This is a genomic window from Winogradskyella sp. PE311 (assembly GCF_046545555.1).
Lineage (GTDB): Bacteria > Bacteroidota > Bacteroidia > Flavobacteriales > Flavobacteriaceae > Winogradskyella.
In genome coordinates, this window is record NZ_JBHZTH010000003.1 from 1 (window position 1) to 57,671 (window position 57,671).

57 protein-coding genes and 2 tRNA genes (1 of these 59 running past the window's edge) are annotated in these 57,671 nt (G+C 32.1%); 31 read left to right on the plus strand and 28 right to left on the minus strand.

Going from position 1 to position 57,671, the window contains the following annotated elements; genetic code table 11:
- Window positions 1-430: 430 nt before the first annotated feature.
- The 4 genes from thrS (at window position 431) to rplT (ending at window position 3,653) form a co-directional block, all read left to right on the plus strand.
- Window positions 431-2,371, plus strand: a complete 1,941-nt coding sequence (gene thrS, locus ACFWU4_RS11135; protein WP_411127847.1) for a threonine--tRNA ligase — start codon at window positions 431-433, stop codon at window positions 2,369-2,371.
- Between the two features lie 27 nt (window positions 2,372-2,398).
- Window positions 2,399-2,950, plus strand: coding sequence for a translation initiation factor IF-3 (infC, locus tag ACFWU4_RS11140; RefSeq protein WP_411128449.1), 552 nt, complete (start codon window positions 2,399-2,401; stop codon window positions 2,948-2,950).
- A gap of 58 nt (window positions 2,951-3,008) precedes the next feature.
- Window positions 3,009-3,206 carry a 50S ribosomal protein L35 gene (gene rpmI / locus ACFWU4_RS11145; RefSeq protein WP_215925145.1) on the plus strand — a complete coding sequence of 66 codons (198 nt, stop codon included), beginning with the start codon at window positions 3,009-3,011 and terminating at the stop codon, window positions 3,204-3,206.
- A gap of 102 nt (window positions 3,207-3,308) precedes the next feature.
- On the plus strand, window positions 3,309-3,653 hold the full coding sequence (gene rplT, locus ACFWU4_RS11150) for a 50S ribosomal protein L20 (protein ID WP_411127850.1): 345 nt from the start codon (window positions 3,309-3,311) through the stop codon (window positions 3,651-3,653).
- A gap of 80 nt (window positions 3,654-3,733) precedes the next feature.
- On the opposite strand, the gene ACFWU4_RS11155 is transcribed toward rplT, so the two are convergent.
- The 8 genes from ACFWU4_RS11155 to tgt form a co-directional block, all read right to left on the minus strand.
- Window positions 3,734-4,801 (minus strand): adenylate/guanylate cyclase domain-containing protein, encoded by a 1,068-nt coding sequence (locus ACFWU4_RS11155; RefSeq protein WP_411127852.1) that lies wholly within the window; start codon window positions 4,799-4,801, stop codon window positions 3,734-3,736.
- A 9-nt stretch (window positions 4,802-4,810) separates the two neighbouring features.
- On the minus strand, window positions 4,811-5,995 hold the full coding sequence (locus ACFWU4_RS11160) for an asparagine synthetase B (protein ID WP_411128451.1): 1,185 nt from the start codon (window positions 5,993-5,995) through the stop codon (window positions 4,811-4,813).
- A 174-nt stretch (window positions 5,996-6,169) separates the two neighbouring features.
- A complete protein-coding gene (locus tag ACFWU4_RS11165; protein WP_411127854.1) occupies window positions 6,170-7,210 on the minus strand; it encodes an AI-2E family transporter in 1,041 nt (346 codons plus the stop codon).
- A 71-nt stretch (window positions 7,211-7,281) separates the two neighbouring features.
- Complete coding sequence (dnaB, locus tag ACFWU4_RS11170; RefSeq protein WP_411127856.1) at window positions 7,282-8,814, minus strand: replicative DNA helicase; 1,533 nt, start codon at window positions 8,812-8,814, stop codon at window positions 7,282-7,284.
- Window positions 8,815-8,982: 168 nt separating this feature from the next.
- Window positions 8,983-9,936 carry an acetyl-CoA carboxylase carboxyltransferase subunit alpha gene (locus tag ACFWU4_RS11175; protein ID WP_411127858.1) on the minus strand — a complete coding sequence of 318 codons (954 nt, stop codon included), beginning with the start codon at window positions 9,934-9,936 and terminating at the stop codon, window positions 8,983-8,985.
- Between the two features lie 50 nt (window positions 9,937-9,986).
- Window positions 9,987-10,895, minus strand: a complete 909-nt coding sequence (locus ACFWU4_RS11180) for a DMT family transporter (RefSeq protein WP_411127860.1) — start codon at window positions 10,893-10,895, stop codon at window positions 9,987-9,989.
- Complete coding sequence (locus ACFWU4_RS11185; RefSeq protein ID WP_411127862.1) at window positions 10,882-11,958, minus strand: LptF/LptG family permease; 1,077 nt, start codon at window positions 11,956-11,958, stop codon at window positions 10,882-10,884. Before ACFWU4_RS11185 ends, ACFWU4_RS11180 begins: the two co-directional genes overlap by 14 nt.
- A 3-nt stretch (window positions 11,959-11,961) precedes the next feature.
- On the minus strand, window positions 11,962-13,092 hold the full coding sequence (gene tgt, locus ACFWU4_RS11190; RefSeq protein WP_411127864.1) for a tRNA guanosine(34) transglycosylase Tgt: 1,131 nt from the start codon (window positions 13,090-13,092) through the stop codon (window positions 11,962-11,964).
- 167 nt (window positions 13,093-13,259) lie between these two features.
- On the opposite strand from tgt, the gene ACFWU4_RS11195 reads away from it, so the two are divergent.
- The 4 genes from ACFWU4_RS11195 to ACFWU4_RS11210 are packed head-to-tail and all read left to right on the plus strand — an operon-like array spanning window position 13,260 to window position 16,418.
- A complete protein-coding gene (locus ACFWU4_RS11195) occupies window positions 13,260-14,105 on the plus strand; it encodes a transketolase (protein ID WP_411127866.1) in 846 nt (281 codons plus the stop codon).
- A gap of 1 nt (window position 14,106) precedes the next feature.
- Window positions 14,107-14,814 (plus strand): hypothetical protein, encoded by a 708-nt coding sequence (locus ACFWU4_RS11200; protein ID WP_411127868.1) that lies wholly within the window; start codon window positions 14,107-14,109, stop codon window positions 14,812-14,814.
- Window positions 14,811-15,764, plus strand: coding sequence for a transketolase family protein (locus ACFWU4_RS11205; protein ID WP_411127870.1), 954 nt, complete (start codon window positions 14,811-14,813; stop codon window positions 15,762-15,764). Before ACFWU4_RS11200 ends, ACFWU4_RS11205 begins: the two co-directional genes overlap by 4 nt.
- A gap of 54 nt (window positions 15,765-15,818) precedes the next feature.
- Window positions 15,819-16,418: an outer membrane beta-barrel protein gene (locus ACFWU4_RS11210; protein ID WP_411127872.1), complete on the plus strand. Its 600-nt coding sequence runs from the start codon at window positions 15,819-15,821 to the stop codon at window positions 16,416-16,418.
- 67 nt (window positions 16,419-16,485) lie between these two features.
- On the opposite strand, the gene ACFWU4_RS11215 is transcribed toward ACFWU4_RS11210, so the two are convergent.
- A complete protein-coding gene (locus tag ACFWU4_RS11215; RefSeq protein WP_411127874.1) occupies window positions 16,486-17,427 on the minus strand; it encodes an FKBP-type peptidyl-prolyl cis-trans isomerase in 942 nt (313 codons plus the stop codon).
- 133 nt (window positions 17,428-17,560) lie between these two features.
- Here ACFWU4_RS11215 and ACFWU4_RS11220 point away from each other — a divergent pair, with 133 nt between their 5' ends.
- From ACFWU4_RS11220 to ACFWU4_RS11230, 3 genes are read left to right on the plus strand one after another with little or no spacing between them, the layout of a single operon-like run.
- On the plus strand, window positions 17,561-17,932 hold the full coding sequence (locus tag ACFWU4_RS11220) for an RNA-binding S4 domain-containing protein (protein ID WP_411127876.1): 372 nt from the start codon (window positions 17,561-17,563) through the stop codon (window positions 17,930-17,932).
- Window positions 17,916-18,545 (plus strand): methyltransferase domain-containing protein, encoded by a 630-nt coding sequence (locus ACFWU4_RS11225; protein WP_411127878.1) that lies wholly within the window; start codon window positions 17,916-17,918, stop codon window positions 18,543-18,545. The genes ACFWU4_RS11220 and ACFWU4_RS11225 overlap by 17 nt, the downstream gene beginning before the upstream one ends.
- Window positions 18,511-19,014, plus strand: coding sequence for a phosphoribosyltransferase family protein (locus tag ACFWU4_RS11230; RefSeq protein WP_411127880.1), 504 nt, complete (start codon window positions 18,511-18,513; stop codon window positions 19,012-19,014). The genes ACFWU4_RS11225 and ACFWU4_RS11230 overlap by 35 nt, the downstream gene beginning before the upstream one ends.
- Here the strand turns inward: ACFWU4_RS11230 and ACFWU4_RS11235 are convergent.
- The gene (locus ACFWU4_RS11235) at window positions 19,006-19,527 is read right to left on the minus strand and encodes a shikimate kinase (protein ID WP_411127882.1); all 522 of its coding nucleotides are present in this window, start codon (window positions 19,525-19,527) and stop codon (window positions 19,006-19,008) included. The two genes, ACFWU4_RS11230 and ACFWU4_RS11235, sit on opposite strands and share 9 nt — an antisense overlap.
- 130 nt (window positions 19,528-19,657) lie before the next feature.
- Between ACFWU4_RS11235 and ACFWU4_RS11240 the strand changes: the two genes are divergently transcribed.
- From ACFWU4_RS11240 to ACFWU4_RS11275, 8 genes are all read left to right on the plus strand, one after another.
- Window positions 19,658-19,730: transfer RNA gene (locus ACFWU4_RS11240), tRNA-Lys, on the plus strand.
- Window positions 19,731-19,785: 55 nt separating this feature from the next.
- A tRNA-Leu gene (locus ACFWU4_RS11245) sits at window positions 19,786-19,869 on the plus strand.
- Window positions 19,870-19,951: 82 nt separating this feature from the next.
- On the plus strand, window positions 19,952-20,851 hold the full coding sequence (locus ACFWU4_RS11250) for a MerR family transcriptional regulator (protein WP_411127884.1): 900 nt from the start codon (window positions 19,952-19,954) through the stop codon (window positions 20,849-20,851).
- A gap of 4 nt (window positions 20,852-20,855) precedes the next feature.
- Window positions 20,856-22,316: a phytoene desaturase family protein gene (locus tag ACFWU4_RS11255; RefSeq protein WP_411127886.1), complete on the plus strand. Its 1,461-nt coding sequence runs from the start codon at window positions 20,856-20,858 to the stop codon at window positions 22,314-22,316.
- 18 nt (window positions 22,317-22,334) lie between these two features.
- Window positions 22,335-23,174 carry a phytoene/squalene synthase family protein gene (locus ACFWU4_RS11260; RefSeq protein ID WP_411127888.1) on the plus strand — a complete coding sequence of 280 codons (840 nt, stop codon included), beginning with the start codon at window positions 22,335-22,337 and terminating at the stop codon, window positions 23,172-23,174.
- Between the two features lie 17 nt (window positions 23,175-23,191).
- On the plus strand, window positions 23,192-23,638 hold the full coding sequence (locus ACFWU4_RS11265; protein ID WP_411127890.1) for a beta-carotene hydroxylase: 447 nt from the start codon (window positions 23,192-23,194) through the stop codon (window positions 23,636-23,638).
- Window positions 23,639-23,640: 2 nt separating this feature from the next.
- Window positions 23,641-25,110 carry a 1-hydroxycarotenoid 3,4-desaturase CrtD gene (gene crtD / locus ACFWU4_RS11270; RefSeq protein WP_411127892.1) on the plus strand — a complete coding sequence of 490 codons (1,470 nt, stop codon included), beginning with the start codon at window positions 23,641-23,643 and terminating at the stop codon, window positions 25,108-25,110.
- The gene (locus ACFWU4_RS11275) at window positions 25,107-25,748 is read left to right on the plus strand and encodes a carotenoid biosynthesis protein (RefSeq protein WP_411127894.1); all 642 of its coding nucleotides are present in this window, start codon (window positions 25,107-25,109) and stop codon (window positions 25,746-25,748) included. The genes crtD and ACFWU4_RS11275 overlap by 4 nt, the downstream gene beginning before the upstream one ends.
- On the opposite strand, the gene ACFWU4_RS11280 is transcribed toward ACFWU4_RS11275, so the two are convergent.
- From ACFWU4_RS11280 to ACFWU4_RS11320, 9 genes are all read right to left on the minus strand, one after another.
- Complete coding sequence (locus ACFWU4_RS11280) at window positions 25,745-26,443, minus strand: DUF3291 domain-containing protein (RefSeq protein WP_411127896.1); 699 nt, start codon at window positions 26,441-26,443, stop codon at window positions 25,745-25,747. The genes ACFWU4_RS11275 and ACFWU4_RS11280 overlap by 4 nt on opposite strands.
- Before the next feature lie 85 nt (window positions 26,444-26,528).
- On the minus strand, window positions 26,529-27,092 hold the full coding sequence (locus tag ACFWU4_RS11285; protein WP_411127898.1) for a TlpA family protein disulfide reductase: 564 nt from the start codon (window positions 27,090-27,092) through the stop codon (window positions 26,529-26,531).
- A gap of 9 nt (window positions 27,093-27,101) precedes the next feature.
- Window positions 27,102-27,773 carry a Crp/Fnr family transcriptional regulator gene (locus tag ACFWU4_RS11290; RefSeq protein WP_411127900.1) on the minus strand — a complete coding sequence of 224 codons (672 nt, stop codon included), beginning with the start codon at window positions 27,771-27,773 and terminating at the stop codon, window positions 27,102-27,104.
- Window positions 27,774-27,895: 122 nt separating this feature from the next.
- Window positions 27,896-30,163, minus strand: coding sequence for an aconitate hydratase (locus ACFWU4_RS11295; RefSeq protein ID WP_411127902.1), 2,268 nt, complete (start codon window positions 30,161-30,163; stop codon window positions 27,896-27,898).
- Window positions 30,164-30,351: 188 nt separating this feature from the next.
- On the minus strand, window positions 30,352-31,485 hold the full coding sequence (locus tag ACFWU4_RS11300; protein WP_411127904.1) for an acyltransferase family protein: 1,134 nt from the start codon (window positions 31,483-31,485) through the stop codon (window positions 30,352-30,354).
- 46 nt (window positions 31,486-31,531) lie between these two features.
- Window positions 31,532-32,485, minus strand: coding sequence for an AAA family ATPase (locus ACFWU4_RS11305; RefSeq protein WP_411127906.1), 954 nt, complete (start codon window positions 32,483-32,485; stop codon window positions 31,532-31,534).
- 3 nt (window positions 32,486-32,488) lie between these two features.
- On the minus strand, window positions 32,489-33,934 hold the full coding sequence (locus ACFWU4_RS11310) for a peptidylprolyl isomerase (RefSeq protein ID WP_411127908.1): 1,446 nt from the start codon (window positions 33,932-33,934) through the stop codon (window positions 32,489-32,491).
- Window positions 33,897-34,748 carry a peptidyl-prolyl cis-trans isomerase gene (locus tag ACFWU4_RS11315; RefSeq protein WP_411127910.1) on the minus strand — a complete coding sequence of 284 codons (852 nt, stop codon included), beginning with the start codon at window positions 34,746-34,748 and terminating at the stop codon, window positions 33,897-33,899. The genes ACFWU4_RS11310 and ACFWU4_RS11315 overlap by 38 nt, the downstream gene beginning before the upstream one ends.
- Window positions 34,749-34,756: 8 nt before the next feature.
- Window positions 34,757-36,703: a peptidylprolyl isomerase gene (locus tag ACFWU4_RS11320; protein ID WP_411127912.1), complete on the minus strand. Its 1,947-nt coding sequence runs from the start codon at window positions 36,701-36,703 to the stop codon at window positions 34,757-34,759.
- A 243-nt stretch (window positions 36,704-36,946) separates the two neighbouring features.
- Between ACFWU4_RS11320 and ACFWU4_RS11325 the strand changes: the two genes are divergently transcribed.
- Window positions 36,947-37,402, plus strand: a complete 456-nt coding sequence (locus ACFWU4_RS11325) for an SRPBCC family protein (protein WP_411127914.1) — start codon at window positions 36,947-36,949, stop codon at window positions 37,400-37,402.
- Complete coding sequence (locus ACFWU4_RS11330) at window positions 37,395-37,634, plus strand: hypothetical protein (protein WP_411127916.1); 240 nt, start codon at window positions 37,395-37,397, stop codon at window positions 37,632-37,634. The genes ACFWU4_RS11325 and ACFWU4_RS11330 overlap by 8 nt, the downstream gene beginning before the upstream one ends.
- Here ACFWU4_RS11330 and ACFWU4_RS11335 read toward each other — a convergent pair.
- Both ACFWU4_RS11335 and guaB read right to left on the minus strand, forming a co-directional pair.
- Window positions 37,631-38,770 (minus strand): lycopene cyclase family protein, encoded by a 1,140-nt coding sequence (locus ACFWU4_RS11335; protein WP_411127918.1) that lies wholly within the window; start codon window positions 38,768-38,770, stop codon window positions 37,631-37,633. The two genes, ACFWU4_RS11330 and ACFWU4_RS11335, sit on opposite strands and share 4 nt — an antisense overlap.
- A 249-nt stretch (window positions 38,771-39,019) precedes the next feature.
- Window positions 39,020-40,492, minus strand: a complete 1,473-nt coding sequence (guaB, locus tag ACFWU4_RS11340; protein WP_411127920.1) for an IMP dehydrogenase — start codon at window positions 40,490-40,492, stop codon at window positions 39,020-39,022.
- Between the two features lie 225 nt (window positions 40,493-40,717).
- On the opposite strand from guaB, the gene ACFWU4_RS11345 reads away from it, so the two are divergent.
- Entirely contained in the window at window positions 40,718-42,949 is a 2,232-nt protein-coding gene (locus ACFWU4_RS11345; RefSeq protein ID WP_411127922.1) for a TonB-dependent receptor family protein, read from the plus strand.
- Between the two features lie 57 nt (window positions 42,950-43,006).
- Here ACFWU4_RS11345 and ACFWU4_RS11350 read toward each other — a convergent pair whose 3' ends face one another.
- Together ACFWU4_RS11350 and ACFWU4_RS11355 are read right to left on the minus strand one after the other, a co-directional pair.
- Window positions 43,007-43,870 (minus strand): hydroxymethylglutaryl-CoA lyase, encoded by an 864-nt coding sequence (locus tag ACFWU4_RS11350; protein WP_411128453.1) that lies wholly within the window; start codon window positions 43,868-43,870, stop codon window positions 43,007-43,009.
- Between the two features lie 28 nt (window positions 43,871-43,898).
- On the minus strand, window positions 43,899-44,516 hold the full coding sequence (locus tag ACFWU4_RS11355; RefSeq protein WP_411127924.1) for a LysE family translocator: 618 nt from the start codon (window positions 44,514-44,516) through the stop codon (window positions 43,899-43,901).
- A 98-nt stretch (window positions 44,517-44,614) separates the two neighbouring features.
- On the opposite strand from ACFWU4_RS11355, the gene ACFWU4_RS11360 reads away from it, so the two are divergent.
- A complete protein-coding gene (locus tag ACFWU4_RS11360) occupies window positions 44,615-45,547 on the plus strand; it encodes a spondin domain-containing protein (protein WP_411127926.1) in 933 nt (310 codons plus the stop codon).
- 86 nt (window positions 45,548-45,633) lie between these two features.
- Window positions 45,634-47,370, plus strand: a complete 1,737-nt coding sequence (locus ACFWU4_RS11365) for a T9SS type A sorting domain-containing protein (protein WP_411127928.1) — start codon at window positions 45,634-45,636, stop codon at window positions 47,368-47,370.
- A gap of 34 nt (window positions 47,371-47,404) precedes the next feature.
- Here ACFWU4_RS11365 and ACFWU4_RS11370 read toward each other — a convergent pair whose 3' ends face one another.
- On the minus strand, window positions 47,405-48,442 hold the full coding sequence (locus ACFWU4_RS11370) for a quinone-dependent dihydroorotate dehydrogenase (protein ID WP_411127930.1): 1,038 nt from the start codon (window positions 48,440-48,442) through the stop codon (window positions 47,405-47,407).
- A gap of 112 nt (window positions 48,443-48,554) precedes the next feature.
- On the opposite strand from ACFWU4_RS11370, the gene pepT reads away from it, so the two are divergent.
- Genes pepT through ACFWU4_RS11390 form a run of 4 tightly spaced genes read left to right on the plus strand, consistent with a single transcriptional unit; the run spans window position 48,555 to window position 51,788 of the window.
- Window positions 48,555-49,793: a peptidase T gene (gene pepT, locus ACFWU4_RS11375; RefSeq protein WP_411127932.1), complete on the plus strand. Its 1,239-nt coding sequence runs from the start codon at window positions 48,555-48,557 to the stop codon at window positions 49,791-49,793.
- A gap of 9 nt (window positions 49,794-49,802) precedes the next feature.
- Entirely contained in the window at window positions 49,803-50,744 is a 942-nt protein-coding gene (locus ACFWU4_RS11380; protein ID WP_411127934.1) for a hypothetical protein, read from the plus strand.
- A gap of 16 nt (window positions 50,745-50,760) precedes the next feature.
- Window positions 50,761-51,180 (plus strand): Dabb family protein, encoded by a 420-nt coding sequence (locus ACFWU4_RS11385; RefSeq protein WP_411127936.1) that lies wholly within the window; start codon window positions 50,761-50,763, stop codon window positions 51,178-51,180.
- Between the two features lie 5 nt (window positions 51,181-51,185).
- Window positions 51,186-51,788 carry a YdeI/OmpD-associated family protein gene (locus ACFWU4_RS11390; protein WP_411127938.1) on the plus strand — a complete coding sequence of 201 codons (603 nt, stop codon included), beginning with the start codon at window positions 51,186-51,188 and terminating at the stop codon, window positions 51,786-51,788.
- A gap of 76 nt (window positions 51,789-51,864) precedes the next feature.
- On the opposite strand, the gene yajC is transcribed toward ACFWU4_RS11390, so the two are convergent.
- From yajC to ACFWU4_RS11410, 4 genes are all read right to left on the minus strand, one after another.
- Window positions 51,865-52,155 carry a preprotein translocase subunit YajC gene (gene yajC / locus ACFWU4_RS11395; RefSeq protein ID WP_411127940.1) on the minus strand — a complete coding sequence of 97 codons (291 nt, stop codon included), beginning with the start codon at window positions 52,153-52,155 and terminating at the stop codon, window positions 51,865-51,867.
- Window positions 52,156-52,164: 9 nt separating this feature from the next.
- Window positions 52,165-52,713 (minus strand): DUF1573 domain-containing protein, encoded by a 549-nt coding sequence (locus ACFWU4_RS11400; RefSeq protein ID WP_411127942.1) that lies wholly within the window; start codon window positions 52,711-52,713, stop codon window positions 52,165-52,167.
- 116 nt (window positions 52,714-52,829) lie between these two features.
- Window positions 52,830-53,774, minus strand: a complete 945-nt coding sequence (gene nusB / locus ACFWU4_RS11405; protein WP_411127944.1) for a transcription antitermination factor NusB — start codon at window positions 53,772-53,774, stop codon at window positions 52,830-52,832.
- Between the two features lie 91 nt (window positions 53,775-53,865).
- The gene (locus ACFWU4_RS11410; RefSeq protein WP_411127946.1) at window positions 53,866-54,969 is read right to left on the minus strand and encodes a Glu/Leu/Phe/Val family dehydrogenase; all 1,104 of its coding nucleotides are present in this window, start codon (window positions 54,967-54,969) and stop codon (window positions 53,866-53,868) included.
- Between the two features lie 134 nt (window positions 54,970-55,103).
- On the opposite strand from ACFWU4_RS11410, the gene ACFWU4_RS11415 reads away from it, so the two are divergent.
- The 3 genes from ACFWU4_RS11415 to ACFWU4_RS11425 all read left to right on the plus strand — a co-directional run.
- Entirely contained in the window at window positions 55,104-56,858 is a 1,755-nt protein-coding gene (locus ACFWU4_RS11415; protein ID WP_411127948.1) for an ABC transporter ATP-binding protein, read from the plus strand.
- Window positions 56,859-56,924: 66 nt separating this feature from the next.
- Entirely contained in the window at window positions 56,925-57,311 is a 387-nt protein-coding gene (locus ACFWU4_RS11420; RefSeq protein WP_411127950.1) for a PUR family DNA/RNA-binding protein, read from the plus strand.
- 83 nt (window positions 57,312-57,394) lie between these two features.
- Window positions 57,395-57,671, plus strand: partial view of a M14 family zinc carboxypeptidase gene (locus tag ACFWU4_RS11425; RefSeq protein ID WP_411127952.1) — the 5' portion only. It continues 2,234 nt past the right edge of the window; only the first 277 of its 2,511 coding nucleotides appear in the window; the start codon lies at window positions 57,395-57,397; its stop codon lies off the right edge, out of view.

The following is a 57,671-nucleotide window of genomic DNA, read 5'->3' on the forward strand; positions in this document are numbered from 1 at the left end:
GTGCAAATATATAACTCATTTTTAATCCCACAACTACTTTCTTAATTTTATTTATATAAAATTTTTTAACCCCTTAAATATAGTAGATTACGCCTTATTTATCTTTGTTTTTTTTTACTAACTGACAGTTCAACTTTTAGAAGCAACAGGCTTATCACAAATTGACTAGCCACTGTAATACTAGCGTTAGCGATAGAAGCGGTATCCTTTTTTTTGTAACCTAAAATCTAACACTAAGCAAACTCAAATTATATAAATTAAAATTAATTAAGATTTAAATACCTACTATATAAAAAGATATGGCAGATAACGCGGCACTTTGGCTATTAGAAAGACAAAGTGAAATTCCCAAAACATTTAAATAGAAACTTCACTTTGTCTATTATATATATAGGTATATCTTTGCAAGCTAAAATTTACACTATATATAATGATTAAAATTACTCTACCTGACGGTTCTGTTAGATCTTTTAATAAAGATGTAACACCACATGAAGTGGCTGTAGATATTAGCGAGGGATTTGCTCGTAATGTTATTTCAGCAAAATTCAATGATACAGTTATTGAAACCACTACTCCATTGACCGAAGATGGTAGTCTCACTTTATATACATTTAGAGATGACGATGGTAAGAAAGCTTTTTGGCATTCTTCTGCACATGTTTTAGCTCAAGCTTTAGAAGAATTATATCCTGGTATTAAACTTTGGGTAGGGCCAGCTATTGATAATGGGTTTTATTACGATGTAGATTTGAGTGAAGGCACAATTTCTGAAAAAGATTTTAAAGCCATTGAAACTAAAATGATAGAAATTGCTAGAGGTAAACATGATTTTAAAATGCGAGATGTTTCTAAAGCAGATGCATTGTCTTATTATAAAGGTAAGAATGATTATAAAGTTGATTTAATTGAAAAACTTGAAGATGGCACAATAAGCTTCTGCGATCATTCATCGTTTACAGATTTATGCCGTGGCGGACATATACCTAATACAGGAATTATTAAAGCTGTAAAAATATTGAGCGTCGCGGGTGCTTATTATAAAGGTGATGAAAACAATAAGCAGTTGACTAGAGTTTATGGGGTCTCATTTCCTAAACAAAAAGAGCTTACAGAATATCTTCATTTATTAGAGGAGGCAAAAAAACGCGACCATAGAAAGCTAGGTAAAGAACTCGAACTTTTTACATTTTCTCAAAAAGTGGGTCAAGGTTTACCTCTATGGTTGCCAAAAGGTGCTGCATTAAGGGAAAGGTTGGAAAATTTTCTAAGGAACGCTCAAAAGAAAGCTGGCTATGAAATGGTAGTTACACCTCATATAGGTAGTAAAGAACTTTATGTAACCTCAGGACATTTTGCAAAATATGGCGAAGACAGTTTCCAACCCATAAGTACACCTGCTGAAGGTGAAGAGTTTTTATTAAAACCTATGAATTGCCCTCACCATTGTGAAATATATAATAGTAAACCTTTTTCATACAAAGATTTACCAAAGCGTTTTGCTGAATTTGGAACTGTATATCGTTATGAACAAAGTGGAGAACTACACGGATTAACAAGAGTTAGAGGTTTTACCCAAGATGATGCTCATATCTTTTGTACACCAGATCAGTTAGATGCCGAATTTAAAGAAGTCATAGATTTAGTACTTTATGTATTTGGCTCCTTAGGTTTTGAAGACTTTACAGCCCAAGTATCTTTGAGGGATCCTGATAACCCTGAAAAGTACATAGGTGATGATGAACATTGGAAAAAAGCTGAAGACGCCATTTTAAATGCAGCTATCGATAAAGGCTTAAATTATGTTGTTGAAACAGGTGAAGCAGCTTTTTACGGTCCAAAACTAGACTTTATGGTAAAGGATGCTCTAGGTCGTCAATGGCAATTAGGTACAATACAAGTAGATTATACCTTACCAGAACGTTTCGATTTAACCTACAAGGGTAGTGATAATGAGATGCATAGACCAGTTATGATTCATCGTGCTCCTTTTGGAAGTATGGAACGTTTTATAGCTATTTTATTAGAACATACAGGTGGGAATTTTCCGCTTTGGCTAATGCCAGAACAAGCAATTATTATCTCAATAAGTGAGAAATATGAAAAATACGCTGAAAAAGTTTTAAATTTGCTAGAAAATGACGAAATTCGCGCCCTTGCAGACCACAGAAATGAAACTGTAGGTAAGAAAATTCGTGAAGCTGAAATGCAAAAGTTTCCGTTTATGATTATCGTTGGTGAGCAAGAAGAAAAGGATAATACAATAACAGTGCGCGAACATGGTGGAGAAGACCTCGGCACAATTACTGTAGAAGACTTTGTGAATATTGTAAAAGATAAAGTAAATAAAAGCTTAAAAACTTTTAAATAAATAACGTTTAACTAAAATATATAAGTCATAGCAATACGTAGAAGAAGGAATTATAACAGACGTGTTTCCCAAGAGGATAAACATCGTATAAATTCTAAAATCAGGTCTGAAGAAGTAAGGGTTGTAGGAGAAAATGTTGAAGTAGGAGTATATCCTATTAAACAAGCTCTCACTATGGCTGATGAACAAGGTTTAGATCTTGTGGAGATTTCACCAAACGCGAATCCTCCCGTTTGTAAAATTATGGATTATAAAAAGTTTCTTTACGAACAAAAGAAGCGAGAAAAAGCATTAAAATCTAAAGCAACAAAAGTCGTTGTGAAAGAAATTCGTTTTGGTCCTCAAACTGATGACCACGATTATGAGTTTAAAAAGAAACATGCTATTAAATTTTTAAAAGACGGTGCTAAATTAAAAGCGTTTGTTTTTTTCAAAGGACGTTCAATAGTTTTTAAAGAACAAGGTCAAATTTTGCTATTAAAATTAGCTCAAGATTTGGAAGAATATGGTAAAGTAGAACAAATGCCTAAACTTGAAGGAAAGCGCATGATTATGTTCTTTGCACCTAAAAAAAAGTAAATACTCTGTTAATTCAGAAGACAATAATAAGCGAAACGTAAATTTAAAATAGGAGAAAATGCCTAAAATGAAAACAAAATCGAGTGCTAAGAAACGTTTCAAACTAACTGGCACTGGTAAGATTAAAAGAAAGCATGCTTTTAAGAGTCATATACTGACAAAAAAATCTAAAAAGCGTAAGCTTAAGTTAACTCATGATGGTTTAGTACATAAAGCAGATGAGGATAACATTAAAACGATGTTACGTTTGAAGTAATAAAGTTTTAACGGTTAAAAAAAATTATAAACCCTGGAGTTAGGCAAAATTATTTAGCAAGTACCTTACAGGTCGCCTACTACAAAAAAACAATTAAAGAAAATGCCAAGATCAGTAAATTCAGTTGCAAAAAGAGCTAGAAGAAAAAAGGTTCTAAAGCAAGCAAAAGGTTACTTCGGAAGACGTAAAAACGTTTGGACAGTAGCAAAGAATGCGGTTGATAAAGCTATGCAATATTCGTATAGAGATCGCAGAAATAAAAAGAGAACATTCCGTGCGTTATGGATAATGCGTATTAATGCAGGTGCAAGACAACATGGAATGAGCTATTCAAAGTTTATGGGACAATTAAAAGCTAATAAAATCGAATTGAATCGTAAGGTTCTTGCGGATTTAGCAATGAATCATCCTGAGGCTTTTGAAGCTATAGTAAACAAAGTTAAATAAGGCTTTTAGCCAAATTAATAACAACATTTCGCTTAAAAAAATCCGATTCGTAAGAATCGGATTTTTTGTTTAATACACTTCTATAAAGCATATACCTCAACAGTTTTCTCTTTACCTTTTAGAGTAATATCATTTGATAACAATTGATAATGACTTTCTGAAATGCTCAAATTATCTAGAACAACTCGAGAAACTAACAGTGATTTTTGATTTGAGTTACACAATTTTTGTATTCGAGCTGCAGTATTTATGACATCACCATGATATGCTATTTCTTTTTTTATATAACCTACCTCTGTAACCATTATTTTTCCACAGTGAACACCAGCTTTAAATTCTGGTAGCTGATTATATTTTGCCATGTAATAACTTTCTCTTTTGTTTATTCTATTTTTAAAAGCGAAAAACATACCTATACAGTTATTATTCCTGAAGCCTTTTTTCGGCAACCAACTCAATACAGCTTCGTCACCTACATATTGATAAACTTCAGCTTCAAACTTACCTAGTATTCTATTTAAATCTATAAAACAGTCTTGAATAAACTTACTGTATTCAATATGCCCTAACTTTTCTGCAATTTTTGTTGAATCTTTTAAATCTAAAAACATTAAGATTCTTTCTTCTTCCTGAGGTTTTCTATATTTCCCAATAAGAACTTTAAAAAAAATTCCTCGACCAAATTTATCATTGGCAATTCTAATTAAGGAAAAAACAATAGAACTTGTAATAAAGTATATTACGGTAGTCCAAAAAAATGGATCTTTTCTCCACCACCCTATTTCATTAGGCAAATCTATATCTATCTGCTCTTCGACTAAAAAAGATATAGAACTAAGCAATACCACAATTAAAACAAAATAGATGATAGATTTTATAAATATACTAACACCTAAAGCAAGTCTTTTACTTAAGAAAATATCAAATAAAAATTCTATGATTGCATAAACAAGACCTAATACGAAGCCAACTATTATAGCAAACTCATAATAAGCTCTGATTGGTAAGTTTAAAACTTCATCTGTGAAAACACTTAACTCTTCTTCAATACCATTATATCTTATAAGGGAAAATAGAAAAAAAGCAATTACCCAAAATACAATTGATGCAATTATTAAATTGAAAAAAGCTTTTAAACGTATGTTCATTTAGAGAAATTAAGTCTTCTGCTTTTTCTTTTTAGCGGCAGGGAACAATACATTATTTAGAATTAAACGGTATCCAGGAGATGTAGGATGTAAATCTAATTCAGTTTTTGGATCTCCTACTCTGTGTGTATAATCTTCAGGGTCATGTCCACCATAAAATGTAAAAAAGCCCTTTCCCTTTATACCATGAATATATTTCGCTTCACCATTTGTTCTATTTTCACCCATTACCAAAACGTTAGACTTAATTTGTTCTCTTGCAAATGAAGTTGTTTGCCCCATAAAGCCTTTAACTAAAGATGTATGATTTTGAGTAAGCATAGTTGGAATAGGGTCCCACTTCGCAGAATATTCCATTAAAGAAAAGTAATCAGTTTTAAAAGGGATTTGACGTTTCCTTGTCATATCTATACTAGAAAATTCATAAACATTTGGACTTCGCTCTAGTATATAATCTTTAAACGCAAAGGTTTTAGAAAAATCGAGCTTGTTCTGATATCCAGGATCACTCCCGTCACCATCAAACATTGGTTCACAGATATCAATACCATCAGCAGACAATGCGATATCGAAACTATCTGTAGCAGAACACATTGCAAACATAAAACCACCACCTGCAACATAGTCTCTAATTTTATTGGCAACAGCTAATTTAGCATCTGAGACTTTGTTATAACCCAATCGTTTCGCTAATTCTTCAGCTGTTCTCTTTTCTTCTATGTACCATGCAGCTGATCTATAAGTTCTATAAAATTTCCCATACTGCCCTGTAAAGTCTTCATGATGAAGGTGTAACCAATCATAAAGAACAAGTTCATCCTTTAAAACTTCTTCATCATAGATAGTTTCGTAAGGAATTTCTGCATAAGTTAAAACCATTGTAACTGCATCATCCCAAGGTTGTTTTCCGTATGGTGTGTATACAGCAATTTTTGGAGCTTTCTCCAATACAATTGCCTCTTGATTTACAGAGGGGCTACTAATATCTTCTAAAATCTTACTTGCTTTAGAGTCAGAAATTACCTCAAAAGAAACACCTCTAATTTTGCATTCTCGTTGAATAATCTCTGCATCGGGTAAAAGAAAAGAACCGCCTCTGTAGTTGAGTAACCAATTGACTTTAAGTTCTCTTTCTAAAGTCCAATAGGTTACCCCATATGCTTTTAAATGATTCTCCTGAGATTCTACATCCATTGGAATAAGAATATAGGACGCATTAGCACTAATGCTTAAAAAAAAAGTAAAAAAGGTAATGAATGATTTTTTCAAGTACATGAAATTATAACGAAATATAATCAAAATTTAGTCTATTAAAAATCTATTTATAATTCTTTTAAGAGGTAATCTAATTCTAAATTAAGAATTAAATTAAATTTCTTCTAGGTTTGTTTGTTTACCAGACAATAAACTTGCCACAACTCTTGTACTGGGAAATTGCTCGAGTATAATTTTCATAAAAACAGTTATTGGTATTGCCATAATTAAACCTGGAATTCCCCAAAGAAAACCCCAAAACATTAACATAACCAATACCGCTATTACATTAATAGAAAATGATTTTCCCATAAAAATAGGTTCTAAAATAGCACCAAAAGTAACTTGAACCATTGTAATTGAAAATACAAAAAAGAAAAGAGTACTTGATGGATCTAATTCTACAAAAGCAAAAATTGAAAGTAATATGACGGATATAAAAGATCCTACCATTTGTACAAAGTTAATTGCAAATGCAAACAAACCCCAAAAAATAGGAAAGCTCACGTCAAAAAACACACACATTAAACCGGTGAAAATCCCTGTTAAAGCACTTACTAAAAATTTAACTTTAATAAATTTTATTAAGTCTTTTTCTATCTTCATAAAAGCTTTTACTGAGGTATGTTTTCTCTTTAAAAGCGTACTATTTAGTAACTTTTGGACATTTATTGATTCTGCTAACCAAAGGACAACAAAAAAAACAGTCATTAATAAACTAGTCAAAAATTTTCGTAAAAAATCGAAAGTTGTTCCTAAATTTTCCTTTGCAAAAAATTGACCTATAAAATTCTTATCTTCTTCAAATTCAGCACCAAAGTTATCTGATAAATATAATTTTAGATCTGCTATCTTCACTTCTGCTTTGGACAAAAATTCTGAATTATTGGCTAGGATTTGTTTACTAGATAATTGTATTAATTCAACTCCAATTTTTAAACCTCCTATAACCAATAACAAGACAACTATTATACTTACAACTTTCGGAACCTTCCTTCTACTTAACCAACGCATCAATGGCAAAAACAACAATGCAATAAACATTGAGAATATTAGAGGTATAAATATGAATGAGAGTATTTTAAGTAAATAAAATACGAGCGGTATGACAATAATTAACAACAAAAAATTTGTTGTACGTCTTTGATCTAACATGAGGCGGCCTTCTTTTAATAGCGATAGGTAAAGATAAGCTAAAAAACAATTTTCAAACCCTTAAAATGCTGTTAAAAAGGGACTCCGTCATCTTCAGGTCCATCAAAAGCGTCGGAAGGTGAAGGGAAATTATCTGGTCTAAAAGTATCATCGTTTGCTGCCGCATTCATTTTTGAATGGAACTCTCCAAAAGGGGTGTCAAAATCATCGAGATTATCAAATTTACCTAAATGACCAATGAATTTTAATCGAATACTTTCTAAGCCACCATTTCTATGTTTAGCAACAATAAACTCTCCTTGCCCTTCTGTTGGCGAACGTTCTTCATCGTCCCACTCGTCTATCTTATAATATTCTGGTCTGTAAATAAATGACACTATATCTGCATCTTGCTCAATTGCACCAGATTCTCGTAAATCGGATAATAAAGGTCTTTTGCTTCCTCCACGTGTTTCAACAGCACGCGATAGTTGCGAAAGTGCAATTACTGGTATTTCTAATTCCTTTGCCAGCGCCTTTAAATTACGAGAAATAGTAGATATTTCTTGCTCTCGATTACCTCCCTTTTGACTTCCACCGGCAGTCATTAACTGAAGGTAATCAATCATTATCATTTTTATTCCATATTGAGATGCCAATCGACGTGCTTTAGCTCTTAAATCAAAAATTGAAAGTGATGGCGTATCATCAATAAATAAAGGTGCCTTCTCAAGCGTCTTAACTTTTACGTTAAGTTGTTCCCATTCGTGTTTTTCCAATTTACCCGTTCTTAATTTTTCTGATGACAGTCCTGTTTCGCTAGAAATTAAACGTGTTATTAATTGTACAGAAGACATCTCTAATGAGAAAAAAGCCACTGGTATATTACTATTTACGGCAACGTTTCTTGCCATAGTTAATGTAAAAGCCGTCTTACCCATACCAGGACGTGCAGCTACAATTATTAAATCAGAAGGTTGCCATCCTGAAGTCAATTTATCTAACTTATCAAATCCTGAAGGAATACCACTCATTCCTTCTTTATTAGAAATTTCTTCAATCTTCTTTTTTGCTTGAATCACTAAACTTTGAGCAGATTCAGTAGATTTTTTTACATTACCTTGAGTAACTTCATATAACTTAGCTTCCGCATTATCTAAAAGATCAAAAACATCTTTAGTTTCGTCATAAGCCTCTTCAATAATTTCACTAGAAATTTTTATCAAACTTCGCTGTATATATTTCTGAAGAATAATGCGTGCATGAAACTCAATATGAGCAGAAGAAGACACTCGTTGAGTTAAAGAAATCAGATAAAAATCACCTCCTATTAAATCTAGTTTTTCATCTTTTTTTAATTGACTAGAAACGGTTAATAAATCTACAGGTTCACTGTTTTCAAATAATTTAAAAATTGATTCAAAGATATGTTTATGAGCTTCTTTGTAAAAAGCATCTGGGCTCAAAATATCGATAACCTCATCAACACCCTTTTTATCAATCATCATCGCTCCAAGCACAACTTCCTCTAAATCAATAGCTTGTGGTGGTATTTTACCTTTTTCTAAGCTAATAATGGTGCTCTTATCGACTTTATAACCTTGTATTGGGTTTGGTTGTTTCATAGTTTACGAAAATAGCTAAATAGTATTCTAGAACGGCATTATAATAATTTTCAATCTCAACAGGTCGTTAACAATCTAACTGTTAATAACTTTAATATATTGTTAATAGTGATAAAAAAAACTGAAGCTAAAAGCTTCAGTTTTTTAACTGACCTATGTTTGGTGGACTTAATCTTTATAGACACCCATTTCATCATATTTTGCCATTCGTTGTTTAACCAATTCTTTTGGTGATAAGTTTTTAAGATCATCATAAGATTTGATAATGGCATCTTTAACTGCTAAAAATGCTTTATTTCTGTCTCTATGTGCACCACCAACTGGTTCTTTAATAATTTGATCTACAAGTTTCATGCGCTTCATATCCTTGGCCGTAAGCTTTAATGCTTCTGCTGCTTGCTCTTTATATTCCCAACTTCTCCAAAGTATTGAAGAACAAGATTCTGGTGAAATAACAGAATACCATGTATTTTCTAACATCATAACTCTATCACCAACACCAATACCCAATGCACCTCCAGAAGCACCTTCTCCAATTATTATAGTGATTATTGGCACTTTTAACCTTGACATTTCTAAAATATTTCTTGCAATAGCTTCCCCTTGCCCTCTTTCTTCCGCTTCAAGTCCTGGATAAGCACCAGGAGTATCAATTAAAGTTACAACTGGTATTCCAAATTTTTCTGCAGACTTCATTAATCGAAGTGCCTTTCGATATCCTTCGGGATTAGACATTCCAAAATTTCGATATTGTCTTGTCTTAGTATTAAAACCTTTTTGTTGTCCTATAAACATATAGGTCTGGTCACCTATTTTACCCAAACCACCAATCATAGCCTTGTCATCTTTAACATTTCTGTCGCCATGTAATTCTAAAAAAGATTCACCACATAGTGCTTGTATGTGATCTAAAGTATAAGGTCTATTAGGATGCCTTGATAATTGAACACGTTGCCATGCTGAAAGATTCTTATAAATATCTTTTTTGGCATCTGACAGCTTTTGTTCAATCTGTTTGCATGTTTCTGTAACATCAACATCGCTTTCTTTGCCAATAATCTGACATTTATCGAGCTGCTCCTCTAATTCTTTTATGGGTAATTCAAACTCTAAATATTCCATACAATTTGAAGTTATTTTTTAGTTTAGTTAGTTATGCAAATATAAAAACTTTAATCGTTATTACTCCTTGTTTTGATTTTTCGTCTTTTATAGTTTTTAAAAATTGCATCCATAAGTACTGTAGCTATAACTAAGGTCGCGCCTATATAAAATCTATGAGACATCTTCTCCGTTTCAGGAAATAGAATTAATGCCATTGCAATACCATAAATGGGTTCCAAATTATAGCTTAAAATAACAGTAAAAGGGCTTATGTAACGCATAACTTCAACAGCACCTATAAATGCATACGCAGTACAGATAGAGGCTAAAATAAAAATATAAACCCAGTCTAAATTTGAAAGCGCAAAAAACTCATTATTAAATTCTATATCAGAAACAAAAATAAATAGAGATAAAAATAGGACACCACTGAGAAATTCATAAAAGGAAATCACTGTCGCATTATAACGCTCAATAAACCGTCCATTAATAACTGCAAATAATGTGGAAAATAAAGCAGATAATAGACCTAATAATATCCCATTAATATACTTCATTTCGCTGCTAGTTATTAAGAATACACCTAATATTACTAGTAAGCCAAAACAGATTTCATAAGCCAGTATTCTCCGTTTAAAGAATATAGGCTCTATAAATGATGCAAAAAAAGCACCAGACGAAAACATGGCAAGCGCTATAGAAATATTTGCTTGATTTATAGCTTCAAAAAAAGTAATCCAGTGTAAAGCTATTATAATCCCAGCTGCTGAAAACTGCATAAATGCTTTCTTCGTAATTTTTATGTTGAGCCTAATAATGCTTATATAAATTAACATGAGTATACCTGCAATTGCCATTCGGTACCATACTAGTTCTAATGATCCTATTGTTATAAGCTCACCAAGGATTGCTGTAAAACCAGCAATAAAAACAAGAAAATGTAAGTGAAAATAATGCTTTAGTTTAGCGTTTGGCATTTTGTAAAAGGTAAATGGCTAAAATACCAAATATAAAATTAGGAAACCATACCGCAATTATTGGCTCAAAGTTCGATTGCTCTGCCATAACGCCAAAAACTTTGTCAAAAAAAACATAGACCATTGCAATCGCAATACCAACAGCCAAATTGGCGCCCATACCACCTCTTCTTTTAACAGAAGAAACTGCCACCGCAATAATAGTAAGGATAAAAATAGAAACTGGTAAACTCCATTTTTTTAATCTTACAACCTCATAACGGCCTATATTAGGTGATCCTCTGCGTTTCTCAGCATCGATAAATTCTATAAGTTCACTATAAGATTTTGTTTCGGCAGCATATTCAACAGGTGTAAGATCCTCTATTTCAAAAGGAAAATTCATATCTTTTCTACGCTGTTTTTCAATAGTCTCAACACCATTTTTAAATGATCTTTTTACGTAAGTGTTTAGTCTATAGATACTATCTTTTTCAATGTATCTAATGTTGTCTGCAAATATTTTGTACTTAAGCTCATTACCTTCGAAATGCTCATAAGTAAAATTCTGACCTAACTTACGTTTGGGGCTAAAACTGCTTACATAGATATAATCATTATCGTTAATTTGTTGATAAACATTGCGCGTTTTCTGAACCTGCTTATTCTTCTTTAAATATTTAAACTTAAACTCATTAAAACCTTGACTAGCAATTGGTGCTAAATACATTCCTAAAACTAATGCAATTGCTGCAACAATAGTAGCCCCTATTAAATAGGGTCTTAAAAATCGTGAAAATGAAACACCCGAACTTAAAAAAGCTACTATTTCGGTATTATTAGCCAATTTAGAAGTAAACCAAATGACTGAAAGGAATAAAAATAATGGAAATAACAAGTTTGCAAAATATACAGTAAAATCAATGTAGTAGGAAGTCACTTCACCAAATGGAGCTTCATTTTCAATAATTTTACCAACTTTTTCCGCAAGATCTACAGTAATACCAATAGGTATAAAGAGCAATAACATCATTAAAAATGTAAACAGATAACGCTTTAATATGTACCAATCTAGAATTTTCATCTATTACAACCTCTTATCCATTTGTTTCACCATTTTTGTTTTCCAAGACCCAAAATCTCCTGCAATGATATGCTTTCTTGCCCCCCTTACCAACCATAGGTAAAACCCAAGATTATGTATTGTCGCAATTTGCTTTCCTAATAACTCATTAACCGTAAATAAGTGTCTTAAGTATGCTTTGCTATATTCCGTATCTACAAAGGTAATTGCCATATCATCTATTGGTGAAAAGTCGTCTGCCCATTTCTTATTTTTAATATTAATTGTACCATGCGCTGTAAACAGCATACCATTTCTGGCATTTCTCGTGGGCATTACACAATCGAACATATCTACACCTAACGCAATATTTTCTAAAATATTGATTGGTGTTCCTACACCCATTAAGTAACGCGGCTTATCTTCTGGTAATATATTACATACTACTTCTGTCATCGCATACATTTCTTCTGCAGGTTCGCCAACTGACAGTCCACCAATAGCGTTACCTTCCGCACCAGCATTTGCAATGTACTCAGCTGATTGTTTTCTTAAATCCTTATAAGTGCTACCTTGTACTATAGGAAAAAACGTTTGTTCATAATTATACTTAAAAGGTGTTTTATTTAAATGTGTTAAACAACGTTCTAACCAGCGGTGCGTCATATGCATAGAACGTCTTGCATAATTATAATCACATGGATAAGGTGTACATTCATCAAAAGCCATAATAATATCGGCACCTATAGAACGTTGTACTTCCATGACATTCTCAGGTGTAAACACATGATAACTTCCATCAATATGAGATCTAAACTTTACACCCTCTTCTTTTATTTTTCTGTTCGCTGATAATGAGTATACTTGGTAGCCACCAGAATCGGTTAAAATATTACGATCCCAATTCATAAACTTATGTAAACCACCAGCCTTTTCTAGAATTGGTGTTTGAGGTCTTAAATACAAATGATATGTATTACCAAGAATAATGTCTGGATTTATATCATTTTTTAATTCGCGCTGATGCACTCCCTTAACCGATGCAACAGTACCAACTGGCATAAAAATAGGGGTTTCTATAGTGCCGTGATCTGTAGTTATAACTGCGGCACGTGCTTTAGTAGCCTTGTCTTTTGCTAAGCGTTTAAAATTCATTGAAAATATCTAAGTGAGCAAATATAAATAACTCAATTACATTCGCATCTTAATTAAAATTAAAATTGTTAGCAAATCACTAAAATCGTTAATAAGTGTAACTATTCAATCTTTGTAAGGCTTTTATAAACACCTATTTTTGTCTCATAAAAACTAAGTAAAATAACATGCCAAATATTCAACAATTAGAAGATTTAACTACTCAAGTTCGTAGAGACATATTACGAATGGTACATAAGGTAAATTCTGGACACCCAGGCGGTTCTTTAGGTTGCGCCGAATTTTTTGTTTCTCTGTATAAAGAAATTATGGAAACTAAAACTGAATTTAATATGAACGGTATTGGGGAAGATTTGTTTTTTCTATCAAATGGTCATATTTCACCAGTTTATTATAGTGTTTTAGCTAGATCTGGATATTTCCCTGTAAACGAATTAAATACTTTTAGATTAATAGATTCTAGACTGCAAGGTCACCCAACTACACATGAAGGTTTACCAGGTATTCGCATTGCTTCTGGATCGTTAGGTCAGGGTATGTCTGTTGCAATTGGTGCTGCTGAAGCAAAAAAACTAAATAATGATAATCACTTAATTTATAGTTTGCATGGTGATGGAGAACTTCAAGAAGGACAAAATTGGGAAGCAATAATGTATGCTGCAGGAAATAAAATAGATAATTTAATTTCTGTCATAGATGTTAACGGACAGCAAATTGACGGATCTACTGATAACGTTTTACCAATGGGAGATTTAAAAGCAAAATTTGAGGCGTTTGGATGGTCTGTTATCGAAATATTTAAAGGAAATGATATAGACGCAATTCTTGCAGGAATGGCAAAGGCAAAATCACTAACCGGAAATGGAAAACCAATTTGTGTACTCTTACAAACTGTAATGGGTAATGGTGTTGATTTTATGATGCATACACATGCTTGGCATGGAAAAGCACCAAATGACGAGCAATTAGCTACAGGGTTGAGTCAAAACACAGAAACTTTAGGTGATTATTAGTATGCATAAAATACTCACATACCTATTAATATTAGCTATTGCAAGTAGCTATGCTCAAGAAAAAAAAATCACTATTGATTATACTGTTGAGTATCTAATCCCCAAAAAAAACAAAACAGAAACTGATACAGTAAGCATAGGTTTTGAGAAAAATGGAAGATATTTATGGACAAATAGTGAATATCTTGCAAAAGATTTAGGTCGTTCTATTTTTAGAGGAAAAGAACAACTCCTAAAGGATGCAGAAATAGGAATAATTTTGGATACTGAGAAATTAACTATTACGCTTTGCTTTAGTTCTGGAGAGAATGAAATTTACATGAATGTAGCGTTAAATACTATAATACCAATACCAAATTCTAACAATGCTTCGGAGAGCTTCGAACTACTTTCTGAGCCAACAGGCGAAATGATTAAAGTTGTAAATCGTGAAGCAGAAATTTATACAGTTTTCCCGAGCAATAAGCCAGATGATACTATTTATTTTGCTCTAGACAAGGAATTTAAAGTTGACAACACGAAACTTTTTGATAATTTTCTTTCTTTATTTTTTGCGGCTGAGGAAAACGCAGAAATGAAAGCTAGTAATTTTCCAAACGGGCTAATCCTTAATATTTTAGATGATGGAAAATCCGTTATAAAGGCCCACAAAATAGACACTAAGAAAAAAACCATTACACTTAACCATAGTTATAAAATAACAGAATGAAAACATATACTAATACAGGAAACAAGGATACACGCTCGGGCTTTGGAGCAGGATTAACTGAACTAGGAAAAACTAATGAAGATGTGGTTGCACTTTGTGCAGACTTAACAGGATCCTTAAAAATGGATGAATTTAAAGCAAACCATCCCGAACGCTTTTTTCAAGTTGGTATTGCAGAAGCTAATATGATTGGTATTGCTGCAGGTATGACCATAGGTGGTAAAATTCCATTTACTGGTACTTTTGCTAATTTTTCCACAGGTAGAGTCTATGATCAAATACGTCAAAGTGTAGCATATTCAGACAAAAATGTGAAAATTTGCGCCTCTCATGCAGGTATAACTCTTGGGGAAGATGGTGCTACGCATCAAATACTAGAAGATATTGGATTAATGAAGATGTTACCTGGTATGACAGTTATTAATACTTGTGATTACAATCAAACAAAAGCGGCAACATTAGCAATTGCAGAGTATCATGGTCCTGTTTATTTAAGATTTGGACGTCCAAAAGTTGCTAATTTTACCCCAGAAAATGGTGTTTTTGAAATTGGTAAAGCCGTTAAATTAACTGAAGGAACAGATGTAACCATTGTTGCAACTGGACATTTAGTCTGGGAAGCTCTAGAAGCATCAAAAGTGCTGAATGAAGCTGGTATTTCTGCAGAGGTAATAAATATTCATACTATTAAACCATTGGATGAAAAAGCAATTTTAGATTCTGTATCTAAAACTGGTTGTATAGTAACTGCTGAGGAACACAACCACTTAGGAGGACTTGGTGAGAGTGTCGCAAGAGTTTTATCAAAAAACAATCCAACACCTCAAGAATTTGTTGCAACCAACGATACGTTCGGCGAATCTGGCACACCAGCGCAACTTATGGATAAGTATGGTTTAAATAGTTTTGCAATAGAGGAAGCTGCAAAAACTGTAGTAAAAAGAAAATAACTTCATCTTGGCAACGTTTTTGATAATAGTTATCTAATCTTAAAAACGAACATTATGAAAAATTTGAAAAAATCAGCTTTCATTGCTGTAGCCTTTATTCTTTTAGGCTTTACTATCAATGCACAAAATGGTAGTGCGTTTGGTATTAAAGGCGGACTAAATTATAGTGCCAATGGTGATTACTTTGAATCCATTGGCGATAATGCAAGAAATCCAGATAGAAATATTGGATACCATGTTGGTGTATTTGGTAAAATTGGTAACAAACTATATTTTAGACCAGAACTTGTATATACCGCTACAAAAAGTGATTACAATAGCGATCAATTTAATATCAAAAAAATCGATGCGCCTCTATTAGTTGGCTTAAAAGTGTTAGGACCAATAAGTGTTTTTGGAGGGCCATCACTTCAATATATTCTAGATACAGAATTTGATGGTATAAGTGTTGATAATGTTGAAGATGAATTTTCTGTAGGGCTTAATTTTGGTATTGGATTAAATTTCAACAAAATTGGGGTAGATTTAAGGTATGAAAGAGGTTTTAGCGACAACGAAGCTAACTTTATAAATAACAATATCGGTGCTGGTGTTGCTAGTAGAATTGATACTAGACCAGATCAGTTAATACTTAGCTTATCAATTGCATTATAAATAAATTAATGTATAAGAATAATAAAAGAGCCACTACTTTGTAGTGGCTCTTTTATTATAGTATTAATTACTCATCGTTGGAATCTGTCTCCTCAGGATCTAAATACCTAGGTATACCATTAGCACCAATATCGTTGGTTGGATCTCCGTCACCGTCAATATCTTCATTTACAGTAGCCACACCATCACCATCGTCATCAAAATCTAAATAATTAGGAAGCTGATCTTCATCTGTATCATCATCCAATACATCCATACTGCTGTCTAAATCTTCTAAATAAGAAGGGATGCCATCACCATCATGATCTTCTTCTTCAAACTGCAATAACTCAAATTTAAAAATAAGGTTTGAATATGCAGGTACACCTGCTACTGGGATTCCAAAATATCCCAAACCTGACGGTAAAAACATAACACCAAGTCCAAAATCATCAAATTCAACAACTCCATTATTTGTAGTAAAGTCTGAAGATGTATTAAAGTCAGAAAGTATTAATTGCCAACCTCTTATTACACCGCCACCACTAAGACCTAATGATTGTTGCATACGTAAATCAATAGGCGTAGTTACTCCATCAAAAACATCACCAGTATCCTCTAAAAAACCTTCATACCTTACACGAACCTGATCCGTAAATTTAGGAGACTCACCACCACCTTCATTTAATCTCAATACATAATACTCGTAAGTAGCGTCTTCAAATGTTGTCGTTAAAGCAGGACCTACGGCATCTAACAAAAGTGTATGACCATCTGGCACAGCCTCACCTTCTTCTAATTCAGTAATAATAATATCTGTATACTTATGATTAGTACCTGTTTCAAAGAAACTAGAATTATAATAGTTGGAAGATAAGTAATCTAAGATTGAATCGTTGTCTGCAACTTGTTGCTCAGTTCTATCTCTTAAAACTACTGTGATATCTTGGTCATCATCATCATTACATGATATAATAACAAAAGATAATGTCATTAAAAATAGGCCTAATTTTAATAATTTTAATTTCATGAGTGTTGTTTTTCATGCATGGAATTACCACAAATCCAAAACATGTTTCATTATTGCTTTAATTTAACGCGCAAGATACAATAATCTTATATTTTTGCACTAGTGAATTAACACAGTTTTTAGTTAAAAAATTATGCGGATAGACAAGTATTTATGGTGCGTACGTTATTATAAAACACGAAACATAGCAACTAATGCATGTAAAAAAGGACAGGTAAAACTTAATGGAACTACATCCAAACCTTCTAGAGATGTATACCCTACAGATAAGATAGAACTGCGTAAAGATCAGATTATTTACAAACTTACTGTGAATGATATACCTCCAAATCGTGTTGGCGCTAAACTTGTAGATATTTATAGGATAGACACAACTCCAAAAGAAGCTTTTGAAGCAAGAGATCTTTTAAAATATAGTAAAGACTATTATAGAAAAAAAGGAACTGGAAGACCTACTAAAAAAGATAGACGCGATATAGACGGTTTCTATGAAGAAGAAGAATAATTTGAATGGTTCCTATTGGGAAAATAGATATAAAATGGAGCAGACAGGTTGGGATATTGGCCTCCCTTCTACACCAATAAAAACGTATATTGACCAATTAAAGGATAAAACAATAAGCATACTGATTCCTGGCGCTGGTAATAGTTATGAAGCTGAATACCTATGGCTAAACGGCTTTAAAAATGTCTGTGTAGTTGACATTGCAAAACGTCCCTTAGACAATTTAAAGAAACGTACTCCTAACTTTCCTTCGGATCAGATATTACATCAAGACTTTTTTACTCTAAATAATGCATTTGACTTAATTATTGAGCAAACTTTCTTTTGTGCTTTGCACCCAAATTACAGAAAAGATTATGTAGACAAAATGCATGAATTATTAAAACCCACTGGGAAAGTTACAGGGTTGTTTTTCAACTTTGAGTTAAGCGAATTTGGTCCGCCTTTTGGGGGAAATAAAAAGGAATACCTCTCACTATTTAATAAGAAATTTAATATCGATATTTTAGAACCATCAATTAATTCTATAAAACAAAGAAAAGGTAAAGAACTCTTTTTTATCTTTGAAAAAAAACCTAATGGCACTAACAAAGAATACAATATTAAGTCATAAAGAAATTGAGCATAAAATAAAACGTATTGCTTATCAAATATATGAGTGTAATGTTGATGAAACTGATATTGTCATAGCTGGGATTGAGAGCAATGGTTATTTATTAGCCAAAAAAATAAAAGCGAATCTTGATAAAATTTCCTCGATAAATTCAGTACTATGTAAGGTATCTATTAATAAAACAGAACCTACAGAACTCATAGTCACTTCTATAAAAACTGAAAGCTATACTAATAAATCTATTGTTTTAATTGATGATGTTTTAAACTCAGGAAGCACATTAATTTATGGAATAAAGCACTTCTTAGATGTGCCATTAAAACAATTTAAAACAGCGGTTTTAGTAAATCGCAATCATAAAAAATTTCCTGTGAAGGCCGACTTTAAAGGTATCTCTTTATCTACTTCTTTATATGAGCATGTGCATGTAAATCTCACCAAGAAACCTTACGAAGCTTATTTAAATTAATTTTAATAATATTTTCTCAGTAACGTCTTTTATAGATTTATCATCAGAGTTTATAATAAAATCAGCTTGTCTATAGAATTGACTTCTTTCAAAAAGATGTTTACCAATAAACTCTTGCATCTCATCTTCTGAATTTAAATAACTAATTAATGGACGATTTTCTCTTTCTTCAAATAAACGTTTTACTAATTTAGGAATCGAAAGGTTTAAATAAAATGACAATACTTTATTGTTATTTGCTAAAAGCATAAGATTATTTCCGTAACATGGTGTTCCACCTCCTAGAGCTAATACCATATCATCAGAAGAATTTATAATCTTTTTTAAATATTTTGTCTCTTGCTTTCTAAAATAAATTTCGCCCTTTGCACTAAATATATCTGAAACTAAATTCAATTCTTCATCCTCAATATATTGGTCTAGGTCTATAAATTCATAATTTAATATCTTTGCTAATTCTTTACCAATCGTGGATTTTCCAGATCCCATATACCCCATTAATACAACTATCATTATGCTTATAATTTGATTATTAAAACACTACGTAAATAGACAACAAAAAAACGAAAATTTAAATAAAAAAAGTATTGTTTTATTAATTAAACATTTTATATTTGCACCCTCGTTAGAGAAAAGCAAGTAAGACCAGTTAGCTCAGTTGGTAGAGCATCTCCCTTTTAAGGAGAGGGTCCTGGGTTCGAGCCCCAGACTGGTCACAAAAAGTTAAGCATATAAAGCTTAACTTTTTTTTTACCTTTACTTATCTTATTTGCGCACGTGGCGGAATTGGTAGACGCGCCAGCTTGAGGGGTTGGTGGACATTAGTCCGTGGAAGTTCGAGTCTTCTCGTGCGCACTTTATTTTTCATTATATTTTGTTAATTCTGTTCAACTTATAACATTAAAGCTTATTTTTGTTTAAACATTTTTATAAAAAAATGAACAACATAAAAAATCAGTTTAGTATTAAAGATCTAGAAAATCTAACGGGTATAAAAGCTCATACCATAAGAATATGGGAAAAGCGCTATAACCTACTAGAACCAAAAAGAACAGATACTAATATTAGATATTACGATTTAGCAAGTTTTCAAAAACTTCTTAATGTAAGTTATTTAAATAATAACGGGTATAAAATATCTAAAATTGCTACAATCCAAGAAGACAAAATACCTGCCTTAGTTAGAGAGATTGCTGCAGAAAGCAACTTAGAAAGTCATGCTATTAATGCTTTTAAGTTATCTATGCTAAATTTTGATCAGAGCCTGTTCTATAACACCTACAATACCTTACTTAAAGAAAAGGATTTTCATGAAATCTTCTATGAAATTTTTATACCGCTATTAACTGAAATTGGACTTCTATGGCAAACAGACACAATTTCGCCAGCACATGAACATTTTCTAACTTCTCTGCTGCGCCAAAAAATATTGATAAACACAGAAAAAGCGCAATCCAAACAAGTAAATAAGTCTACCAAAACTTTTGTTTTATACTTACCAGAAAATGAGATACATGAGTTAGGTTTAATGTTTATAAATCATCAGCTTGTAAGTAGAGGCTATCAATCTATTTTCTTAGGTTTTAGCGTTCCGATGGAAAGTCTCAAGGATCTCCAGGATTATTATGATGAAATTATCTATGTTTCTTACTTTACAGTAAAACCAGAGAAAGCAGATATTAATGATTATCTAAAGAATTTTAATGAATTATTAGTAAAAGATGGCAATACCCAACTATGGATATTAGGTCACATGCTTAATTCCGTTGATTTAGATAATTTGCCTAAAGGTATTTTTCCTTTTAAAAGTATCCAATCTCTAATAGATAAGGTGTAAATAAATGAGTAAAAAAATTTCTATAATTGGCTCAGGCTTTTCTGCTTTATCAGCCTCGTGTTATTTAGCAAAAGCTGGTTACGATGTTTCAATATTTGAAAAAAACAATAGCGTTGGTGGTAGAGCTAGACAAATAACAAAAGATGGTTTCACTTTTGATATTGGGCCAAGTTGGTATTGGATGCCAGATATTTTTGAGAAATTCTTTAATGATTTCGGCAAAAAGACTAGCGACTTTTATCAACTCGACAAATTAAGTCCCGCATACAAAATCTTTTTTTTAGATGATGTTATAACTATAGGTGATCATATGGACCAAATATGTGACGAGTTTGAACGTATTGAAAAAGGTAGCGCCAAACCTTTAAGAAAATTTATTGCTCAGGCACAAGAGCACTATGATATAGCAATTAACAAAGTAGTGTTAAAACCTGGAATTTCTCCTTTTGAATTAGTTACCAAAGAAACCATAACAAGAGTTGATCATTTTTTTAAAACCATCAGCTCTGAAGTACGTAAGAAATTTAAAAACCCAAAATTAATATCTACCTTAGAATTCCCTGTATTATTTTTAGGAGCTAAACCTAATCAAACTCCTTCATTTTATAGTTTTATGAATTTTGCAGATTTTGGTTTAGGAACATGGCATCCTAAAGGCGGAATGTACGAAATTATAAAGGCTATGAAAACTTTAGCCGAAAGCTTGGGTGTTGCGATACATACTAATAGTAATGTTGAAGAAATCAATGTTATTAATGGACGCTCTAACAGTATTAAGGTAAATGGCCAAATAATTAATTCTGATGTGGTTTTAAGTGGTGCAGATTATCATCATTCAGAAACATTATTAGATCAAAAATACCGTCAATATTCTGAATCTTATTGGGAAAAACGCACGTTTGCTCCTTCTTCACTTCTATTTTACGTTGGCTTTAATAAGAAACTAAAGAATGTAGAACATCACAATTTATTTTTTGATACTAACTTCGAAACGCATGCAGAAGAAATATATGATGAGCCAAAATGGCCAGAAGATCCATTATTTTATGTTAACTTTCCGTCAGTAACCGATTACAGTATGGCGCCAGAAAATTGTGAAACAGGTTTTTTCTTAATTCCTATTGCACCAGGATTAGAAGATACACCACAATTACGTCAACAATATTTTGATATCATCATTAAGAGGTTCGAAAAAAGAACTAATCAAACAGTTAAAGAAAATATTCTTTTTAGAGAATCGTTCTGTGTTAACGACTTTATAAGTGAATATAATTCTTACAAAGGTAATGCCTATGGTATGGCGAATACATTAAGACAAACAGCTTTTTTAAGGCCTAAATTAAAAAGTAAAAAAGTGAAAGGACTTTACTTTACAGGCCAATTAACTGTACCTGGTCCTGGTGTTCCACCATCTTTAATTTCGGGCAAGCTTGTTGCTGAATTGATTGAAAAAAATGAAGCCTAAATAAATATATTAAATCGTATGAAATCACTTTTTGATAATGTCTCTAAAGAATGTAGTAAGCTCGTAACAAATGCTTACAGCACGTCTTTTTCTATGGCTACTAAGATGCTATCTGACGTTATCAGACAAGATATTTATAACATCTATGGATTTGTAAGATTTGCAGATGAAATAGTAGATACGTTTCACGATTTTGATAAGGAAAAGCTATTCAAAAAATTTGAAGATAGTTTAGAATCAGCCTTAGAAGATAAAATAAGTTTAAATCCCATTCTAAATTCATTTCAAGAAACTTATCATAAATACGCTATTGACAAGCACTTGGTCGATGCATTTATGAATAGTATGCGTTTAGATCTTCATAAAAAAGATTATTTAACAGAAGAGGAGTATAGAGCATATATCTATGGATCAGCTGATGTTGTTGGTCTAATGTGTTTAAAAGTATTTGTAAAAGGTGATAATGAAAAATATGAAGATTTAAAATCTTCAGCAATGAGTTTAGGCTCTGCTTTTCAGAAAGTTAATTTTTTAAGAGATTTAAAAGCAGATTTTGAAGACCTAAGTAGAACCTATTTTCCTAATACGGATCTCAATGAACTAGATGAAATATCTAAACAAGCTATTATATCTGATATCGAAAAAGATTTTGATAAAGGTCTTGAAGGAATTAAACGATTACCATTAGAAGCTAGATTTGGTGTCTTTATGGCTTATCGTTATTATAATAAATTATTAGACAAACTTAAAAAGACACCAGCTTTAAAAATAAAATCTACCAGAATTAGGGTACCTAATTACAAAAAAGTAGAGCTATTAACACGAAGCTATGTAAAATATCAACTTAATTTAATTTAAAATTTTAAAGAACTATTATGCAAACTGTTTTTTGGATATTAATTTTTTTCGGAACATTTTTGATTATGGAATTTAATGCTTGGTTTACACACAAGTATATTATGCATGGATTTCTATGGAATCTACATAGAGATCACCACCATAAAGATCACGACAGCTGGTTTGAAAGAAATGATCTTTTCTTTATTTTTTATGCGGTTGTAAGCATGTCTTTATTTTATGCAGGGCATGTTGGCTATTGGTTTGGTTATCCTATAGGTTTCGGAATTTTGGCTTATGGCATAGCCTATTTTGTTGTACATGATATTTTTATTCATCAAAGATTCAAATTTTTTAGAAAAGCCAACCATTGGTATGCAAAAGGAGTAAGACGCGCCCATAAAATACATCACAAACATCTAGGAAAAACTGATGGTGAATGCTTTGGGATGCTATTTGTACCATTTAAATATTTTAAGAAATAAAAATGCCAAAAGCCATTGTCATTGGTTCTGGTATAGCTGGTATTGCCGCGTCGTTAAGGCTTAACAAAAAAGGCTATGACGTAACTGTATTAGAAAAAAACTCCTATTTTGGTGGAAAACTTCATAGTAAAACACAAGATAATTACCGTTTCGATTTAGGACCATCATTGTTTACAATGCCTGATTTAGTTACTGAGTTATTCACTTTACACGACCAAGACTCAACAGACTTTTTCAATTACAAGAAAAAAGAAATCATCTGTAATTATTTTTGGGAAGATGGTTTACAGTTCCAAGCAACTTCAAATGAAGTAGATTTTGTAAAACATGCTTCAGAAGTCTTTAATGAACCCATAGATAACATCGCTAATTATCTAAAATCTAATAAGAAAAAATATGACCTCACGGCAGAACTTTTTCTTGAAAAATCACTCCATAAAATAAGTACGTATCTATCTAAAAAAACTATTAAAGCAATTCTTAATCTTAGAATTTTAGATATTGATATTTCACTAAATGCTACAAACGAAAACTATTTTAAAAATAAAAAACTGGTTCAATTATTTAATAGATATGCTACCTATAACGGTTCCTCACCTTACAAAACACCAGGAATAATGTCTATGATACCACATTTAGAGATGGACATGGGAACTTACTTTCCTGCTGGCGGTATGCATCAAATTTCACAGAGTTTATATGAACTGGCACTGCGAGTTGGAGTAAATTTCAACTTTAATGAAAGTGTTAAAAAGATCATAGTCAAAAACTCCAAAGCTATTGGAGTGGAAACGGAAAATAGTAAATACTTGAGTGACTTAACTATTTCTAATGCGGATATCTATCCTACTTATACAACCCTTTTAGACAAACAAAAACAACCCAAAAAAACGCTTAACCAAGAACGATCGAGCTCTGCTCTCATTTTTTATTGGGGAATAAAACGAGAATTTAAAGAACTAGACTTACACAATATCTTCTTTAGTGATGACTATAAAAGTGAATTTAAAGCTTTATTTAATGATAAAACACTTTTTAACGACCCTACTATTTATTTAAATATTACATCAAAAGAAAATCCGTCTGATGCACCTAAAGGTCATGAAAATTGGTTTGTAATGGTTAATGCACCAGCTGATTATGGTCAAGATTGGACTACTGTTGTAAAAAAAGCAAAAGCGAACGTTATTAATAAGCTTAATAGAATTTTAAATATTGATATATCTCAACTTATTACTACTGAACATATTTTAACACCAAAGGGAATTGAAAGTGCAACGAGTTCTCACAGAGGTTCATTATATGGTGCTTCTAGCAATAGTAAATTTGCAGCTTTTTTAAGACATCCTAATTTTTCTAGCAAGATAAAAGACCTCTATTTTTGCGGAGGTTCGGTGCATCCTGGTGGCGGAATACCATTATGTTTATTGTCGGCCAAAATTGTGAGTGATTTAATTCCTGAAGCTAAATGATTAATTGGCACTCGAAATACCATTTACACTTAAGTATAGTAATTCTTTGGCTATTTCATGGCTCTGCCATTATAGGTATTAGTTTGGGATTCTCCAATTGGTTTATAGAAAAAACACCTCTAAACTTAACAGTTTCGCTGCTCCTATTTCTATTTATTTACTCGTTAAATAGTTTTAAGAAAATAGGTGCTTTTCTATTATTTTTTAGCTTGGGTTTATTTGCCGAATGGTTAGGCGTTAACTATCAGCTACTATTTGGGTCTTACTACTATGGTAATAATTTTGGTGTAAAGTTAGATGGTGTACCTTATTTAATTGGTATCTATTGGGCTTTATTGACTTTTGTTACTGCTGCGATATTAGACTATACAAAATGGCATCGAATTGTTAAGATAGTATTGGCCGCGTTATTTATGGTTTTCTTAGATTTTGTTATGGAGTTTAGCGCACCAATTTTAGATTTTTGGCACTTTGAAGGAGGAATGCCAAAATTTGAAAATTATTTTACTTGGTTTCTATTAGGTATAATTTTTCAATATATACTAAAGCAACTTAAAATAGAAGGTAATAAACTATTCTGCCTAAACCTATATGTAGCTCAACTGATATTCTTTTTATTCGCTTATTTTTATTTTTAAAAGGGTAAAGCTTCAATGCCAGACCATTTTCCTTCCGACTTATATGGTTGAAATCTAGAAAAAAGTTCTTCACTATACCATTTTATTCGTTTTGTATCTGTTACCGCTTTTTTATGCTCCGCACTACCATAAGCAAAACGCATTAAACTTTCTTTATCGCGCCAGACACTAAATGTAGCCATTTGCAAAAACGGTACCTCGCCAATACCTTTAGTGTAAATTAATCCTTTATTATTGGATAATGGTTTTTGAGAAGTTGGGACATACCTCCAAAACTTAATCAATAATCGTTTTTTAATAGTCGCTCTTGTAATGACAGCAACAAAAGGATTCTCATCTTTTAATGAATCACTCTTTTTAAATGGGTTTTTTCCTGACCACTCTCCATGAGATTTGATGTTTTTTAAATACAACGTAAAATACTCATTAGATTTGGCTTTATAACGTTTTATCAATTGAGAGTTTTTGAAGAACTTACTGGCAGCATCCTCATTGTCCCAAATTTGAATAAGCGCATAAACAGACCAGTCTGGCAAAGGATTAAAACCATCTTTTCCGCTACCCATCAGTTTGTATAAGGTAAGCCCTTTAATATTAGCTAATTTAGCATGGGCAAACTGCATCATTCCGAAAGCCCAAACTTTTTTTGAAAACGATTTATATCTAAAAAATGTTATTGTAGTTATTTGAGACATTTCTTTTTATGAAACTTCTTAATAATGAAGGTTCATTCAAAGATATTATTTTTGAATAAAAAAATTAGAAAAGCCTTATTATATCTTACATATCTAATAAACCTTCTATCAGTTTTCTAACATTATCACTATTCCAATTAATAGCACCAGATTCGTCTACTATAATCTCTCCTGTTTTATTAATTATAAATGTTCTGGGAATAGAACGTGTAATTAATTCTTCTGGCATATTGTTAAGAGGATGATAAACTTCGAAATCAAATTTATTTTTAGATTTAAACTTTCTTGTAATATCAAAATCCTCATTAGTTATAAATAAAAATACAACTTTATCTTTGTAGTCATTATATAATAATTGAAGACTAGGCATTTCCGCTATACATGGAGGACACCATGTTGCCCAGAAATTAATTAATACTACTTTATCGTTAGTTTCACTAAAATCTAAACTTCTATTTAAATCAGATTTTAATTGCCAACCATTATAAGTCACAGAAGATCTATCTTCTTTATTAATTATTGTAGACTGTCTAATATAAGTTAAACCTTTATGTAATGTAACTTGAATCGGCTTCCTTGTTTGGGGTATAATTAAAACTATGATAATTAATAAAAAGAAAATATTACGCTTATTGAGTTTAGCTTTCATTTATTTAAATTAAGAGAAAGTATTATAAATCCGTATATGCTTTCTATTAAAATCTATAATAGACGATTCTTTTAATTCATTCATCAAAATATTTAGAGTAGGTCTAGATATTCCAATTAATGAGGCAATATCCTTTTGTGTGTATGGGTGATTTATTATATGATCTCCTGTTTGATCACAATCATAACCATAATCATTACATAATTCTTGTAAAAACTCTTGTAACCTTGTCTTAGAATCTTTAAAGAGTAGCAACTGTAGTCTCCTTTCGAGTTTTTTAAATTTAAAACCAATAAATTTATAAATTCTTAGACTAAAAGTTTTATTGTCGCGCATTAAATCGTGCATTGTCGTTACACCTACGGGACAAATAGATGTGCTATTATCTAAAGATTGAGCAAACTCATCTCGTCGTTCTTCACCTAATATAGCTTTTTCACCGAAAAGCTCACCTTTATTTAAAATAGCTTTTACAACTTCAGTTCCATCTTCATTATAATATCCAATCTTAACTTTTCCATTTTCTATAAGAAATACCTTATTGGCCGCATCCTCTTCAAAATAGATATAGTCACTTTTTTTATATGAATCAAAGGAATGACAGGCTTTATATTTCTTAAATTTATGAGGACACAATAAGTTGAACAAATTGACGTCTTCAAAAACCCAGATGGAATTCATAGCTTATAAATTATATTGAGATAATCTAAAAGTCGTAAACTGTTAATAAACCTTTCATTTTAAAACAAAAAAAACTCCTAGTATTAAAAACTAAGAGTTTTACTTTAATTTTAAACTTCTAATTAAGCGTTTTGCTTTTTTATTAAATTAAGGGCAGAACCTTCATTATACCAGTCTATCTGTGCATCATTATAGGTGTGATTTAAAGCTATTACATCCTTACTACCATTTGAATGAACCACCTCTAACATTAACTGTTTATCTGGCGCAAATTCATTTAAATCTAAAAAGTTAAATGTATCATCTTCTTCAATTAAATCATAATCAGCTTCATTGGCAAAAGTTAAACCTAACATACCTTGCTTCTTAAGATTTGTTTCGTGGATACGTGCAAAAGATTTCACAATTACAGCTGCAACACCTAATTGTCTTGGTTGCATGGCTGCATGTTCTCTTGAAGAACCTTCACCATAATTGTGATCACCAACAACTATAGATTTTATTCCTGCAGCTTTATAAGCTCTAGCTGTATCTGGCACTCCGCCAAATTCTCCTGTCAATTGGTTCTTAACAAAGTTTGTTTTTTTACCAAAAGCATTTACTGCGCCAATTAACGTATTGTTTGCAATATTATCTAGGTGTCCTCTAAATCGTAACCAAGGACCAGCCATAGAAATATGATCTGTAGTACATTTTCCAAACGCTTTTATTAAAAGTTTAGCACCATTAATAGTACCTCCAAGCGGCGTAAATGGTTCTAGTAATTGTAAACGCTCTGAAGTAGGACTTACAGAAACTACAACATCGCTGCCATCAGCAACAGGCTCTAAATAACCGTTATCTTTTACGTCAAATCCTTTTGGTGGCAATTCCCATCCTGTTGGTTCTTCGAACATTACTTCTTCACCATTTTCGTTTATTAATTTATCTTTTAATGGATTAAAATCTAAACGGCCGGCAACTGCAATAGCTGCGGTTAATTCTGGTGATGCTACGAATGCATGTGTATTTGGATTTCCATCTGCACGTTTAGCAAAATTTCTATTAAAAGAATGTACAATACTATTTTTTGGCGCATTTTTAGGGTCACTATATCTCGCCCATTGTCCAATACATGGTCCACAAGCATTTGTAAATATTTTAGCATCTAGCTTTTCAAAAATACCTAAAATTCCGTCGCGCTCAGCCGTATAACGAACTTGCTCAGAACCGGGATTTATACCTAACTCTGCTTTCATTTTTAAACCTTTGTCTAAAGCTTGTTGCGCAATGGATGAAGCTCTTGATAAATCTTCATAAGATGAATTTGTACAAGAACCAATTAATCCCCATTCTACTTGGATTGGCCAATCATTTGCTTTAGCCTTCTCTGTCATATCTGTACCAACTGAGGTTGATAAATCTGGTGTGAAAGGACCATTTAAAAGTGGACCTAATTCAGACAAATTAATATCTATAACCTGATCAAAATATTGCTCTGGATTAGCATATACTTCGTCATCAGCTGTTAAATATGGTCTTATTTTGTTTGCTGCATCTGCAACATCTGCTCTTTCTGTCGCTCTTAAATAACGCTCCATTGAATCGTCATATCCAAAAGTTGAAGTTGTAGCTCCAATCTCAGCACCCATGTTACAAATAGTTCCTTTTCCGGTACAAGACATTGATGTTGCTCCAGGGCCAAAATATTCTACAATAGCTCCTGTACCTCCTTTAGCTGTTAGTATTTCTGCAACTTTTAATATTACATCTTTTGGCGCAGTCCAACCAGAAAGTTTTCCTGTTAACCTTACTCCTATCAGTTTAGGGAATTTCAATTCCCAAGCCATTCCTGCCATTACATCTACTGCATCAGCACCACCAACACCAATTGCAACCATTCCTAATCCACCAGCATTCACAGTATGAGAATCGGTACCAATCATCATTCCCCCAGGGAACGCGTAATTTTCTAAAACAACCTGATGTATAATACCTGCTCCTGGTTTCCAAAACCCAATCCCATATTTATTAGAAACTGATTCTAAAAAATTAAAAACCTCGCTACTTGTACTATTCGCATTTTTTAAATCTGTTGCAGCACCATCTTTAGCTTGAATTAAGTGATCACAATGCACTGTAGTAGGAACGGCAACCTTAGGTTTACCAGCTTGCATAAATTGCAATAATGCCATCTGAGCCGTTGCATCTTGACAAGCTACACGGTCTGGTGCAAAATCTACATAGTCTTTTCCTCTAGAAAAAGCCTCAGTAGGTTTTCCATCCCATAAATGAGAGTATAATATTTTCTCCGAGAGTGTTAATGGTTTTCCAACAATTTCTCTAGCAGCATCTACACGCTCTGTCATGTTAGAATATACCTTTTTAATCATGTCAATATCAAATGCCATATAGTATATTTAAAGGTTGATAATTTTACGTTTAGTAAAACAAAAATACGAATTTTATAGGGTATATAAAACTAAAATAGAAATGTTAAAACATCTATGTAGTTGTCAATGTATTATGACTAAAATTTAAGATAATTAAAAAATTAATTGATAGATTACAGTATCTTCAATAAATTAACATTAATCCATTATTTAAAATAATTCTTAATTTCTATCCTGTCTCTTAAGTTCGTTATAGGTTTCTCATAAAATCTAAATAATAGATAAGATAATAGTATAGTGAGACCTATATATAAGGTTAATAGGATTAAATTAGAATTCGCAAATGGACCTGACACTTTAAGCTGTTGAATAAATTTCACTACTAGTGAGAAATGCGTTAAATAAATTGCATAAGATATGATACTAATAAACGTAACCGGTTTTGAAATTAAATATGAAACTGACTTTACATTAGATAGATAAGGTAATAAACAAGCTATCGCTATAGAATTTATGGCTACGTAAAAAATATTCCAAAATAATGGGCTTATCTCAATAAATAGACTTAACTGTGGAATAAATATATTTAATCCTACAATACTAAAAACACCTATAACCAAACCGTAAAACTTACAATTCATCCAAAACTTAGGGTATTGCACTGATATATATGCCGCCAGAACACCATAATAAATAGCATCTACTCGATATATAACGACAGCTTTTAAACTTCGGTTCCAAATAGTCATATTCGAAACTTCATTAAATGAATTATAGAATAACCTGGCTAGTGTAAAACCAACAATAATAAACACAGTAACTCCTAAAAATAACTTTGACTTGGCTGTATTTCTATTTAATATAAAGGTGAGATACAATACTAATGGCCCTAATATATAAGCGAACTCCTCTATACTTAAACTCCAAGATTCACCAAAAAAGGAAGACATTGGCCAGGCTAAATTCTGAAAAAATACAAAATACTGCCATAAATCATTTGGTAATTTAGTACCGAGACAAATAGCAATTAAAATATTAACAAGAAGAATAAGGTAGTAATTTGGTAATGTTCTAAACCAGCGACGCACTAAAAAATGACCAAAATCTTTTATTTTAAAATCGACACTTATATAAATTCTAAACAATATTTTACCAATAAGAAAACCGCTGAGTACAAAGAAAATTTCTACACCTAGATATCCAGACAAGGCTACCAATTCATTTATACGAGGATTTGTAATTGGTATCACCCAAATACTATGAGAAATTAAAACCAAAATGATTGCGACAGCTCGCATGAGGTCTAAACCAAAAATTCTATTGCTTTTATTAATGCTCATTGATGAGATATCAATGGTAAAAAGTAAAGGTTTCTGAAGTTATATCCTAAAATAAGCTTTCAATAATTTTTTCATCAGTAAGACTTTCCGCCTCTGCTTTATAGTTCTTAATGATTCTGTGTCTTAAAATTCCGGTGGCAACAGCTTGAATATTCTCAATGTCTGGAGAAAATTTACCATGAGTTGCTGCATGTGTTTTTGCTGCTAAAATAAGATTTTGAGAAGCTCTAGGTCCTGCTCCCCAATCTACAAATTCTTTAACAAGAGCTGCAGCAGATTCAGACTTTGGCCTGGTTTTACCAACTAAAGACACAGCATATTCAATAACATTATCTGCTACTGGTATACGACGTATTACATTCTGAAAATCTATAATCTCCTGAGCAGTAAAAAGAGAATTTACTGATAGTTGTACATCTGTTGTAGTGGCTTTAACAACATCCACCTCTTCTCGAAAAGATGGATAATCTAAATTAATTGCAAACATAAAACGATCTAACTGTGCTTCAGGCAATGGGTATGTTCCTTCTTGCTCAATTGGATTTTGCGTCGCTAGAACGAAATAAGGTAAATCTAATTTGTATTGATGACCAGCTACAGTAACAGAGCGCTCTTGCATAGCCTCTAGCAGTGCCGCTTGAGTCTTAGGTGGAGTTCTATTAATCTCATCAGCTAAAATAATATTAGCAAATATTGGGCCTTTAATAAACTTAAACTGACGATTTTCGTCTAATATCTCACTACCAAGAATATCGCTAGGCATTAAATCTGGTGTAAACTGAATCCTTTTAAAATCTAAACCAAGAGCTTGAGCAATTGTATTAACCATTAAGGTTTTTGCTAAACCAGGAACACCTATTAACAAGGAATGACCACCCGAAAAAATTGATATTAATATTTGGTCAACAACCGTTTCCTGACCAATAATAACTTTCCCTATTTCTTCTTTAAGAGACTTATATTTCTTTACGAAATTTTCAATAATTACAACGTCAGACATACTCTATTTTACTTTTAACCAATCACTTTGATAATCGCAATCTCTATATGTGCCATTAATCTTTATGTACGTCTCTGAAATGGCTTCTTTCTGCCATTTCTCTATAGCTTTAATTTGTTTGTCTTGAAGTGCTAGATCCTTAATCTTTAAGTAATCTCTAGAATAATCGGCTTTATGATCATTAATCCTATCGGTAACAGTCATAATTTTAAACTTCAACCTATTAATTCTGTCTTCATCTTGAATAACTTCACTAATAGCATCATCTTTTAAATCTTGAATTTGTGTGTACATCTCAGTATCCATCCTTGCTAATTCAAAGTTAAAATCTTGAGTTGTTGGGTTTGTTAATTTACCGCCTTCATATTTCGTCTCTTTTTCATCACTAAATTCTCTGGCTGCCTCTGCAAAAGTTAAAGTACCATCTATAATTTTAGCTCTTACTTCGTCAATTTCGTCTTTCGCCTTTTGTATGGCGTCTTGTGTTAGCTCTGGCTTCAATAAGATATGTCTTACATCATATTCTTGCCCTCTAATTTTTTCTAAATAAATGATATGATATCCAAAATCTGTTTCAAAAGGTTCTGATATTTCACCTTCTTGCAGGTTAAATGCTATATCCCTAAACTCTTTTACCATTCTAGGGTTTTTCCTATTCATCGTCGGCAATTTACCACCATTACTTTTAGACCCTGGATCTTCAGAATAGAATAAAGCTTTTGTAGTAAAACTTGCACCATTCTCTTCTATATCTTTTTTAAATGCACTTAACTTATCGATAACTGCTTGTTTAGATGCCTCTGTAACTTCAGGTATTACAACAATCTGAGCAACTTTTAATTCGGTACCAAAAGTTGGTCTTTCATCTTCTGGAATGTCGTTGAAAAATGTTCTAACTTCTTCTGGTGTAACTTCGATCTCTTCAGTTACCTTTTTTTGCATCTCTCTTGCCAAGTAACCGTTTTTATTTATTTCATACATCTCATCTCTAAGCGCTTGTTCAGAATCTTTTTTATAGAATTTTAACAAACCATCCATATCGCCTTTTGTCTGAGCCAAAATACCTTGAATTTGCTGCTCAACGAGTGATTGAATATAAAGTTCATTAACGATTACACTATCTTGTATAGCTTGGTGCGCATATAGTTTTCTTTCTAAGAGGCTACCAAAAAGTTCGCAACGCGATACATCTTTTAGGTCGGCACCTTGCGCTTCTAGTTGAGCTATTTCGCGATCTAAATCTGATTCTAAAATAATAAAATCACCAACAACAGCTCCAACGCCATCTGCTTTAATTCTAGTCGTATTAACCGTGCTATCTTTAGATTTTATTGAAGGGGCTTCTTCGTCTGGTATAATTTCTTGCGCATGTAAGGCACTAGCTAAAAATAAACAGCAAAACGTTGCAGCTTTAATTATAGATCTGAAATTTATTGTTTTTAATGGCATCTTTTGTAATATCGTTTTCTAGTTGTTTAATAAGTTCTAATTTCCTCTTATTAATAACTATTTGTTTTATTGACTTGCTGACGTAATTTATAGGTGCATAATCATTCTGTAAACGTACATCATTAACTTGCATCAAATATAGGTTTAATGAATCTTTGAGTTGTAAGAAATTAGTTTTTTTTAACAGTTGATTTTTATTATCAGAGGTAATAACAGGAATCTTCTCTACGAGCTTGTTGTATTTAATCCATAATGAATCATTTAAGGAGTAAGACTTAAACTGCACCGAAATTGAATCTAAATATCTTTTGTCTTTAAGCTTAAAACGCTTAAACCTATTCTTAATCGTATCTAAGTCTATAGGGTTAAGTGGTAAAGTTACGTATCTAAACTGCAACAAATCGTCATTAAGTTTAAAAGACTCTTTATTCGCTTCATAAAAGATTTTAGCTTCATTAGGATGTACAAGAGTGTCTATATTTTTATTTACTAACGCTTCTAAATAAGCCTTACTATATAAGTCATTCTTATACTGTGTAACTAATCTAGAAAACTCGTCTTGCTTATCTTGCGAGATATTGAGTAACGCACCATCCATTAGTAATAGTTGTCTTGCCCAACGATTAATATAATTATTAACCAAAACAACACTATCCGCCTTTGTTGCACCATTTGGAACAATATCAATTATATCTTCCGCATAAAGAAAAGACTCATTAACACGTGCTATTGGCTCTCGATCATCTGCAGTTTTAAAGAAATCGCAACTGACAATGATTAAAGCAAACGATAATATGAGGAGGGATTTTTTCAAAAAAAATATTATTGCTTATTAATTTTTTTCTTTATCGCTTTTAAGGCGCTTTCATTAATTACAACTTTAAATCGTGCCTTGAGTTCATTCATCCAGTTCGATTCAATTTCTGCCTGGTAGTCATTTATAACATTTCCTTTAGCCTCATCTAATGTTTTTAAACCCGCTGGCAAAATGTCTATAATATTAATAACATGAAAAGCTTCATTATGCTGGTAAATTTTTGACAGTCCCTTTTTAACCTCAAAATTTACCGGTAATTTACTGTCGTTTACGTTAAAGAGACCTTTAGTGAAAATTACATTTTGCTTCTTTTCTTGGTTTAACTCTGACTTTATGAGTTCTTCGGATTTACCTTTCTTCATCATTTTCAAAATCCTTTTTGCATTTCCATTGTCACCAGAAGACGCAATAGTTACATTTACTCTATCACCCCAAACATATTTAGACTTATTGGTTTCGTAATACTTTTTTAAACCTATTGTATCTGTTGATGCTTTGTTCCAAACCTCTTTCTCCATTAAATCAAATAACAATAGTCCGTCTCTATACTCCTTAATTATATTTGCAAAATCTTCGTTCTCAAGTTCTAAATTATCCTCTCGATACTGTAATATAGATTTTTCAAAAAAACGTTTATATTCTTTAGCTATAACATTAGCAAATGAGGCAGGTTTATTGGCATATATGCGCTGAGCTGACATTAAATGACGACCAAATTCTATATAAGTAAAAGCTCTATTATTTATAGTAAAGACATTCTTTTCCTTTTCTAGATCTTCTGGCAATTTCCATGAACGAGCAAAAAATTCTTTAGAAAGTATCGATTCGAAATAGGCTTTGGCTTTTGGGTTATAAGAAATTTGATAACGCTTTTCAAGCTCCTTAACCATTGCCGCATTTATTAATTTAGACCTAGTATCTCTCTTTACCTTTGCTTCTAAAGAAGGCTTTAATTCTTCAAAAGACTGCATCGGTTGATAATCTATACGTTTCACAATATGCCATCCATATTCTGTTTTAAATGGCTGACTTGTTTCGCCATTTTCATTTAATGCAAAGGCTTCATCTTCAAACACAGTTGAACTTAATTGACCACTTTTAAATGGCGATAACTTACCACCATTCTTTGCAGAACTTTTATCATCCGAGAATTGTTTAGCCAAAGACTCAAAACTTTCTCCTTGTTGCAATTTTTTATATAGACTCTTTATGCGCTCTTCTGCATCTAAAAGAGAATCGTTCTGTGACAGCGCTATCATTATATGCGCAGCCGTTACAGTACCTCTAGATTCTCGTCTATCATTAATTTTTACAACATGATAACCGAACTGTGTTCTAAATGGCATCGACATCTTACCTTTTGGCGTATTGTAAGCAGCGGTCTCAAAATCATAGACCATTTTAAATGCTGAAAAATAACCTAAGTCTTCTAAAAATATTGAACTCCCGTTATGCACATCTTCTTTAACAACATCATACCCTTCTTTTAAAACACGACTTCTAAGTTCTAAAACTTCATTATATGCATTAATAGTATCGTTTGCATTTTCATCTAAACGCACTAAAATATGAGACGCATTTATATCCAAATTACTTCTTTCATATGCTTCTTTTACCAAAGCATCAGTCACCTTATTCTCAGACAAGTAATTCTTAGTTAGTTGTTTCTTGTATCTTAAAAATTCACGTTGATATTTCGCATCCTCGTTAAGTTTTAAACGTCTTGCCTCTTTGAGTTTAAGCTGGTATTCTGTAAATAATTTTAAATAACCATCAACGTCTTTTTGACTTTCATCCTTAACTAAATCTAAATTTTTGTTATAAACTCTTAAAAATTCTGAAGTCTTTATTTCTTCGCCTGCAACATTCAAAAGAACGGCATCTTTATTTTGAGAAATAGCACTATTTAATAGAAATAGAGCCACTAAAAAATATCTATATTTTACATTCATAGTGTATTATTCTTTTTAAGAAATACTTAATTTTTATTTAAAATTGATGCTGAGCAAAAATAACACAAATACACTATTTAGCAAGTAGAATCATTTTCATTTGGAAAAACATTAACTATACAACATAACAGTTTTCATAATTAAATTATTGTTTCATTAATTTGAACATAATAAATCCTCATATCATCGAAAAAATTAAACCATAAAAACATGTTTATATATCTTTATTTAAAATCCCTCGAAATGAAGTTCTGCACTAAAATTACTATTAAGAAACCTTTAGAAGATGTTATAAAAAAACTGGACTCAGTTGACAATATGAAGCACTGGCATGAAGGGCTTATTAGAAGCGAACATATTTCTGGTACTCCTGGTGAATTTGGTTCTAAAATGCGTTTAATTTATGATTTTGGAGACAAACAACTAGAGCTTAATGAAACAATTACTAAGCGTAATTTACCTTATGAGTTCCATGCCACCTACAATACAAAAGGCATGTATAATATACAAGAAAATTACTTTAGGAGCACTAAAGACGGATTAACAGAATGGGTTGCGGAAAGTGAATTTTTACCAACCAATTTTTTTATGCAATTGATGACTATGGCAATGCCAAGTACTTTTAAAAAGCAGTCTAAAAAATATATGGAGAATTTTAAAAATTTCGTTGAAAAAGGGGTTTCAGTATCTAATGCGTAAACTTAAACTAATTTGGGATTTTAGAGGGCCAGTTAGTCTAAAAACTGCAGAACACCATTTGGTTCATCTTAAAGAATACATCTCAATAAATAATCTCGATATTACAATTACTGGGACAGAAACCTTGAGTGAAATGCACAGTTTAGCTTATCTAGTAGTTAACGAATCTGAGATGAAAATAATTAGAGATACTTTAAAACCTCATCGCGGACAAATATATGTACAAGACTAAAATAAACGTCTAAATAAAGCTTGAATAAATCGTTTTGGAGGCACTGACAAAATAATCTTTAGATCTTCAATTAAATTAGATTCTTCATCTAAAAATTTAAAAATAGTTGTTACGTTACCTTTGCTAAACATTGAAGCAAATAATGCTGAACCCTCTTGATTACTTTTAGCTAATACATCTAAAAATAATAAATCATAAAACCAAAATTTAGATTTTTTATGAAATTTAGTTAGGTCATTTTCTGTATTAAGAAATTGAACTAATTCTTTTGTTTTTTTTGTAGTATTCCTAAATGTATATCCTGTACTTGCTTTTGTCCAACCACCAGCTGTTCCAATATTTAAAATATGATTTGAATTCAACTCTGAAAATTTAAAAGATGTCATTGGTATAGCACCTCTTTCTTTCTCAATAATCTCATACTCAACAATACCTTTTTCTTTCAAATAATCTGTAATGGCCTTTTCATACTCTTTAGCCTCTAAAAAATCTTTTGAGAACAAAGTATACTCAAATAAAGCAGTGCTTTTATTAATGGGAAGTACATACATAAAACGCGTATTACCATTTTGCGCAACAGTAAAGTCCATAAATGTTGCTATAGAATCATTAAAACTATAGTCTTTTGTTTTTACAAACCAACCAACAAAATGCTGTTGCAAAGTCGGATATTTTTTTTGAGACTCATACACGGATGGCTTTAATAAACTATTAAAAACTTTAAATCCAAAATAATTTCCTTTTTTGGTTATGACCTGCACACCTTCTTTTAACTCCGTGTAATTATCCACTTCATCTTGCAAGAAACTAATATTAGATTTTGTATTAATCGATTTCCAAAGTGAACTATAAAATTGCTCACTTCTAATCATTTTATATGTATAAGGTGTGATTTCTATTTCTTCTGAATAGTTTTTACTTCCAAAGAAAATTTTTGACCATCTCTTGACTAATAATTCCTCCCATTCATCTTCGCCCTTCTCCCAATAACACCATGTTCTATCGTTACCTTTATCTCTAACTTTATCAATGATTAAAATCTTCTTATTATCAAAAAAGGTCGATTTTGACATACGATAAGCGAGCATTAAACCTGATGCTCCGGCTCCCAAAATGATATAGTCAAATTTGTTCATTACATTGTTGTAAATGTTATTACGAAGATACGCTTTATAAGACTATACCTAAGAATCTAGAACAAAATTTATGTTGCAATAAGCATGTTTAAAACAATACCTAAGATGTGAAAAGAGAAGAGACATATTATAAGTAGCCCTTTACGGAAAACTACAGTGTTTAAAAACAGCATCTAAAAGTGTTATTTTTAAATATTGCTTAAAGCATTCGTTAATAGGTTTTTATCTAAGTTTCTTTTTAGATTTATATTATCTAGAATAGTTAGGAGCCTCTTTTGTTATAGTAACATCGTGCGGATGACTCTCATTAATTCCACTTGCTGTAATCTTAACAAAACGGCCATTTTCTTTAAGCGTTTCAATATCTTTTGCACCACAATATCCCATTCCTGCTCTAAGACCACCTACAAACTGATGAATACTTTCAAATAACTCACCTTTATAAGGTACACGACCTACTATACCTTCTGGTACTAATTTTTTAATATCATCTTCCACATCCTGAAAGTATCTGTCTTTACTTCCTTGCTTCATTGCTTCTACAGACCCCATTCCGCGGTAAGACTTAAACTTTCTTCCTTCATATATAATGGTTTCCCCAGGGCTTTCTTTTGTTCCTGCTAACAAGGAACCTAACATCACAGTATCTGCACCAGCAGCTATAGCTTTAGGAATATCTCCTGTATAACGAATACCTCCATCCGCAATTACAGGAACTCCAGTACCTTTTATTGCTGCTGCTACTTCTAACACCGCCGAAAATTGCGGAAAACCTACACCCGCGACAACTCTTGTGGTACAAATAGATCCTGGACCAATGCCTACTTTTACTGCATCTGCACCAGCCTCAACTAAATATTTAGCCGCTTCGCCTGTTGCTATATTGCCAACAATAACTTCTAATTTTGGAAATTGCTGTTTTATAGATTTTAAAATTGTAACTACACCTACAGTATGGCCATGAGCAGTATCTATAACCACAGCATCAACACCTGCTTTAACTAAAGCTTCTGCCCTATCTACAGCATCTCCTGTAACACCGATGGCTGCAGCAACTCGTAATCTTCCATAATTATCTTTATTTGCATTAGGCTTCTGAGTTACTTTAGTGATATCTCTAAATGTAATTAAGCCTGCTAGCTTATAACCATCATCTACAATGAGCAACTTTTCAATTTTATTTTGTTGCAATATCTTTTCTGCATCTTTAAGAGAGGTACCAACAGCGGCAGTTACTAGGTTTTCTCCTGTCATTACCTCAATTATTGGTCTATCGTTTTGATGCTCAAAACGTAAATCTCTATTAGTTACAATACCTTTTAATATACCAGCTTCATTTACGATAGGTATACCGCCAATACTATGTTCTCTCATCGCATTTTTGGCATCAGATACAATTGCATCCATTGGTAAAGTAACAGGATCTATAATCATACCACTCTCAGCACGTTTTACACGTCTTACTTTTTGGGCTTGTGCTTCAATAGACATGTTTTTATGTAAAACTCCTATACCTCCTTCTTGAGCCATAGCGATTGCCATTCTACTTTCTGTAACAGTGTCCATAGCAGCTGACACAACTGGTACATTAATGGTAATATTTCTAGTAAGTTTTGTTTGAATATTGACTTCTCGAGGAAGAACTTCAGAAAACGCTGGAACTAATAATACATCATCGTAAGTAAGTCCTTCTCCTAAAATTTTGCTTTCGTGTGCTTTCATGGCAATTAAGATATAATTGCGTGTAAAGATACTCCTTTTTGCAGACCTAAGGGATTCAATTTTAAAAATAATTGTTGTCCACAGTTTAAATCATATTTCTAAATAATTGTCCTTCAAAATATTGAAAATTTTATTTTTATTTATTCTAAATAAACTTTGCGGAACTAAAATTTGGTTTTAAATTTGCACAATAAAAAAATCACTATTTTTAATAAGTCTAAATAAATGAATTGCAAATTAGCCCTATCAGCATTAGCGTTAGTCAGTGTATGTAACCTACATTCTCAATCTAACAAACAAAAAAAACCACAAGACTCGATACAAAAATTAGATGAAGTACTCATCGACGCCAATGCAATCTTTGGTAATAAATATGTTGCAAAAAACAGAACAGGATCTGCATATTATATATCTCCGAAAGAATTAAAAAAATTTAGCTACACTGATATTAATCGGGTGCTACGTGCTATACCAGGCGTTACTTTTTATGAAGAAGATGGTTTTGGTCTGAGACCAAATATTAGTTTACGAGGTACATCTCCAGAACGTAGTGCCAAAATTTCATTAATGGAGGATGGCGTACTTATAGCTCCTGCACCATATAGCGCACCATCTGCATATTACTTCCCTTCTGTTGCAAGAATGGAAGCTGTAGAAATTTTAAAAGGTAGTAGCCAAGTACAATACGGACCTTTTACGACAGGCGGAGCAATCAATATGGTTTCTACTCAAATACCAGATAATTTTAATGGCCAAGTACGCGCAAGTCTAGGAAGTTTTAATACCAGTACACTACATGCTAGAGTTGGTGATAGCAGACCAACTTTAGGTTACATGGTAGAATATCTTAACTACAACTCCGATGGGTTTAAAAATCTTCCAGATAATAGTAATACAGGTTTCGATATAAACGAAGTTGTAGCGAAATTTAGAGTTAACTCAAAAGCAGAAGCTAAGGTAAAACAGGCCTTCGAAGTAAAATTTCAGTACTCTGATGAAGTGTCTAATGAAACTTATATAGGACTAACTGAATCCGATTTTGAGAATTCTCCTTTTGACCGTTACGCATCATCACAAGAAGATCAAATGAATGCAGAACATTTACAATTAATGCTAACTCATACTTTACAGTTTAGTAAAAACTTTAGGATAACCACAAATGGTTATTATAATAAATTCACTAGAAATTGGTACAAATTAGATGATGTGATTTTTAATGGAGACAAACAAAGTATTGCTAATGTAATAGCTAACCCAGAAACATTCTCTAATCACCTAAGCCTATTGCGAGGTGATACAAATTCTAATGCAGACGAACTTTTAGTAAAAGCTAATAATAGAAGCTATATTTCTAAAGGTCTTCAAACTAAGTTTGATTACCACTGGTATGGCGAAAATACTTTTCATGACTTAGAAATTGGATTACGATACCATTATGATGAAGAAGATAGATTTCAATGGGAGGATGGCTTTAACATTATAGATGGTAATATGAATTTAACATCTTTAGGAGCAAAAGGAGAGCAAGGTAATAGAATTAGCAGTGCAATAGCCTTTGCTAGCTTTATAATGTACAAATTTAAATATGAGAATTTAACCTTAACACCAGGTTTACGTTATGAAAATATAACACTTAAACGCGATAACTATGGTAGTGCTGATCCAACCAGAATTGGAATTGACCTTTCATCTCGCGAGAATAAAGTAGATATTTTTATTCCCGGAATTGGTTTTAATTATGCCTTTACTAGTGACATATCAATGTTTGGAGGCGTGCACAAAGGATTCTCACCACCAAGCAATCAAGAAGGTCAAAAGGCAGAAGAAAGCATCAATTACGAATTAGGATCTCGATTTGTATTAGGTAAAATTAGAGGAGAATTAGTAGGTTTCTATAATGACTATAGTAACTTACTCGGAAGCGACTTAGCAGCTACAGGAGGCACTGGCTCATTAGAACAATTTAATGCTGGAGAAGTTGCAGTAAATGGTGTTGAATTATTATTAAACTACGATTTACTCAATAAAAATAGCGAATATAATTTACCAATAACTTTTGGTTATACCCTTACAAATACAGAATTTCTCAACAGCTTTGGCAGTGATGATGGACTTTGGGGAGAAGTTACTAAAGGAGACCAATTACCATATATACCAAAACATCAATTTAATGTAATGCTATCGTTAGAACATACTAAATACGAATTAAACTTAAGTGGTCGTTTTAATGGTGAATTTAGAACACAGGCTGGCTCAGGTGATATTCCAAATGATGAATTAGTTGCATCCAACTTTATTATAGATTTTTCTGCTAAATATCATTTTTCAAAGTCTTTAACTGCGACAGGAAATATTATTAATATGCTGAACGAAACTTACGCCGTATCGAGAGTACCAGCTGGTCTGAGACCTGGTCATCCGTTTGGGGCTAATTTAGGTTTAGAATTTAGGTTCTAACATTTTTAATTGACTGATTTAAAGAAGGTGTTGCTAAAAGTTAGCAGCACTTTTTTGTTAATGATACTTTGCAAATATCCTAGTCGCCTCATTATAAGAACTCTCAAAAGACATAGCGTTAAGGGAATTCGCTTTTTTCTGAGTAAAATAGGAAAGCATTTTTTCTGTTGGCATATTACCCGTAAGCTCGTCTTTTGCCATTGGACAACCACCAAATCCTTGTATAGCACCATCAAAACGCCTACAACCTGCGTTATAAGCCGCATCTATTTTCTCGAACCAACTTGTTGGTGTGGTATGCAAATGCGCACCAAATTCTATATTAGAATAGGAAGGAATTAAATTTGAAAATAAATAATCTATATTCTCAGCATCAGAACTTCCAATGGTGTCGCTAAGTGATAGAATTTTTACTCCCATATTAGATAAACGTTCTGTCCACTCACCTACAATATCAACATTCCATGGATCACCATATGGGTTTCCAAAGCCCATAGAAATATAAACTACAACTTCTTTACTATTCTGGTCTGCGATTTCTAAAATCTCAGAAAGTGTTATGACAGATTGCGCTATTGTTTTATGCGTATTTCGCATTTGAAAATTTTCGGAAATAGAGAACGGAAAACCTAAATAGTTAATTTCCGTATGCTTAGATGCGTCGCTGGCACCTCTAGTATTAGCAATAATCGCAAGAAGTTTACTCGTCGTTTTAGTTAAATCTAATTGTGCTAAAACCTCAGCCGTATCAGCCATTTGAGGAATTGCTTTTGGAGAGACAAAACTTCCAAAATCTATAGTATCAAAACCAACTCTTAACAAAGACTGAATGTATTGAACCTTCTTCTCAGTAGGTATAAAATCTTTAATACCTTGCATAGCATCTCTTGGACATTCTATGAGTTTTACAGCTTTGTTCATTGCCATCAAATATAAGGTATTTCAAATATTACAATAGTATGAAAATAGCAATTCCTATAAACACTACAATTTGAAGCCATTTTAAAACTACACCGGAGTTTTTATAATCTAATGTATACGCTTTTATCTGACCTGCAAGCATAGCTATTATTGAAAAAATAATAAAAGACACTAACATAAATACACCTCCTAAAATATAAAATTGATAGACTGTGCTTATTGTATCACTAAACAAAAACCCAGGGAAAAATGCCAAAAAGAAGATAGTTACTTTTGGGTTAAGAACATTCATAAAAAAACCTTGAACAAATAAGCCTCTTAAACTCTTTTTTGGTGTAGCTTCTTTATCTAAATTTAATTCAGTATCAGATTTATAAACTTTATATGCCAAGTATAGCAAGTAAAGTGCTCCTAAAACTTTAATGCCAAAAAATAAATCTTCATTTGCTTTTATAATTGCAGAAATACCAAAAGCCAATAAGGTGGTATGCACTACACAACCTGTTATTAAACCACACACTGTAGCCAAGCCATATGATTTTCCGTTAGAAATACTTTGTACCAACACATAGATATTATCTGGCCCTGGTGAAATAGCTAATATAGACGTTGCTAAAGCGAATGAAAAAAGAATCTCGTAATTCAAGCTTTAAAATTTATGCTAAAATAAGCTAAAACCAAAAATTGATGTAAGGAATAAAAATCTTAGTCGACATAAAGTTGATAAACCTTCAAGCAACTACTATGAAAAAAACTACTTTATCACTTCTTGTATTATTTGTATTTCTAGCTTCAAAAGGTATCATAGCTCAATCTACAGCTGCATACGATATAAGTTTCACTAGCACTTGGAACTCTTCCGATCATGGAACCTTACCAGGAAGTGCACATTGGTCTAATTTAGTAGGTGTCAACCATAATAATAATGTGACTTTTTTAGAATTGGGAGGGACGGCTACACAAGGAATTGAAAATGTTGCTGAAGCAGGTTCCAATTCCGTTTTTAACTCAGAAGTACAAACTGCAATTAATGCTGGTAATGCAGAACAATGGCTTAGTAAGTCCTTTTCGCCTTTTGCAGCAATAAGCACGGCAACTTTAAGCGATATCTCTATATCCGAAGAGTACCCACTTTTAACCCTTGTGTCTATGATTGCTCCAAGCCCAGACTGGATTATTGCTGTAAACGGTCTCAACCTATGGGATACGAATACCAGTTATTGGAAAGAAATAATTACCGTAGATTTATTTCCTTACGATGCAGGTACAGAAGATGGTTTTGGTTATTCTGGTAATAACTCTGCGACAAATCCAAGAGGGGTTATTTCTAATATATCAGGTGCTTCGGGCTATCCCTTTAACACTGAGAAAATTGGCACACTTACGATTACTTTAAAGAATACAACATTGAGCACGGCCACCTCTCGATTTGAAAATAAAATTAAGATGTTCCCAAACCCTAATAACTCTGACAGCGTAACAATATTTAATTCTAACGTTTTAAATGAAATTGCCGTATATGATGTTTTAGGAAAAAGGGTGAAACTAACTAAAACTTCTACCAATTCTGAAAACAAACAAATCCTTAATATTAAAGATCTTAATCAAGGTATTTATATTGTTCGATTAACAAATAAGAACGGTACGATTGGTAGCAAAAAATTAATTGTAAACTAGAAAAAACCTACAATTCAACTGCCTTTTAACGAATAAATCATAGTTGTTTTTATTAAAATTATTATTTTAGTAAAAAACCCTATCAAATGAATTTTTTAAAATTACCTAAAAGCCTTTCACTTCTATTCGTCTTACTAATTAGTATTAATTTTTCATTTTCTCAAACGGACGATTGTGGTTTTGAATACACTCAGGCGGAACAAGATTATTTTAACTCTGTAAAAGATCAAGTAAAAAAACTCGAAGAACAATTTTTACAGGAGCGACTAAATTCAAGAGCCCCAAGTATAACCACCGCTGTTCCTGTAAAAGCTCATATCATAAGACAAACTGACGGAACAGGAGGTTTAACTCCTTTAGAATTAGAAGATGCTATGAGTATTATGAATGGAGTTTATTTTAATGCGGGTTTAGAATTCTTCTTATGTGAAGGGATAAATTATATAGATGACGATACCTATTATAATTATGATACAAGTGAAGAAAGTGCGATGACAGCTGCTAATGGGGTTAATGGTGTTATTAATATATATTTTACAAATGCAGTATTTAGTGGTTCCAATGCGTTATGTGGATATGCATACTTCCCAGGAGGACCAGAAACCATTTTAATGGCAAATAATTGTACCACTAACGGAAGTACATTATCTCACGAAATGGGGCATTTTTTCGCCTTGCCACATACACATGGCAATAGTAATGTTCCAGGCTCTACAGAAGAATTAGTAAATGGTACAAACTGTGAAACAACTGGCGATTTTATTTGTGATACACCAGCAGATCCTCAATTAGGTGGAAGCAATGTTGACTTTTTATGTCAATATACAGGTAATGCAATCGATGCTAATAACGAACAGTATACACCCGACCCTGACAATTTTATGTCTTATTCACTAAAACAATGTAGGTCTGTATTTTCGCCGCAACAGTTGGCAAGAATAAATGCTATTTATCAAATCTCGAGAAATAATTTAGGGTGTCCAAGTTTTAATACAGATTTTACCGCAGATGAAACTAACAGCTGCTTAAACAACTTAACTGTTAATTTTACAGATAATAGTGTTGGTGCTACCTCATGGTCTTGGGATATAGATGCAAACGGTATAGAAGATTATTCTACACAGAACATAACACATACTTACGACGCGGCAGGTGACTATGATGTTGTTTTGACGATATCGAATGGTTCTGAGGAAATAAGTAAGGTAAAGACTGAATATATATCTGTTGGCGGTATTGAAACTATTACAACCACTATTACTATGAATCTAACATTAGATGATTGGCCTGCAGAAACGTCTTGGCAATTTTTAGATGAAAATGATGCTTTATTATATTCGGGTGGTCCTTACACAGAAGGTGTTGACGATTTTACGACTAAGACAGCAGTATTTGATATCGCAAACCCAGATAGTTGTTATAAGTTTATTTTAAGTGATAGCTATGGCGATGGTATTTGCTGTGCTTCAGGTATAGGTAATTATGAGTTGAGAGCTGATGATAATTCACTTTTAGCATCAGGCGGAGCCATTGGTTCTGGAGTTATAAATAATTTTTTCAGTGGGACTCTAAGTGTTAATTCATTCAAAAATGAAATTATTTCATTATTTCCTAATCCTTCTAATAATTTAGTGACTATAAAGTCCCCTTCTTTACCAGACACTTATACAATCTATAATACCTTAGGACAGGTTATAAAACAATCTATAATTAAATCTGATTCTGATTTAGTAATAAATGTAGAAAATTTCGATAATGGTATGTATTTTATTAAGTTGACGAAAGCAAGCTCAAGTCAAGTTATATCATTTGTTAAGAATTAAATATTATTAAGACATACAAATTAAAAAAGGTGAATTAATGCACCTTTTTTAATATAGCTTTATTAATTGATTTTATAAGCTTAGGTCCTTCGTAGATAAAGCCAGTATAGATCTGAACTAAGTCTGCGCCTGCCTCTAGCTTTTCTAAAGCATCTTCTGCTGAATGTATACCACCCACTCCAATAATAGGAAAGCCTTTATTACTCTTCTTTGACAAATAATTTATTACACGAGTAGATTTATTTTTTATAGGTTGTCCGCTTAAACCACCATTTCCGATTTCTTCTAAACGCTCATTAGAAGCTTTTAAATTAGCCCTATCCGTAGATGTGTTGCTAGCAATAACTCCTTCAAGATTTGTCTCAGCAATCAGCTCAATAATTTCATCCAGTTGATTATCATTTAGATCTGGTGCAATCTTAAGAAGTATAGGTTTTTGAGTTGAAAAATTTAAATTAGCCTTTTGCACGGCTCCTATTAATTCTAATAAATAATCTTTGTCATTTAGTTTAGCATGACTCCCAACGTTAGGACAACTTACATTTAATACAAAATAATCTACATAAGGATGCAGTGCGTTAAAACATTCTAAATAATCTTTTGTATAATTTTCTGGCCTCGTTTGTGTGTTCTTACCAATATTTCCGCCAATTACTACTTGTCCCTTGTTCCCTTTTAATTGCTCAATAGCCGCTTTAAGACCTTCATTATTGAAACCCATTCGATTAATAATACCTTGATCTCCTTTTAAGCGAAACAAACGTTGTTTAGGATTACCTTCTTGAGCTTCTGGAGTAACTGTACCAATCTCTATAAAGCCAAATCCAAAATTTGATAGTTCATTATATAAAACAGCATTTTTATCAAAACCAGCTGCAAGACCCACGGGATTCTTAAACTTTAATCCAAAAAATTCTCTTTCGAGGTGTTTGTCTTCAACAAGATATATCGTTTTAATAAGGCTTTTTGCTCCAGGAATTTTAGAAATAGCCTTTATAAGCGAAAATGTAAAATAGTGGACTTTCTCTGGATCGAAGCAGAACAGTATAGGTCTTATTATTGCTTTGTACATCTTTGGTTATTTTCATTGCAAAAATAAGCCAATTACTTTCATTTTAAAAGAAACAAAGACCAGACTTGTGCCTTAAGGGCATGTTGTCTATTTTTGATAATAAACCAATTTTATGATACCTAAACAACATATTATAGATCGCTTTATAAGCTATGTTACTATAGATACAGAATCTGACCCAAATTCTAATACAACACCAAGCACTGAAAAACAATGGGAATTAGCTCATAAGCTTACAAAAGAGCTTATATCTATTGGTATGAAAGATGTAACAATAGATCCGAATGCATACGTAATGGCTACACTACCAAGTAATATAGATTATGACGTTCCTACCATTGGCTTTATATCACATTTTGACACCTCTCCAGATTTTACTGGTAAAAATGTAAAGCCACGAGTAATTGAGCATTATGATGGAAAGGATATTGCGCTCAATGTCGACGAAAATATAATTTTATCCCCAAATTATTTCGAAGATTTATTATTGTATGTTGGCCAAACTTTAATTGTAACTGATGGCACTACCCTCTTAGGAGCAGACGATAAAGCGGGTATAACTGAAATAATTACTGCGATGGAATACCTAATCAATAATCCCAATATAAAACACGGTAAAATTAGAGTTGGTTTTACTCCCGATGAAGAAATTGGTCGTGGTGCACATAAATTTGATGTCGAAAAATTTGATGCTGACTGGGCCTATACAATGGATGGCAGCCAAATTGGTGAGTTAGAATATGAAAATTTTAATGCTGCTGGAGCAGTTATTAAAGTGAAAGGCAAAATTGTGCATCCTGGATACGCAAAAGGAAAAATGATAAATTCGATGTATTATGCTTCAGAATTTATAAATGCTCTTCCAAAGCTAGAAACACCTGAACATACGGAAGGCTATGAAGGTTTTTTTCATCTTCATAACATGAAAGGTGAAGTTGAGGAGTCTGTACTAGAGTATATTATAAGAGACCACGATAATGATAAATTCGAAGCAAGAAAGGCATTAATGAGAAAAATAGTTCTTGACTTAAATAACAAATTTGAATCTGAGATCTATTCAATAGAAATTACTGATCAATATTTTAATATGAAAGAAAAGGTAGAACCTGTTATGCATATTGTAGATATTGCTGAAGAAGCTATGAAACAAATAGGAATAAAACCTTTAATTAAACCTATTAGAGGTGGTACAGATGGCTCTCAACTATCTTACATGGGATTACCTTGCCCAAATATATTTGCTGGAGGTCATAATTTTCATGGGCGTTACGAATATGTTCCAGTAGAGAGTATGCAAAAAGCTGTAGAAGTTATTTGTAAAATTGCCGAATTAACAGCTGTAAAGAAATAATTTAGATTTATGAAAAGATATATTTATATCGTTATTCTGCTTTTTGTTACCTATTTAGTTCCTTCACAAAACAAAAATATTGAAATAACTTACGAAAGGAAATCAGATAACAGTATTACATTTTACTACTCAAAAAACTTACCTGGTAGCTATTCGGTAAAGTTAGAATTTACAAGATTAGAAAATTCATATAGTAAAACAACACATTATAAAGTTATTAAATACAAAAGTGGCAACCTACTTACTATAAAACCAGCAAATAAGGACAAAGGAATTTCTTTTTCATACAAGTTTTCTTATTTAATAGGTGATCCCAACCCAAAAGTAAACGCATCTATTGAGTACAGCCTACCATTTATAAAAAATAAAGAGATTAATATTTTGGAGGCCTCCAACCTTGGAGAAACTTATTTTGGGAACAGAAAACCTATTGATTGGAAATCATTTATAGTGTACTCAAACACATCAGATACCATCTGTAGTATGCGTAAAGGTAAAGTGGTAAATATTATTAATGATTATGTAAACAATCCTTCTCAAGAAAAAGTATTTACGAGTAAAAGGAATAAAATAACTATTGAGCATGATGATGGTACATATGCGATCTATACTGGATTTGATAAGCAACAAATATTTATAAAACTTGGACAGGTAATCTATCCGCAGACTCGACTGGGTAAATTAGAAAAGTTTAATAAAAACATGTACCGTTTAGATTTTAGTATCTTTCATTATTTTAAAAATGCTCTAGAAAACAATAAAAAAGAAACGCTAACGGATCGAAAATATAACGTAAAGTACTTAGACCCTAAGTTTATTACCAATCTTGGAGTTGTCCAAATTGAATCTGGAAAAGATTATAAAACAACTTTTGAAACATCAATATTACTTCAAGAGCTAACAAGAAAAGAGAAAAAAAAATTGAAGAAAAATCCTAAATTTTACCATTAAAATAAATCTATTGAAAATGAAAAAATTACTAAGTACAATTATATTATTAGGATTATTATTAAGTGGTTGTGAAAAAAAAGCAAATAATAATGATAAGAACGAACCCATAGCAGATACTGAAGAAATAATGACTAAGAAATTACGCCATGTTGTTCTTTTTAAATTCAAAGAGTCTTCATCAAAAGTAGAAATTAAGGCATTAGAAACTGCTTTCGCTGAATTGCCCAAAAAAATAAAAGAAATTAAAGATTTTGAATGGGGCATAAATAATAGTCCTGAGGGTTTAGATAAAGGTTTCACTCATTGCTTTCTCGTTACATTTGATAGTGAAGAAGATAGATCTATTTATTTGCCACATCCAGATCACAAAGCATTTGTTGATTTGTTAGGCACGCATGTAGATGATGTTTTAGTTCTAGATTATTGGATTAAATAGTTATTGTGAAAAAGGTCAATTCAGTTGAAGAATATATAGAAGTAAATCCTACTTACAGGGATGCGTTGATTATACTGCGTAATCTTCTTATTTCGACTGAGCTAGAAGAAACGATTAAATGGAGCATGCCAACTTATTGTTTAGGTAAAAAAAATGTTTTAGGTATAGGTGCCTTTAAAAACCATTTCTGCTTATGGTTTCATCAGGGAGTCTTTTTAAAAGATGAACAAGGCCTACTTATAAATGCTCAAGAAAATAAAACAAAGGCGTTAAGACAAATGCGTTTCAAATCGAAATCTGATATTAATAACAGAATCGTATTAAGTTATATAAAAGAGGCTATTGAAAATCAACTTTTAGGAAAAGAATTAAAACCTCAACGCAAAAAAGTAAATACAATCACAGTTCCAGTCGAATTAAAGGCAGCTCTTAATTCTAACATTAAGCTTAACAAATCTTTTAAAGCATTTACAACTAGTAAACAGCGTGAATATTGCATGTATATAGCAGAGGCTAAAAGGGATATTACAAAACAAAAACGATTAGAGAAAATAAAACCAATGATTATAAAAGGCATTGGGTTAAATGATAAATATAAAAACTGCTAAACGGCATTAAACAAATTTTGAATAAAAAAAACACTCTTTAAAAGAGTGTTTTTTTTTATAGATTTAAGAAAGAAATTTATTTCGCTTTAGCAGGCGCATTTAATTTTCTACTCATTTCCATTGAAATTGCAGAACGATCGAATTTAATTTTACCGGCTAATGTTTCTATAACACAACTAGCGTCTTTATCGTTCAGCTCTATAACTTTGCCGTGCATTCCGCTTTTAGTAATCACTCGATCACCGCGTTTAAGTTCACTAGCAAATTTTTTCTCTTGTTTAGCACGCTTCATCTGTGGTGCAATCATAAAGAAATACATCACAGCGAAAATTGCAATAAACGGTAAAAATGACCCTAATCCTTCCATTATAAGTTATTAGTTGTGGTTATGACCTTCGTGCCCAGGTTGAGTAGAAGTCTTTACCGTACTTGTCGATAAAGGGTTAACTGTAGCTTTCCCTGGTGCCTTTTGTGGTGCATTAGGATCTGCTTGTACCATTGCAGAAATTTTCACAATTTGTGAGCCTGTTTCAGTGTTAGTCGTCATAGTTAATGATTTAGATACTTTTCCGTTACCCTTACCATTAAATTTAACTGTAAACTGTCCTTCTTCACCTGGCTTTACTTCCTTAGTATAATTCGATGGAACCGTACAACCGCAAGTACTTTTAATGTTACTAACTACTAACATTGAATTACCAGCGTTTTTGTACTTAAAGATAGTCTCAACAGGAGTACCGTTCATAATTGTTCCAAAATCGTGCTCTACTTTGTCTAATTCAAGAACAGGAAAGTTACCTGATTTCGCATCTCTATCTGCGGCTACTGCCACGTTCTCAGATTTAATTTTACTAGCAGCATTCTCTTTACAAGATGTGAATGCTACCATACATAATGCGCTAAGTCCTAAAATTACTTTTTTCATCACTATATTTATTAAATTAATTTTTCTTATTTCGTTCAGTTTGCGAAGGTACTAATAATTTCAACTAATTAAAATTTTTAAGCAACTGTTAACAAGTTATTCTGTGCTAAACAGGCTTACATTAGGCCTCTACCTGTTTTAAGATGCACTTTCTCAGACTGGTATTCCTTAACTATTTTATCTAAAATACCATTAATAAATAGACTACTTTTTGGTGTAGAATACTCTTTTGCTATTTCTAAAAATTCGTTTATGGTTACTTTATGTGGTATTGAAGGAAACTTTTGAAACTCACAAAGTGCCATTTTTAATAGAACACCATCTAAACTAGCTAAACGTTCTGTATCCCAATTCGTAGCCTTTGCAGCTATTTCTTGGGCGAATTTAGAACTATTTAAAACTGTTTTTTTAAATAAGTCTTTCGCATACTCTTTATCATCTTCATCTTTATACAACGACGGCAACAAAGCAGTGTCTGGTGAAGAAAGTTTTACTTTACGCAATACTTTAAGAAGGACTGTATTAACGACGGGCAAATCGTCTACCCAAGTTAATTTTTTGTCCTCAAAATAATCATATAGCTTGTCGTTTGGTGCTATAATGTAAGAATAAATATCTAAAACAAATTTCTTATCTTTTTTAAATGATTCTTCTGTATCATTAATATAAGATTCATAAATATCACTTTTTAAAATAGACTTAAAAATGATATCCACATATTCAAAGTCTAAATCCCAGAAATTTAATTTCTTTTTTTGAATAATCTCTTGAAGCATTTTGTTTTCACTTATGCCATTCAATAACTGATTATCCTGAAATTTTGTATTTAGAACTTTATTTGCCTCTTTATCTAATAAACGTTTCTGTAGTTTACTATTATAGTCTTTACTCTTTTTTTGCAGCTCAGTCAATAAAGCTAAAATAGATAAGTAAAGATCGTACATGCTATCTAAGCTATATAATAAGAATTTCTCATCTTTCTTTAGATCATCATTTTCAGTACCTTTAAAAGCATACAAAGTTTGCATTACTTTTATTCTGATGTGTCTTCTATTGAGCATGGTAAAGAACTAACTTTTAATATAGGTTAAAAAAAGGTGAATTTTTAAAAATTCACCTTGCAAAAATACTATTATTTATATCCTAAAAAAATTATTTAGAGTTTTCTCTTTTACGAGTTTCTATTCGTTCTTTCGCTATACTTAAAGCAGCGATGTGAGTAGTGATTTCATTTGCTTTTGCGCGATCTAAAATTTCTAAAGTTGTATTAAAAATATTCTCTGTTTTTCGCATTATCTCTTGTCTGTCATAATTCTCTAATTCTGCATAAACATTAATAATACCTCCTGCGTTTATTAAAAAATCGGGAGCATAAATTATACCTCTATCTCTTAAAATTTTTCCGTGTTTATTTTCATCAGCTAATTGGTTATTAGCAGCACCTGCAATAACTTTAGCTTGCAATTTATTTATAGTGTCATCATTAATTGTGGCACCTAAAGCACATGGAGCATAAATATCCATAGGTTCACTATATATGTCATTGCCTTCATAAATAGATGCACCGTATTTAGAACGCACGTCCTCTAAACGTTCTCTGCTAATATCTGTAATTGTAACGTTAGCGCCTTCATTTACCAAGTGCTCTACTAAAGCCTCACCTACGTTTCCAATTCCTTGTACAAAAACATTTTTATCTTCAAGAACATCAGATCCATATTGAAATTGAGCTGCAGCCTTCATACCCATAAAAACACCATAAGCTGTTATTGGTGATGGATTCCCTGCGCCACCTTTACTTTCCGATATACCTGTAACATATGGTGTTACTTCTCTAACGGTATCCATGTCACCAGTTGTCATGCCAACATCTTCAGCTGTAATATATCGTCCACTAAGGGAGTGCACAAATTCGCCAAAACGCTTCATTAATTCTGGTGTTTTTTGAGTTTTGGCGTCTCCTATTATTACTGCTTTTCCACCACCAAGATTTAATCCTGTAATTGCAGATTTAAAGGTCATACCTCGAGATAAACGTAATACATCATTGAGTGCTTCCCACTCGTTATTGTATTGCCACATCCTCGTACCTCCTAATGCTGGTCCTAAAACTGTATTATGTATTCCAATTATAGCTTTTAATCTAGTATCTTTGTCATTGCAAAAAACGATTTGTTCGTGGTCGTCAAAAGAATGCTGACCAAAGACAGGATCAATTTTATGTAGCTCTTTTGGAGATATTATTTCTGAAGTCATATATTTTTTTAGATTTAAGGCTATTTGAAAAATCTCTAAAAACAGCGAGCAAAAATATATTATAATTAGAGGATTAGCAAAATATTAACTCTAAAATAGGATTATCGTAATACTTTTGACCGACGAAATGCAACATGAAAGCACTTAAACATCTTAATAAATACTTTTACAAATATCGATCTCGTTTAATTATTGGAATTATTATTACAATTGTAGCGAAAGTATTCATGCTATTTACTCCGAGATTAGTTGGAGATTCTATAAACATTGTTTCAGATCGTTTGGATGGAAAAATTACCCAAGATGTTTTTGAAAGCGAAATATTAATCAATGTATTACTAATAATAGGCGCTGCTATTATCGCAGGAATATTTACTTTTCTAATGCGTCAAACTATTATTAATGTTTCTAGATACATCGAGTTCGATTTAAAAAACGAAATTTATCATCATTACCAGATATTATCTCTCAATTTCTATAAATCTAATAGAACTGGTGATTTAATGAATAGGATAAGTGAAGATGTTGGTAAAGTACGCATGTATGCTGGTCCTGCTATTATGTATACAATTAATACAATAACATTATTCACAGTTGCCATAATTTATATGGTCAACACAGCTCCAAAACTTACCTTATACACTCTCCTACCCTTACCAATATTGTCCATTGCAATTTATCAGCTAAGTCGACTTATAAATAAGAGAAGTACTATAGTGCAACAATCTTTATCAACACTTTCTACATATAGTCAAGAAACATTCAGCGGAATATCAGTTATAAAATCATATGGTATTGAGACAAGAACCAATATAGAATTTGAAGATTTATCCTCAGAAAACAGACAGAAACAAATTAATCTAGCTAAGGTACAAGCATTATTTTTTCCGTTAATGATACTATTAATTGGTATTAGTAACTTAATTGTAATTTACGTTGGTGGACTGCAATATATGAATGGAGAAATTAAGGATATAGGTACCATAGCAGAATTTATAATTTATGTAAATATGCTTACTTGGCCTGTAGCAACAGTAGGCTGGGTAACATCTCTTGTGCAACAAGCTGAGGCTTCACAAGAACGCATTAATGAGTTTTTAAAGACAAAATCAGATATTCAAAATAAGACTTCAGATTTAACACCAATAAAAGGTGATATACATTTTAAAAATATCTCTTTTGTCTATCCAGATACAAATATTGAAGCCTTAAAGAATATAACGTTTAAGGTTGATGCAGGAGAGACTTTAGCTATTCTAGGAAAGACGGGCTCTGGAAAATCTACTATCCTAGACTTAATTGGAAGGCTTTATGATATCGAACAAGGAAGTCTTCTGGTTGACAATGAATTAATTTCAGAATTAAACCTCTACAGCCTTAGAGAGAGTATTGGTTATGTTCCACAAGATGCTTTTCTATTTTCTGACACCATAAAGAACAATATAATGTTTGGTAAAGAAGATGCAACTGATGAAGAGGTTATCGAAGCTGCCAAAAATGCTAGAGTACATAAGAATATTATTGGTTTTAATAAAGGTTATGACACTGTTTTAGGTGAGCGTGGCATCACACTTTCTGGTGGACAAAAACAACGTGTTTCTATTGCCAGAGCTATAATCAAAAAACCCGAAATTCTTTTGTTTGATGACTGTTTATCAGCTGTAGATACTGAAACTGAAGAAAAAATTCTAAAGAATTTAATTAAACTTACAAAAGGTAAAACCACCATTATTGTAAGTCATCGCGTATCATCTGCTAAAAACGCTGACAAAATTATTGTCTTAGATGACGGACGTATAATTCAAACAGGAAATCACGAAAGTCTTATTAGTACTGAGGGCTACTACAAGGATTTATATACTAAACAACTATCAGAAAAAGAAATGTAAGAATTTGTTGGTTAGCTTACTTTTTTTTTAGATTTTTGGATTGTATAAAAAAATAAAGATTGAGTTATGAGTGATTATGAAATGATGGACAAAGAAGAAATATATTCTAAAGTATTACGTGCTGGTAGAAGAACCTATTTTTTTGATGTTAGAGCTACAAAAGCAGGTGATTATTACTTAACCATTACGGAAAGTAAAAAGTTTACTAATGACGATGGCTCTTTTCATTATAAAAAACATAAAATCTATCTATATAAAGAGGATTTTACTGAGTTTAGAGAGATTCTAATAGAAATGACAGATTATATCATTAATGAAAAAGGTGAGGAAGTTATAAGTGAGCGTCATCAAAAAGATTTTAAACGAGATGAGTTTGTTCAAAATGAAGATAAAACACCTGAAGACTCAAAAAGCACAGACAGTTTTACAGATATTAGTTTTGACGATATTTAAACTGCATTGTTAAATTATAATAAAACCCTGACATTATCGTCAGGGTTTTTTATTTTTAAGCATTAACCAACTACATTCTATATATGCAACGTATTGTTTTTTTGTTTCTCTTAGCAACAACAACACTCTTTTCTCAATCAAAAACTGATTTACCATATTATTTACCATCAGATGTAACTTACGATTCAGCAATTCCAACTCCAGAAAGTGTAATTGGTCATCAGGTTGGAGAATGGCATATAACTCACGATAAATTAGTACAATATATGTACGCCTTAGCAGATGCTTCAGATAGAGTTTCTATTGAAAATAGAGGTAAAACATTTGAAGATAGACCCTTAGTTTTATTAACAATTACAT

Coding starts and splice junctions, on each gene's coding strand:
- thrS (WP_411127847.1), top strand. CDS start 431: ATGATTAAAATTACTCTACCTGACGGTTCTGTTAGATCTTTTAATAAA.
- rpmI (WP_215925145.1), top strand. CDS start 3,009: ATGCCTAAAATGAAAACAAAATCGAGTGCTAAGAAACGTTTCAAACTA.
- rplT (WP_411127850.1), top strand. CDS start 3,309: ATGCCAAGATCAGTAAATTCAGTTGCAAAAAGAGCTAGAAGAAAAAAG.
- ACFWU4_RS11155 (WP_411127852.1), bottom strand. CDS start 4,801: ATGAACATACGTTTAAAAGCTTTTTTCAATTTAATAATTGCATCAATT.
- ACFWU4_RS11160 (WP_411128451.1), bottom strand. CDS start 5,995: ATGGATGTAGAATCTCAGGAGAATCATTTAAAAGCATATGGGGTAACC.
- ACFWU4_RS11165 (WP_411127854.1), bottom strand. CDS start 7,210: ATGTTAGATCAAAGACGTACAACAAATTTTTTGTTGTTAATTATTGTC.
- dnaB (WP_411127856.1), bottom strand. CDS start 8,814: ATGAAACAACCAAACCCAATACAAGGTTATAAAGTCGATAAGAGCACC.
- ACFWU4_RS11175 (WP_411127858.1), bottom strand. CDS start 9,936: ATGGAATATTTAGAGTTTGAATTACCCATAAAAGAATTAGAGGAGCAG.
- ACFWU4_RS11180 (WP_411127860.1), bottom strand. CDS start 10,895: ATGCCAAACGCTAAACTAAAGCATTATTTTCACTTACATTTTCTTGTT.
- ACFWU4_RS11185 (WP_411127862.1), bottom strand. CDS start 11,958: ATGAAAATTCTAGATTGGTACATATTAAAGCGTTATCTGTTTACATTT.
- tgt (WP_411127864.1), bottom strand. CDS start 13,092: ATGAATTTTAAACGCTTAGCAAAAGACAAGGCTACTAAAGCACGTGCC.
- ACFWU4_RS11195 (WP_411127866.1), top strand. CDS start 13,260: ATGCCAAATATTCAACAATTAGAAGATTTAACTACTCAAGTTCGTAGA.
- ACFWU4_RS11200 (WP_411127868.1), top strand. CDS start 14,107: ATGCATAAAATACTCACATACCTATTAATATTAGCTATTGCAAGTAGC.
- ACFWU4_RS11205 (WP_411127870.1), top strand. CDS start 14,811: ATGAAAACATATACTAATACAGGAAACAAGGATACACGCTCGGGCTTT.
- ACFWU4_RS11210 (WP_411127872.1), top strand. CDS start 15,819: ATGAAAAATTTGAAAAAATCAGCTTTCATTGCTGTAGCCTTTATTCTT.
- ACFWU4_RS11215 (WP_411127874.1), bottom strand. CDS start 17,427: ATGAAATTAAAATTATTAAAATTAGGCCTATTTTTAATGACATTATCT.
- ACFWU4_RS11220 (WP_411127876.1), top strand. CDS start 17,561: ATGCGGATAGACAAGTATTTATGGTGCGTACGTTATTATAAAACACGA.
- ACFWU4_RS11225 (WP_411127878.1), top strand. CDS start 17,916: ATGAAGAAGAAGAATAATTTGAATGGTTCCTATTGGGAAAATAGATAT.
- ACFWU4_RS11230 (WP_411127880.1), top strand. CDS start 18,511: ATGGCACTAACAAAGAATACAATATTAAGTCATAAAGAAATTGAGCAT.
- ACFWU4_RS11235 (WP_411127882.1), bottom strand. CDS start 19,527: ATGATAGTTGTATTAATGGGGTATATGGGATCTGGAAAATCCACGATT.
- ACFWU4_RS11250 (WP_411127884.1), top strand. CDS start 19,952: ATGAACAACATAAAAAATCAGTTTAGTATTAAAGATCTAGAAAATCTA.
- ACFWU4_RS11255 (WP_411127886.1), top strand. CDS start 20,856: ATGAGTAAAAAAATTTCTATAATTGGCTCAGGCTTTTCTGCTTTATCA.
- ACFWU4_RS11260 (WP_411127888.1), top strand. CDS start 22,335: ATGAAATCACTTTTTGATAATGTCTCTAAAGAATGTAGTAAGCTCGTA.
- ACFWU4_RS11265 (WP_411127890.1), top strand. CDS start 23,192: ATGCAAACTGTTTTTTGGATATTAATTTTTTTCGGAACATTTTTGATT.
- crtD (WP_411127892.1), top strand. CDS start 23,641: ATGCCAAAAGCCATTGTCATTGGTTCTGGTATAGCTGGTATTGCCGCG.
- ACFWU4_RS11275 (WP_411127894.1), top strand. CDS start 25,107: ATGATTAATTGGCACTCGAAATACCATTTACACTTAAGTATAGTAATT.
- ACFWU4_RS11280 (WP_411127896.1), bottom strand. CDS start 26,443: ATGTCTCAAATAACTACAATAACATTTTTTAGATATAAATCGTTTTCA.
- ACFWU4_RS11285 (WP_411127898.1), bottom strand. CDS start 27,092: ATGAAAGCTAAACTCAATAAGCGTAATATTTTCTTTTTATTAATTATC.
- ACFWU4_RS11290 (WP_411127900.1), bottom strand. CDS start 27,773: ATGAATTCCATCTGGGTTTTTGAAGACGTCAATTTGTTCAACTTATTG.
- ACFWU4_RS11295 (WP_411127902.1), bottom strand. CDS start 30,163: ATGGCATTTGATATTGACATGATTAAAAAGGTATATTCTAACATGACA.
- ACFWU4_RS11300 (WP_411127904.1), bottom strand. CDS start 31,485: ATGAGCATTAATAAAAGCAATAGAATTTTTGGTTTAGACCTCATGCGA.
- ACFWU4_RS11305 (WP_411127906.1), bottom strand. CDS start 32,485: ATGTCTGACGTTGTAATTATTGAAAATTTCGTAAAGAAATATAAGTCT.
- ACFWU4_RS11310 (WP_411127908.1), bottom strand. CDS start 33,934: ATGCCATTAAAAACAATAAATTTCAGATCTATAATTAAAGCTGCAACG.
- ACFWU4_RS11320 (WP_411127912.1), bottom strand. CDS start 36,703: ATGAATGTAAAATATAGATATTTTTTAGTGGCTCTATTTCTATTAAAT.
- ACFWU4_RS11325 (WP_411127914.1), top strand. CDS start 36,947: ATGAAGTTCTGCACTAAAATTACTATTAAGAAACCTTTAGAAGATGTT.
- ACFWU4_RS11330 (WP_411127916.1), top strand. CDS start 37,395: ATGCGTAAACTTAAACTAATTTGGGATTTTAGAGGGCCAGTTAGTCTA.
- ACFWU4_RS11335 (WP_411127918.1), bottom strand. CDS start 38,770: ATGAACAAATTTGACTATATCATTTTGGGAGCCGGAGCATCAGGTTTA.
- guaB (WP_411127920.1), bottom strand. CDS start 40,492: ATGAAAGCACACGAAAGCAAAATTTTAGGAGAAGGACTTACTTACGAT.
- ACFWU4_RS11345 (WP_411127922.1), top strand. CDS start 40,718: ATGAATTGCAAATTAGCCCTATCAGCATTAGCGTTAGTCAGTGTATGT.
- ACFWU4_RS11350 (WP_411128453.1), bottom strand. CDS start 43,870: ATGAACAAAGCTGTAAAACTCATAGAATGTCCAAGAGATGCTATGCAA.
- ACFWU4_RS11360 (WP_411127926.1), top strand. CDS start 44,615: ATGAAAAAAACTACTTTATCACTTCTTGTATTATTTGTATTTCTAGCT.
- ACFWU4_RS11365 (WP_411127928.1), top strand. CDS start 45,634: ATGAATTTTTTAAAATTACCTAAAAGCCTTTCACTTCTATTCGTCTTA.
- ACFWU4_RS11370 (WP_411127930.1), bottom strand. CDS start 48,442: ATGTACAAAGCAATAATAAGACCTATACTGTTCTGCTTCGATCCAGAG.
- pepT (WP_411127932.1), top strand. CDS start 48,555: ATGATACCTAAACAACATATTATAGATCGCTTTATAAGCTATGTTACT.
- ACFWU4_RS11380 (WP_411127934.1), top strand. CDS start 49,803: ATGAAAAGATATATTTATATCGTTATTCTGCTTTTTGTTACCTATTTA.
- ACFWU4_RS11385 (WP_411127936.1), top strand. CDS start 50,761: ATGAAAAAATTACTAAGTACAATTATATTATTAGGATTATTATTAAGT.
- yajC (WP_411127940.1), bottom strand. CDS start 52,155: ATGGAAGGATTAGGGTCATTTTTACCGTTTATTGCAATTTTCGCTGTG.
- ACFWU4_RS11400 (WP_411127942.1), bottom strand. CDS start 52,713: ATGAAAAAAGTAATTTTAGGACTTAGCGCATTATGTATGGTAGCATTC.
- nusB (WP_411127944.1), bottom strand. CDS start 53,774: ATGCTCAATAGAAGACACATCAGAATAAAAGTAATGCAAACTTTGTAT.
- ACFWU4_RS11410 (WP_411127946.1), bottom strand. CDS start 54,969: ATGACTTCAGAAATAATATCTCCAAAAGAGCTACATAAAATTGATCCT.
- ACFWU4_RS11415 (WP_411127948.1), top strand. CDS start 55,104: ATGAAAGCACTTAAACATCTTAATAAATACTTTTACAAATATCGATCT.
- ACFWU4_RS11420 (WP_411127950.1), top strand. CDS start 56,925: ATGAGTGATTATGAAATGATGGACAAAGAAGAAATATATTCTAAAGTA.